This is a genomic window from Bacillus sp. FSL R5-0654 (assembly GCF_038008745.1).
Taxonomy (GTDB): Bacteria; Bacillota; Bacilli; order Bacillales; family Bacillaceae; genus Bacillus; species Bacillus safensis.
This window is the reverse complement of the sequence record NZ_JBBOZV010000001.1, coordinates 2,243,403-2,297,839: the sequence shown is the minus strand read 5'-3', so window position 1 is coordinate 2,297,839 and position 54,437 is coordinate 2,243,403. Positions and strand designations below refer to the sequence as shown.

Below are 54,437 nucleotides of genomic sequence, written 5' to 3'. Positions count from 1 at the left end.
ATGATTCTGCCAACCGTTACATCTATTGCAACTGATGCAATGGCTTCCCTTCCAAAAAGCTTACGTGAGGGATCCTATGCACTTGGCGCTACAAGATGGCAAACGATTAGACGTGTGCTTGTACCGGCAGCTCTTCCAACATTAATGACAGCAGTCGTTCTTGGAATGGCAAGAGCATTTGGTGAAGCCCTTGCCGTTCAGATGGTCATTGGAAACACGCGTAATTTACCAGAGAGCATTATGGATACAGCTGGTACATTAACAACCATTATTACGTTAAACATGGGTCACACAACGTATGGAAGTGTTGAAAACAATACACTTTGGTCAATGGGTCTTGTCCTTCTAGTTGTATCGTTTATGTTCATACTCATTATCAGATACTTGTCGTCTAGGAGGAAGATTTAATGAATAGCAAAATGACCGATCGTTTTGCCACGTTTGTTTTTGGAGTATGTGCCGCCATTATTACGGCGATCCTAGTTGGTTTGTTTTCTTATATCATCTTCAACGGTGCAAAAGAATTAAATTTTGACTTTTTGACAACCCGCTCAAGTGCAATTGGCTCTGGCGGCGGTATTAGGGATCAGCTGTTTAACTCGTTTTACATTTTGTTTATAACAATGTTGATCACAGTACCACTTGGTGTCGGCGGTGGAGTGTACATGGCTGAATATGCGCCTCAAAACAAAGTCACTGATTTTATTCGCACATGTATTGAAGTGTTGTCTTCACTTCCTTCTATTGTCATTGGTATGTTTGGTTTACTCATGTTTGTCAATTTAACAGGCTGGGGCTATACGATCATCGGAGGAGCTCTTGCGCTCACGGTGTTTAACTTGCCAGTGATGGTCAGGGTGACAGAAGACGCGCTTCGCTCTGTACCAAAGGATCAAAAGGAAGCATCACTTGCGCTCGGTGTGACGAAATGGCATACAGTGAAGACAGTCCTGATTCCAGGTGCGATTCCTTCTATTATTACCGGTGCGATTTTAGCATCAGGAAGAGTCTTTGGGGAGGCAGCAGCGCTTCTTTTCACAGCAGGTCTCACCACACCGCGTCTTGATTTTACAAACTGGAGTCCATTTTCTGATACGTCACCACTGAATATTTTTAGACCGGCAGAAACATTAGCCGTTCATATATGGAACGTCAATACACAAGGAATCATTCCAGATGCAGAGGCCATTGCAAATGGTGCATCAGCCGTACTTGTGCTTTCAGTTTTAGTATTTAACTTAGCAGCTAGATGGCTTGGTTCATTTATTCATAAAAAGCTTACGTCAAAATAATGTGAGAGAGGTGTGAAGGGGATATGGTTCAAATGCTAGCAGAAAAAAAAGAGATTGCAGCAAAAAAGGCTCCACTTCAAGCGGAACAGATTTTACAGGTGCAGGATTTAAGCATTTATTATGGTGAAAAAAGAGCGGTCAATCATATTTCATTTGAAATTGAGAAAAACGCAATTACCGCATTAATCGGCCCATCTGGCTGCGGGAAATCAACCTTTTTACGCAGCATTAACCGCATGAACGACTTGATCCCAGGTGCGAGAAGTGAAGGGGCGATCATGTACGAAGGACTTAATATTTTGGATGACCGCATTAATGTGGTGAATTTAAGAAGAGAAATCGGCATGGTTTTCCAAAAACCAAACCCATTTCCTAAATCGATCTACAATAACATTACCCATGCGTTAAAGTATGCGGGTGAAAAAAGAAAATCAGTGCTTGATGATGCGGTAGAGGAAAGCTTAACAAAAGCGGCGCTGTGGGATGAAGTCAAAGATCGTCTGCACCGCTCGGCTTTGTCATTATCCGGCGGTCAGCAGCAGCGCCTTTGTATTGCGCGTACACTTGCGATGAAGCCCAGCGTTCTTTTGTTAGATGAACCTGCTTCTGCCCTAGACCCGATCTCAAATGCAAAAATTGAAGAGCTATTATCAGATTTGAAAAATGATTATTCGATCGTCATTGTGACACACAACATGCAGCAAGCGTTACGTGTATCTGATCATACGGCCTTTTTCCTGAACGGTGATCTAGTAGAATATGATGCCACTGAACGTATCTTTACACGTCCTGCGCAGCAAAAAACAGAAGACTATATCAATGGTCGATTTGGATAAGGCGGGTGGATTTTGATGAATGCAGTAGCAACTGAAACAGCAAAAAAAGAAGTGTTTCGTGTGAATGATATGAACCTTTGGTACGGACAACATCACGCACTGAAGCATATTGATTTAGACATTAAAGAGCATGAAGTCACAGCAATTATCGGTCCGTCAGGCTGCGGAAAGTCAACGTTTATCAAGACCTTAAATCTTATGGTCAAAACAGTGCCAGGTGTGAAAATCACCGGAGATATGATGTATAACGGCGACAATATTTTAAAAGGCCGCGTTGATCTAGTGGAACTGCGTAAAAACGTCGGGATGGTCTTTCAAAAAGGAAACCCATTCCCTCAGTCTATCTTTGATAATGTCGTCTACGGACCAAGAATTCACGGCGTGAAGAGCAAGCAGCAATTGAAAGAAATCGCTGAAAAAGCGCTTCGTGATGTTGCCCTTTGGGATGAAGTGAAAGATCGATTAAATGCACCAGCATTAGGTCTTTCCGGCGGTCAGCAGCAGCGTCTTTGTATCGCAAGAGCTATTGCTACAAGCCCAGATATTTTACTAATGGATGAACCAACATCAGCGCTTGATCCTGTCTCAACATTAAAGATTGAAGAATTAATTATGAAATTAAAAGAGAAATACACGATTGCCATTGTGACGCATAACATGCAGCAAGCGGCGAGGGTATCAGATAGAACAGCCTTCTTTTTAATGGGAGAGCTTGTTGAGGTCAATGATACGAATGTGATGTTCTCAGAGCCAAATGATCAAAGAACAAATGATTATATATCTGGTCGATTTGGATAATAAAACCCCCTGGAGGTCAGCGCCGCCAGGGGGTATTGTTGTTATTTTGTTAAGGCTTTGACGATTTGTTTGAACGTCATCCCTGTTTTTAAATTGAACTTGCCTGCACGAATTTCTTTATGGTAGCCGGCGTCAATCACGTAATCATTAAAATCTTTAGACGAGTTGATGATTCCGTCCTTTTCAAGCATGTCTGAAACATCACTTGTGCTCATCCCGTTTTTAATAACAAATTTGACCGATTTGCCTTTAGGCTTGTCCGATGTTTCTTTATCATTTTTAGAATCGCCGTCTTCATTTGCTTTCAGTGCTTTTTCTTTATAATCAAGAAGCTGCTGATATGTTTCACGGCTGACAGAGACTTCTTTTTTAGAGTCTAAATAGTTTTTCACATCGGTGTCTGTTACTTTCGCTGCGAGCGTTTCTTTTGTGGTTGTATCAGCCGCCGCTTCATCTTTTCCAGTGAGGAAAAAAACGATCGCCAGAACACCAGTTGCAAGAATCATACCTGCCGCAAACGTTTGGATGCTTTTTTTCGTCATACAAGCACCTTCTCATTGTCTTTAATGATCATGTTGACCTCATCTACAGATACATGCTCAGCGCGCGCAATGGCCTCAGGAGACATGCCATTTTGATGCTTTGAAATGATTTGTCTTGCGATAGATGGATCAATTTCTGAATGTTTGCGGACGACAATGTTTGTTTCAAGCAATTCTTCTTCAAGAACCTTCATTTTCTTTTTCAGTTTATAGATTTCTTGCATTGCAGATAGTTGAAGTGTTTCAAGTTCCTGCTCGACTTCTTTAATCGGCTCTCTTTGAAAATATGAGAATGCGATCAGTACGATACTGACAACAAGCAATCCGATAATTGCAATTTCCATGTTTCATCACCTTTTATTCATATTTTAATGCTGAAAGCCATAAAAGGCTTTCATGATTGTTTCAGACAGTTTTCGACCCTTCTTTTTTATACCATAAAAAAGCTAGTTTCAAAAGGAATTGCTGAAAAAATCACCTTTTTTTCATCTTTTTTCTTTTTATATGAAAAACGAGTATGAAAATCTTGCTCGCTGTCAAAATAAAAGAGGGTTTCTCATGTATACAGTACGACAAAGATTGAGGTTTTATAGGGGAGCAGGCTATTTTTCATGAAATGACCATACGATATGGATCAGAACGCGGATGGATTGCACTGAAAATCAAATTGGTGAAAAAACATTCTAGCATTCCTAAGCTAGAAGTGGTATTATAGTTAGGTCTGAATGTGAATTGATTTTAGTTTGGAGGGAAAAACATGCGCGTAAATATTACTCTAGCTTGCACTGAATGCGGTGAGCGTAACTATATTACTAAAAAGAATAAGCGAAACAATCCAGATCGCGTTGAATTCAAAAAGTATTGCTCACGTGATAAAAAACAAACTTTACATCGTGAAACAAAGTAAGCAGCAGGGAATTTTCCTGCTGTTTTTTTATGATGGGAGATGATCTTTGTGAAAAAGGAACTTCGCCTTCAAACATTAGCCAAGCTGGACCAGATGAGTGCCGAAGAATTCAAGCGAAGCACCGCTTTACTTCATGAGCGCTTGTTTCAACTGCCAGCATGGAAACAAGCGAATACGGTTGCACTTACCATGTCTAGAGGAAAAGAGGTACCGACAATGCCTCTCATTGAAAAAGCATGGCGGGAGGGGAAAACAGTATGTGTACCCACCTGTTTTCCGGAAACAAAAGAGATGACGTTTTATGAATATACACCAGAAACGAAAATGATCTCCCGCTACTTTGGGCTATTGGAGCCAGATCCTCTGACGTCGGCTACTGCATCTAAAGAATCAATCGATTTGATCATTGTGCCTGGTGTGTGCTTCGATCGACAAGGCTACCGTATCGGATATGGGGGCGGCTATTATGACCGCTACTTAGCTGACTATCACGGCGAAACGCTTGCCCTTTGTTTGACAGTACAGCAAACCGAGCATATTCCGGCTGAAACGCACGACATCCCGGTCTCAATCATGGTCAGTGAGAAAGGTACCATATATCTAAAATAAAGTCCGCTGCTTATACATATGAACGGGCTTTTTGTGTTGAGCGAAGGTGCTTGCTTATGATCAAAAGTCACATACACGATAGCGATCAACATTCTTCATTAAAAGGCATTTTAGCTGACAGGGGATATGTTTTGAAAAAATTTCGTGAAAAGAAAAGGTACTTCCGTAATATTCGGGAGGAAGTGAATACTTGTGACTTGATCGTGATTCATGGTTTTATTTTTGGCATACGCACCTTGATTTTTTTGGAGTCGGGGAAAATAGCTTAAAAATAAGAAGAGAGCATATCAAAGCTCATATCGCATTATATCATAGGCGGCTAAAACAGCTTGAAAGCTTTGAAAAGCCATACCAAACTTGGATTTGTATTCACGAACATGACCTTGGTTTAGACGCTGTATATGTTCATACACCAAATCCATACGACAGTTACTTCCCGCACAAGGTGGAGGAGTTAGAGCGAAATTGTAGGCTGCCTTATACTTTCAAGGATTTAATCGACCTTCTCAATTTGACGTTTCTTATGATCAATCAGAGTGCGGAGAGGTCTATTATATTCAATCAAAAGAACAAGGGATTAGATTGTGAAGGCCTCTTTATGAAAGGAACCTTTTAAGCGATAAAAACGATGGTTCATGCATAAACAAATCCTATTTAAGCCACGATACGAACATAGGAGGGAATATGATGAATAAAATGATTTGGAGCATTGTGTTCACACTGTTTGCATTCGTTCTCGTGCAAAATCGTTATCGGCTCATGAATTTGGTTTTAGGGCAAAATCAAGTCCGGCACTTTTTGATTAAATGGCTGATGAAAATCCCATATTTTCGGACGAAATTTATTCGCCAAGCATTCTAATCCCGCAAAAGCCGGGATTTTTTTGTTTAGAAATGCGGATAAGAACGATTCTTGCTATAATAATGTAAAAAATGGAGCGCGAATGTATGAATGTCATAGATAGTTTATTTTGGCGAGTTGTTGATGAACTTAGACAAAAAGGATACGAGATGATTCAAAGTCCGTACCCAGAAGATGAAATATTTTTTGAAGCACCACGAAACTCAGGTTATGATCTTATCCGTCTATATAGAAAAGATGTGAATTTCAGGCAGGAGATCGTTCGAGATATCGAGGAGCAAACATATCGGATCAATCAGCTGAGAGAAGCTATGCGTAAACGATCTCTTCATCTCCTGCAGCTGCAATTTACAACTGATGTTCCAGTAGATGATTGGGAAGACTTAAACGGTCAGCCGCAAAAAGAGAATAAGGTGACAGTTACTCCTGTATTACTCAGTGCAGACACGCTTCAAAACGATGTAAACGAACTGCAAAAATGGCTGAATACATCGCTTGCAGTAGATGTAGAAGAAGCGAAGAAAGATACAGCTGAGAATGCAATGCAGCTGAAAAGGAACGTGCTTCAGGCATTTGATGATCAGGAAAAACAGCGAGAACGAGAACGGGCCGTGTTTCAAAATGGGAGACCCATTTTTACCTACTTGCTGATTGCTGTCCAAGTGGTGATGTTTCTTTTACTTGAGCTGTCAGGCGGAAGTACCAATACCGCAACTTTAACAGCATTTGGTGCTAAAAATAATGTGCTGATTTTAGAGGGTGAATGGTGGCGCCTGATGACACCAATGTTTTTACATATTGGCTTGACGCACTTACTCTTTAATACTTTTGCTCTTTGGTCCGTTGGAGCGGCTGTTGAGAGAATTTATGGGTCGGGAAGATTTTTGCTCATCTATTTGATTTCCGGCATTTTTGGCTCTATAGCGAGCTTTGTGTTTAATACGGCAATTGCAGCAGGCGCTTCTGGCGCGATCTTTGGCTGCTTAGGCGCACTGTTATATTTAGCCATCTCAAACCGAAAGCTTTTCTTTCGGACGATGGGGACAAATATTATTGTCATTATCCTCATCAACCTAGGAATAGGCTTCACTGTATCAGGTATTGATAACGCAGGGCATCTTGGCGGCCTGGTTGGCGGTTTTTTCACCGCATTAGCTGTCCGTCTGCCTAAACAGATCCAGCCTGTCAAAATGCTTCTTGCGAGTGCTGCTTTGCTCTTTATTGGTGGTTTTGGATTGTATACAGGGTTTCATTCTGACGATCAAAAGCAAGCAGCGGCAACAAGTGAGGCAGCAAGTTTATTTGATGAGAAAAAGTATAGCGAAGCAAGTGAACGACTAGAGGAATATGTGCACGATAAAGATGCATCAGCTGAGGCACTTCATATCTATGCACTATCGGAAGCGCAGCAGGGCCAACTTGATAAGGCTATTCAATTTTTACAAAAGTCGCTTGAAAAAGATCCAGATGATCCAAATAAACTGTATCATTTATCGCTTTTATACGTAGAAAAAGGAGAGACAGCGAAAGCAGAGGACCTATTAGCGAAAGCGTTAAAACAAGATCCTCAAAATGATCAATTTTTAAAGCTGAAACAATATATCGAAAATAGTCAAACACGTTGAATGACTTGACTGAAAGCGCATTTATGAATACGCTTATCCTATCTGTTGATGAAAAGAAATGGTGGAAACAATGAAAACGTTATATGATGTACAGCAGCTGCTCATGAGATTTGGAAATTATGTGTATTTCGGAGATCGTGAAGTAGAATTAGAATTTATGGCAGACGAATTGAAGGAAATGTATACAGCGGGCATCATTGACCGGACCGAATGGTCAAACGCAATGACGATTCTTCAAATGGAGCTAGCCAAATTAAATCGAAAAACAATGTGAAGGTGGAGGGCATATGACAGGGGATTGGTTTGTAGGTATTGATCTTGGCGGTACGACAATTAAGCTTGCGTTCATTAATCTATATGGTGAAATTCAGCATAAGTGGGAGATTCCTACGGATAAATCCGGGCAGACGATCACAGTCGATATTGCCAAATCAATTGACCATAAACTGGTTGAGATCAGTATGCCGAAATCAGCACTTATTGGGATCGGAATGGGTGCACCTGGACCTGTAGATAAAGTATCTGGCATCGTCTATAAAACAACGAATCTGGGCTGGACAAACTACCCCTTGAAAGATCACCTAGAGGCAGAGACGGGACTTCCATCTGTCATTGAAAATGATGCGAATATTGCTGCACTCGGTGAAATGTGGAAGGGTGCAGGCGATGGCGCAAAAAATATCCTGATGGTCACACTTGGAACAGGGGTTGGCGGCGGCATCATTGTCAATGGTGAAGTTGTTCAAGGGGAGACAGGTGCTGGCGGAGAAATTGGCCATATTTGTGCCGTTCCATTTCAAGGAGCACCGTGTAACTGCGGAAGAACAGGCTGTATTGAAACGATCGCATCTGCAACTGGCATCGTCCGGATTGCAAAGGATAAATTAGAAACCGAGCAGCATACATCTTCACTTGGCAAGCTCGCTTCGTTATCGGCAAAGAATGTATTTGAAGCGGCGGAAAACGGAGATGATCTTGCAATGCGTGTCGTAGAAGAAGTGACGACACATCTTGGACTTGTCCTAGCGAATCTTGCTAGTGCTTTAAACCCAACAAAAATTGTAATTGGCGGCGGTGTTTCAAAAGCAGGTGAGCTTCTTCGCAGTAAAGTAGAGCGCATTGTGAAACAACATGCTTTCCCGCCTTGCGCTGACGATGTTGAAGTGGTAATTGCATCACTCGGAAACGATGCGGGTGTTATCGGCGGTGCATGGATGGCAAAAACCAAATGGCTGTCTTGAACAAAAAAGTCATAATGATGTCATTTTTATTAAAAAAAGCGATAGATAGGCATGAAATTGGATGTTTAGCATATTCATAAGTTTGTCATGAGGAAAAAGACATTGATTTTCCATCATATACAGGATAAGATATACTTTAGTTATTTTTCTAGAAGCACCAATAATTAGGGTATATCTAGAGCCTGGGTGCGCGCTTAGCATAAGGAGGTTACAATGCGAAAGAATAGATTAAAGGCGATTTCATTTTTACTGATTGCGACATTGCTGATGTGGGTCAAAACCTATGTTATCTATAAATCTAGCTTCAATATTAAAATTGAAAATTTCATGCAGGAGTTTATCCTGTTTATTAATCCGCTTAGCTTTCTCTTGTTTATCTTCGGTATCGGTTTATTTTTCAAAGAAAAAAATCGCAATCGATATATCATCGTGACAAGCTTTATCCTAACATTCGTTTTGTTAGCCAACATTGTGTTTTATCGATTCTATAGTGATTTTCTAACCATCCCCGTCCTATTTCAAACAAACAATATGGGTGACCTCGGGTCCAGTATTACCTCTTTAATTGAACCAGTCGATTTACTGATGTTTGTTGATATCATCATTTTAATTTGGCTCTATAAAAAACAGCCTTCCTTTAGAACAGATGTCACCGTTTCACGAAAAGAACGAGCAGCATATTACTTATTTGTGGCAGCTACATTTTTCTTTAACCTTGGTTTAGCTGAAACAGAAAGACCAGAACTGCTTACTCGCTCATTTGACCGTGAGATGCTGGTGAAAAATATCAGCTTATATAACTTCCATATTTATGATGGGGTATTGCAATCGAAGCAGTCCGCCCAGCGGGCTCTTGCTGACAGCAATAGCTTAACTGAAATTGAAAACTATGTAAGCGCAAATCAAACGGACCGTAATGAAAAGACATTTGGTCAAGCAAAAGGACGAAATGTCATTCTTGTATCACTTGAATCGACACAGAGTTTCGTGATCAATGAAAAATTAAACGGGAAAGAAATTACTCCATTTTTAAACAAATTGATCAAGAAGAGCTATAACTTTACTAATTTTTATCACCAAACAGGTCAAGGGAAAACATCTGATTCAGAGTTTATTGTAGATAATTCTCTTTATCCACTTGGAAGAGGGGCTGTGTTCTTCACAAATCCAAGTAATGAGTTTACAGCGACACCTGAGCTGTTAAAGGATGAGGGCTACCACTCTTCTGTTATTCATGCGAATAACAAAAGCTTCTGGAACCGTGACCTTATCTACGATAGCTTTGGCTACGATAAGTTCTTTGATATTAAATCATTTGATGTGAATGAAGAAAACTCAGTTGGCTGGGGACTGAAAGATGGTCCGTTCTTTGAGCAGTCCGCTGAATTAATGAAATCGATCCCGCAGCCTTTCTATACGAGATTGATTACATTAACGAACCATTTCCCTTTTGATTTAGATGAGGAAGATAAGCTCATTGATGAATATGATTCAAAGAGCAAAACACTGAACAAGTACTTCCCTACAGTGCGTTATCAAGATGAAGCCCTTAAGCTTTTCTTTAAAAAGATGAAGGAAGCTGGGTTATACGATAACTCCATTTTTGTTTTGTATGGGGATCACTACGGAATTTCTGAAAACCATAACGAAGCCATGGGACAATTCTTAAATAAAGAGATTACGCCATTTGAAGAAGTGCAGCTTCAAAAAGTCCCGTTTGTTGTACACATTCCAGGGGTAACGGATCAACATCCAAAAGAAATTGATACGGTAGGCGGTCAGGTCGATATCCGTCCAACTGTACTCAATCTTCTAGGGATTGATACAAGTAAACAAATTCAATTTGGTCATGACCTTTTATCAAAAGATACGAATGACTTTACAGTACTCCGTGATGGAAGCTTTATTACGAAGGACAGCATTTTTACAGATGGTGTTTGCTACAATAAAGAGACAGGCGAGCCAGCAGATGATAAAAATGTGTGTCAGTCTTATGAAGAGAAAGCGAAGCAGGAGCTTCAATTCTCTGATCAAATCATCTACGGAGATCTCCTTAGATTTTATGATCGAAACAGCCCGGACCATTCACCATCCAAAAAAGAAGGTGAAACGGAGCTGAAAAAGGCGTCCTAATAGATGAAAAAACCTCTGCTATTTTAGAAGCAGAGGTTTTCTTTTTTTGTCTGACGGCTCATATAGTATGAGAGGAGGGATGTAAATGAAGACAACGTCGTTTGGAAAAATTGAATGGCAGCTGGATGAAGCAGGGAGGGATGCTGTGGCAAAGCAGCTTGGTATTGGCAAAGCTGCTTTTCATTTATCTAATCAATCAAGCACTGATAACCTTCTTTTACCGGGATATAGACTTCCAGAAGGAGTCCATGTATTTGAATCGATAGGTGATGTGCAGAGATTTATTGCACCTTACAGACTGCAGCAATCCGATGATTGGATTAATGGAACATTTGAATATGATAGCGCTCGATTAGAAGAAGAGCTGAGCCGCTTGAAAGCCGTATTTCCTTTTCTTCATATCAGCGTCATTGGCCATTCAGTGCTTGATACACCTATTTATGAGATCCGAACAGAGCCTGTTCAGCATTTACATTCTATTCATCTCAATGCCTCTTTTCATGCAAATGAATGGATCACGACGTCTGTTTTATTAAAATGGTTGAAATCGCTTTGCTTAGCAGCGTCAGATCCGGTTCAGGCAAGACATTATGAAGCGGTTCATATTCTGCAGACCACCGCTTTATCCATCGTGCCAATGGTCAATCCAGATGGAGTGGATTTGGTTCGTAATGGACCGGAGTCACTAGGTCTTCATCGTGAAGAATTCACACTGCTAAACGAGGGATATTCCGATTACCGGGAATGGAAAGCAAATATTCGAGGGGTGGATTTAAACAATCAATTCCCTGCTTATTGGGAGATCGAGTACTATCGTCATCAGTCGAAGGCACCGTCCTACCGGGATTATCCTGGGCGCGAGCCATTAACAGAACCAGAAGCGAAAGCGATGGCCAATCTTGCGTTGCGAAAACGATTTGACCGGCTGATCGCCCTTCATACACAAGGAGAAGAGATCTATTGGGGGTTTCTTGGCCATGAGCCAGCCCTCTCAAAAGAAACGGTCAAACGATTCGAACTAGTGAGCGGCTATAAACCGATCCAATATCTCGACAGCTATGCAGGCTATCGCGATTGGTTTATTTATCAATTTCATAGTGAGGGCTATACAGTCGAGCTTGGTCTAGGGAAAAATCCTCTTTCCATGGATCAATTTGATTCGATCTATGAAAAAACAAAGCGGCTTTTGTGGGAAGCGTGTAAGTGTTAAAAGCACCTGTCTGGTGCTTTTTCATATTTTGAGAAAATCAATTGCTTATGGTCAATAAAAACAATGTTGAAGCAATTGACGAAGGCTTCCTAGTAAGCTATTGTGAAAGATATGGATGTAAAAAAAAGGATATGATTTAGGGAGATGTCGACTATTGAGTGCTCAAAGCCTGTGGAAAAGAAATTTTACTTATTTATTTGTTTCTAAAATGTGCAAAATTACGGCTGATAGTTTATCTTTCAACACCATCTTGTGGCTTTTAGTACTAGGAGGGAAAGGGGCTATAGGGACAGCTTTTTTTATTGCAGTCAGCTTTGTTCCTCAAGCGATTGTTGGACCATTTATTACGCCTATGATGAAGCCGCATCAATTGAAATTTTGGATGTGTTTTGCTGATTTAACACGAGGAGCGATTATCCTTGTGATCGTGGTTAGTTACTTTTATGGTTTCACACCATTAGTCCTCATCATTGGCTGTATGCTGCTGCATTCGGCGACAGGAGGCTCCTATGAACCGGCATCTGTATCGATTATCCCAAAGCTTGTTCATGAGGACCTCATACAAAAAGCGAATGCAACGATCCAATCAGCAAGTCATGTAGTAAGACTTGTGACGGTCACGATTTGTGGTGTCATGATTGCATTTGTAGGCGTAGGTTATACAATGCTTGTGATCATTCCTCTTTACCTTTTGTCCGCTTTATTGGTGTTCATGATTTCATATCAAACAGAAGTCATCATCGATAAAGCCAAAAAAGGGTTATCTTACGGCAAAAGATTAATTCGAGGTTTTTCACTTGTGAGAAGCCATCATATTTTGTTTTCATTAGCGATTTTTTGTGTCTGCTCAAACTTTGCTGCGGCACCATGGGAAGCATTGTCTGTTATTTATTTAACGGAAGACTTACATAGTGGACCGGTCGTCTATTCATTCATCAAAGTCACAACCGCACTAGGCGCATTTTTGATGGGGTTTGTTTTGACAAAGATAAAAGTGAATCGGTATGGATTGCTGTTTATAGGTGCTGGGATTGTTGATGGAATCGCCTTCTTTATCACAGGTATGAACGCATTGTTACCACTTGTGTTTATATCAGCTTTTGCTTTAGGAGCAGCCATTAGTGCAGTTAACGTACCCGAACATACGATGATTCAATTGTCAGTTAAGGCAGAGGATCAGCCGCAAGTGTATGCGATCATTAACATGATTTCCTACTTGATGATTCCGTTAGGCGCCCTTATTGGCGGTTATATGGCAACCCTGTTTGGATCTGGGTATGTCATTGCGGCTGGCGGCATCATTGAAGCTGTTTCAGGTATATGCCTGCTTCTGTTTACAAAGATCGGGAAGGTAGAGAGAGCAGATTTGACGATAAAACGAGACAAACCTGCCGTAAACGCAACGTAAGCATGGCATGATTGAATCAGGATAGGTTACAATGAGGACGAGAAAACATGAGAATTTAATGGAAAGGGGAAAAACGATGGCTATAGCAGACGTCACCATCATTCCGATAGGCACTGAAACACCAAGTGTCAGTGCTTATGTAGCAGATGTACAAAGAATTTTAGAAGGCTTTCAACAAGAAGGGAAAATCAAATATCAATTAACACCGATGAATACGTTAATTGAAGGCGAATTATCCGTTTTATTTGAGGTCATTCAGCGTATTCATGAAGCCCCTTTTGAAAAGGGATTGCACCGAGTAGCGACCAATATTCGCATCGATGACAGACGGGATCAAACCACAACACTTACAAGCAAATTAGAAAGCGTGAATAAGCATTTAAATCAATAAAAAAAGCCTGCTAAATGCAGGCTTTTAATGTGCAGTTGGATAACCGCTATAGATGATGGTCATGACAGTGAACCATCCAAAAACCAAAAATGTAGCGCCTGCAAAAGCGATGGCAAGTACGTTCACTTTTTTTAGTGAGCGATAGATACCGAGCGCAGCTAAAATCGTGACTAGACCAAAAATAATGACGAGCATCATGTGAAAGTCCCCCTTTGTCATCAATCCCCTTGATTTCCTTTCTTTTCATTTTAACCGTTTTCATAAAGCTTGTCGAGTAGATTCCAGTTGACGATTGTTTGAATTTTTATTGAATAGCCTTCATAATAAAAAAGAATGAATAAAGTAGGTGATGAAAATGAATTGGAGAAGAATGCCACTAGGCTATGTACAAGCGAACGCATATATTTGGAAAAATGAGCAGGGAGAATGCTTAATTTTTGATCCAGGCGGTGAAGCGCAAAAGCTGATTTCCTATGTAAAAGAAAAACAGCTTACACCACTTGCTGTCTTATTGACACATGCTCACTTTGATCATATTGGCGCGGCAGATGAGGTGCGCGAAGAGTGGGGAGTGCCGCTGTATGTACACGAAAATGAAAAAGAATGGCTCACGAACGCTGAATTAAACGGTTCAGCTCGATTGATTGGGAATGGAATTACGGTCAAAGAAGCTGAAAAATTGATTACGTCAGAAGGAACGCTTCAAATTGGATCGTTTACATTAGAAATGTTCCATACACCAGGGCATTCACCAGGCAGTGTGTCTTACTATTCGGCGGAAGAGGGCTTTGTTATTTCTGGTGACACGCTATTTGAAGGCGGCATCGGGAGAACAGATTTAGTAGGCGGCAGTCAGGAAGTGCTGCTACAATCAATCCATCAAAAATTATTGTCATTGCCAGAATCAACTCTTGTTTTAAGCGGACATGGCGGGGAAACGACTGTGCTGACGGAACAGGAGCAAAATCCGTTTATTAATGGTTTTTCTCTTTAATTGCAGGCATGAAAAAAGCATCTCTTTCAAAGAGATGCTTTTTTCAATTAATGTCCGGTACCGGGAACCATGATGAAAATCGAATAATATGTAAATCCGGCAAAGAAAATCGTCAAGTACGCTCCGAAAATGTAAATATACATTCTTTCGGATAAATTCAAGTAGGATAAAAATACAAAAAGAACGGTTTGACCGAAGAACAGCAGCGATGCATCTTTCATATGTCCTAAATAGAACATGACAGCAAAAATACCCGTCCAAAAGCCAAGCACGCGGAACATGCGATTCATTTCTTTCCCTCCCCTTAAAAACCCCTTTGATTCATATTATAGCTGATCATCACTTGTTATGTAAACATTTACATTTTTGACATCATGTGAACAATTTATTTTGAATGTAGAAAAAATTTTTTTGAAAAAATGATGAAAAAGTGTTTATGCTGAAAAGCATGAGGGTACTTACTCCATAAGAGAAAAGGTTAACGACCTAAGGAGGAAGACTAATGAGTGACATTACTTTTTATTCATACCCGAGCTGCACGTCTTGCCGCAAAACAAAACATTGGTTAAAGGCGAATCAAATTGATTTTAAAGAGCGTCACCTTTTCAGAGAAACGCCAACACTAGATGAATTAAAAAAGATTCTTTCTTTAACAACAGAAGGAATGGATGAAATTTTAGCCACACGAAGTCAGGCTTTTAAAAGCTTAAATTTAAATATTAATGACTTAAAAGTAAACGAGGTCTTACAGCTTCTCATTGAAAAACCAAAGCTGCTCCGGAGACCAATCATCATTGATGGGAATAAATTAGTGGTCGGCTATAATCCAGGAGAACTCATGAAAATATCAAAGAAGAAAGCGATTCATCAATCGGTTTCCTAATAAAAAACGAAGATCAGCTGAAACAAGCTTCAGCCGTCTTCGTTTTTGTGCTGAACTGGGCTAGCTGGGTTCGAACCAACGATCACGGAGTCAAAGTCCATTGCCTTACCACTTGGCTATAGCCCAATATCAAACGTGTAATGTTATTGTTCACCATCTGCGGTCATTTATACATAAAAGTTGTATGTCACGAGTTTTAGTGAAAAAGGAGCGAAAGAAATAAATGAAAAATGAAAAATCAAAGCAATTATACGAGTTTATCCTAAAAGAAGCCCCTGTCATGACCGAAGAATGGCTAAAAACAAGAACAGAAGAAGGCTCATTATATTCTAAACATGCTTCAGAGGAAACGGAAAAGAAGCTGAAGGAACAGAACACGGCGTTTATTCAAACCATTGCAGCCACGCTTGTGACGCTGTCAGACAAAGTAGAAAACCATTTGAAAAAGTGGTCTGTTGATATTGCACGTGATCGAGCAGTGCACGAGGTGCCGCTATATGAAATCATTGGACAGTTTAAGATTTTCCGCCACATTTTCTGTTCGAGAATTGAGACATTCACCCAAGAAACAGAGCTTGAAGTGACGCTGCAAGATGTGTGTCAGTGGAATCAGCACTTTCACGCCACATTTGATGACATGATTGAGCGCTTATCAGAAGAATATGACCGCGTGACACTTAGTCAGCTGAATGCACAAAGAGAGATGATACAAGAACTAAGTGCCCCAGTTATTCCAGTATCAAAGGAAATTGGGATTTTGCCGCTGATTGGAGAGATCGATACGTACCGGGCCAAAATCATTCTGGAATCCGTACTAGAACAGGCTTCAAGACTGCGTCTAACGCACTTATTTATTGATATTTCTGGTGTTCCCGTTGTTGATACGATGGTGGCTTATCAGCTGTTTAAAGTGGTCGATAGTGCGAAACTGCTAGGAATTGAGACGATTATTTCAGGCATCCGACCAGAGATCGCTCAAACTGTAGTGAAACTGGGCATTGATTTCTCAAAAGTAAATACTGAGCATAGCCTTGCAAAAGCGTTAGAAAAAAGAGGATTTCGTATCTTTGAAGAGCAGCCGCAAGAAGCCACATCATGACCAAAAAACCTGTACTTGTAAAAGTCAGGTTTTTTTATATGCTCTTTTCTAAAAAATGATGTAATGCATCGTGAGTTGAGGGTTTTCATCATTTATTAGTCATGAAAATCATAAATTGCTCTTTTGTCATTCACGTTCCGCCATTCTACAATGTGATCACAGAAAGGAGTGATCCACTTGTATGGGATTGAATATTTAAGGCAAGAGCTGCTAGAAGAAGCATGCCGCATGAGGGCTTCTGATGTGCATATTGTGCCAAAAGAAAAGGAAGCTTCGGTGTCATTTCGTGTTGATTCAGATTTAATCCAGCAGCGAATGATTGATAAAAAAAGCGGAGAGCGGCTTATTGCACATTTTAAGTTTTTATCTTCTATGGATATCGGTGAAAAAAGGAGGCCGCAAAATGGCTCACTAGCTGTGATGCTAAGAAAAGGTCAAGTATTTATTCGGATGTCTACCTTGCCGACAGTGAATGATGAGAGCTTAGTGATTAGGATTTTACCGCAGGATCATGTTCCGAAAATAAAACATCTATCATTATTTCCGAAAGCCTCAGCCAGATTATTATCCTTTTTAAACCACTCGCATGGACTCATTTTATTTACTGGGCCAACAAATTCAGGGAAAACGACAACACTATATTCATTGATCCAGTTTGCAAAAAAGAATTTTAACCGAAATATTATTACACTTGAAGATCCTGTGGAAACAAGAAATGAAGAAGTATTACAGGTTCAAGTAAATGAAAAAGCCGGCATCACGTATGCCGCTGGGTTACGCGCTATTTTAAGACATGATCCAGATGTGATTGTGCTAGGAGAAATAAGAGATGCTGAAACGGCTAGAACGGCGATTAGAGCAGCACTGACAGGCCATTTAGTATTGAGTACGCTCCATGCAAAAAACGCAAAAGGAGCCCTTTATCGTATGCTTGAATTTGGTGTCACGATGAATGAACTTGAGCAAACGATGGTTGCGATTGCTGCGCAGCGATTAATCGAGCTCACCTGTCCTTTTTGCGGAGAAAGATGTCAGCTTTACTGTAAATTAAATCGACCGATCAGACGAACAAATGTATTTGAACTGCTGTTCGGAAAAGAGCTTGGTGAGTGTATCAAGGAGGCTAAAGGAGAATATGCTCACTCGTCATATGAAACACTGCAAAGATTAATTCGTAAAGGAGTGGCACTCGGCTATTTATCAAAAAACACTTACCATCGCTGGGTTTATGAAGAAGCGAGCCTCTAAAGTATGGTCTAAAAAGGATCAAGCTGAATGCCTATCAAAACTGGCTCAATTAATTCAGGCTGGATATACATTGATTGAGGCATTAGTGATGGTGAATATCCAGTTATCAAAACAACAGCGGCAGCAATTAAAACTAGGTATTCAGTGGCTTCACGAAGGCGAGCCTTTTTATGTAGTGCTGGAGAGACTCCATTTTCAGCGGGAAGTCATCGCTATACTATGTTTTTCTGAGAAGCATGGCAGTCTAGCCCGTGCTTTAGAACAAAGCGCCCGTTTTTTAGAGAAAAAAATCAAACAGTTAGACACGTTTAAACGTATGTTACGTTACCCGCTTTTCCTCATCTTCACGGTTTTGGTCGTGCTGGTACTCGTTCAGCAAATGATCATTCCTCAATTTTCTGTTTTGTACTCATCGATGGATACCCGCATGTCTTGGCTGATTCAAGGGATGTTTGGACTATTTCAATTCCTTCATGCTTTTCTGCTCATCACTAGTTGTCTGTGTATCTGTCTTATTGGATATTATGCTGTTTTTTTTAGGAAAAAGTCGACCCTTGAGAAATTGAGGGTGATGAGTAAGCTGCCTTTTTTATATAAAGGGATGCAGCTGATGCATACGTACCTTTTTTCTCTTCAGCTCAGCGGACTGCTTCAAGCTGGATTATCGATGTACGAAGGTTTGCAAGCTTTTAAACAGCAAAGCTACCTGCCTTTTCTTCAAGAAATAGGTGAACAAATGATGGAAGAGTTAAGAAAAGGAGAAAGCATGGCCCATCAAGTAAGCGTGTCTCCTTTTTTCGAAAAACATTTTGCAGCCATTATCAAGCATGGTGAAGCCAGCGGAATGCTTGCGAGAGAAATGTACACGTACAGCCAATTTCTATTAGAGAATGCAGAGCTAAAAATTGAAAAATGGATGTCTTGGCTGCAGCCAGTTATTTATGGGGTAACAGCACTTCTTATACTCATCGTGTATTTATCTATTCTTTTACCAATGTATCAACTAATGGAGCAAGTGTAAGAAGGAGGACAGAGATATGAATGATAAAGGATTTACCCTGTTAGAAATGTTAATAGTTATGCTCGTAATATCCATTCTTTTACTCATTACCATACCGAATATCACACGTCATCACCAAGCGATTCAGGCAAAGGGCTGTGAAGGGCTTAAATCAATGGTCAGCACACAAGTGATGGCATATGAATTGGAGCATGATGGGAAGACGCCATCTTTAGCTGAATTAGAAAAAGAAGGTTATGTCAAAAAGGGGTTAACTTGTCCTAATGGAAAAGCGATTGTCATTCAAAACGGCAACGTGAAGCATGAATAAATTATTTTTACATGAGAAGGGTTTTACCCTGATTGAACAGCTGATGATCTTACTTGTTTTATCGATTGTATTGTCGATCATGGGAGGGAAAATCCCAAATATAATAGAAAACGCTGAAGCCAAAAGACAAGTAAACATCATGAAACAAGATCTTCAAATGGCATCATATACTGCATTTATCAAAAAAACACGTGTACATGTTGGGATCCATCCGCCGCATGTATCTTATCAGGTAATAGATCAAAAGAGTAACGAAGTCATTGCTTCTTATCAACATAAAAAGGGCAGCATCAAAACTTCTACATTCTCGCAAGGTATCTATTTTAATGCAAACGGACATCCAAGCAGCGGTGGATCTTTCATTGTCGAATTTGGCAGTCAAACGTATAAACTCACGATTTATTTAGGAAGCGGGCGAATCCATGTTCAAAAACAATAGAGGATTTAGTACGTTTGAGACACTGTTTGCCTGTCATCTCTTTCTATTTGCTGCCCTAATGCTCATGCCAGCCTATGAAAAACTCATGATGGGGAAAAAGGAAGTGAGAGCCAAGCTTGAAGCTTATCAGGTTTTACATGAACAGATGAATGAAGCATTCATAAATGGGTCAACACCTTCCATCAAAAAGAAGAGAGGCGAGATCACGTATGTTTTCAATTGGCGTAAACAGAAGGGATGTGTTTCATACAAAGTACAAAAAAAAGAGACCATATGCTTTCAGCATGTGGAGCGATGACAAAGCTTTTACCCTTTTACAAGCTTTGTGGCAATTGAAGCTCTTTCTATTTCTTTCTTTTGGCTGTGGACTGATCTTTTCAGCAGCTGAGAAAGCTCGTCCATTTGAAAACATCAACGGATTTTCCCAAATGGAGTGGAAACAGACTGTCCTGCAATTAGATGAGGAATTAAGTCGTGCCGATGCTGTGAAATCAGTGAAAGATGGAAAAGCGTTAGAGTATATTTCTGATCAAGGGCGAGTGGTAACAATTGAGCCATATCAAGAGATGCTTCGAAAACGAACGGATCAAGCTGGACATCTTCCTTTATTGCATAAGGTGAAACAATTTCACGTGAGAACGAGTCAGCATAGAGCGATTCTAAAAGTCACAGATGGATCTGGTAAAGTGTATGAAGCCGTTTTTTTCACATATAAAGGGGTGGTTCGTAAATCGTGAAAAGAGAGGAAGGGTTTATCTATCCGCATGTGCTTGCGGCGATTTTATTTTTTCTCTTGATCCTAGGGGCGATAACGATGGGGTTTCAAAAAGAACTGAAAAGTGCAGAGCTGACGATTTCTTTTTATAAAAAACAGCAGCTTTTTAGGGTGGGTGTGAGTGAAGCTGCCAGCACAGTAGAACGTATTTGTGCGAAACAGAAAACCCATATTGATACTGAAGAAGGCCGTGTGACACTGAAGCGGATGAAATGCGATCTTAAGAAAAAACTTGTCCTTGTTTTGGTGAAGGTGAAAACAAAAGATGGTTTATCCGATGAGCGTGAACTGATGCTGGATTGGAAGACTGGTGAAATCATGAGATGGGCAAATCCTGATTAGCCAGTGTATAAAATCATCCTCTTCCTGGTAAGACTTGAAGGAAGAAGAGGTGAAAGTGCTTGAAAACAAATGACTATGTAAAATATATGACGCAGGAAATCATTAAATATATGAATACACCACGTGACGAACGGAAGGAACACAAACAAGAAAAAATAGAAACGAAACCGCCGTTTTCACAGCGTTTATTTGGGGTTCTGCCGTTTGGCTTATCCATGATGCTTAAAAAACGTCAGCGCCATCGACGAAAGTAAAAAGCCGCCCAGCAGGCGGGTTTTTTATGCCACTTTAGCTGTATTCCTCCACAACAATCACTTTATTCACCTTGTTTGAGTAAGGGTTATAGGAAATGGTGACGAATACCCCAAATTCCTTTGTATGGTCTTTTAACGTAATATGATACTGTTTCACAGATTCCTTATCGCGGTGGCGGTCCCATACTTTTTGTTTAAATAATACTTGCGTTAGCGGGTATCTTTTTTTTGCTTCTTTGACTGCCCGCGTTTCCCATTGATCTGCGGCGGCAGTCAAACCTCTCGCATCAACGGGTTTGACCTCTAGAATCATAGAACTCAGCAGTAAACTGAGCATGATTATGATTTTTCCATATTTCACTTAACATCACCTCACCTCTTCATATCCTGACCAAATCCTACATTTTTATGTAAGTTTTAAGAAGTACAAATGTCACACAAAAAAATATTGAATATGGTGAAAAAATGAGAAAATGGGAGAATTTTCTCGTAATGGTTCTTGTTTAAGAACAAAATGGACTAATTTGACGTTTTGGGATTCATAGGTATTTCCTTATACTGTATATAATCGTTCTTTTTAAAGAACAGTTGTTCAAGGAGTTGAAGGAATGAATGAAACAGTCGCTCTTTGTACTCTTTTGTGCCATTTGTTTGATTTTGACGTCTTCCATCATGACACCAACGAATGCTTCTTTTAACGATGTTGAGCACAAAAACTTTGTCATGAAAACATGTGAAAATTTTGAACAGACAGATCAGCATTGTCAGCCGAAAAAATGGGATGAAAGTCAATTGGAGCTTATCGATCAAACGATGATCGAAGGAACAGTCTGCGCACCTCAAAAGCTGAGCATGACACTAAAAAATAGTGGACAGCCTATTGCGTACTCTGAATGGAAGTGGGAATTACATAAAATAGGAAATGGTCAGAAGCCATTACAAGATGGTCATATTCTTGAAAAGGGCTCCATAAAGTCCCTGTTATCGCAAGAAACAGCGACTGTCACGACAGATAAAGCAAAAACAAATGGAAGCTATGCATTTAAAATCTATTATCCTAAAGGGTTTAGCGCATCTGATCAGGCGTACTTTTGGTCTAAACCGATGGTGCTCTCAAAGTGTCAAGAAAAGGCGTCCTAAATGGAGCTGTCTTTTAAAGTGAAAAAATGATAGGCGAAGGGGAGAAGGGGTTATGAAAAAATGGATGAAGATGTCTGGGAGTATTCTTTATGTGATGGTGTTCACGGTGATGATAGCCTCTATTATTGTCGTGTTGTCATCAAGAACAACAGGGGGAGAACCTCAGATCTTTGGTTATCAATTGAAGCAAGTATTATCAGGTTCGATGGAACCAGAATTTTCAGCTGGGTCACTGATTGTTGTAAAACAGGTCGCCTCACCTGAGACGCTCAAAAAAGGAGATATTATTACGTTTCAAACAAAGCAGGATCAGTCCTTTGTGACCCACCGAATTGTTGGGGTGAAGGGAAAGGGTGCAAATAAAGCGTTTGAGACGAAGGGTGACAATAATATGTATCAAGACGGTACGCTGGTAAAAGCGGATCAGGTAACTGCGCAGTATATGGGAGTGAACATTCCTTATGCAGGAAAGCTTCTTTCGTATGCAGGGACATCAGCTGGAACTGCTTTGCTCCTTATTATACCAGGTGTCATGCTGCTCGTTTATTCAACCATTCATTTTGTGGGCGCAGCAAAACATCGTAGACACACGGCTGATGTACATATCTCAGAGGAACAAGCTTAAATCGTTTGTAACCTAATCAGGTTTCAATAAAACAATATATTAGGGGGTTTATTCATGGCAATGAAGAAATCAATTCGTTTAGGTGTATTATCAGGGGCTTTAGGTCTTGCATTAATTGGCGGGGGAACATGGGCGGCGTTTAATGATATTGAAAAGGCAAACGCGGTCTACTCGACAGGAGAGCTGGATTTATCTGCTAAAGAGAACTCCGGCGCCATCAACCTTTCGAACTTAAAACCTGGTGATCGGATCAAGAAAGAATTTCATTTTGATAATAAGGGATCACTAGCGATAAACCAAGTGCTGATGAGTCTTGATTATAGCCAGTTTACAGATGGATCTTCCGCGAAGAATGGCGGTAAAAATACAGCTGAAGAATTTCTCAGCCAGTTTCAGGTGAGTGTTCTTACGGTTGGAGCCGAAGGTGGAAATGGTTATCCGAAAAATATTATTTTAGACCATGCAAACCTGCTTGACTTGCATCAATTAACGTCAAAACAGGATCAGACCGCATTTGAAAAGCTTCGTCATGCCGTCGATGAGAAGTTTTTACATGAAAGTGGGAAAATTAATGTAGCAACTGTTGATGGAACAGTGGCTCCAGAGTATGACGGCATTCCAAAGAATCCGTTTGATTACGATAAAATGGAAATGATCATTGAATTTATCAATGACCAGACGAAGGATAAAGCTGGTCACTATATCCAAAATAAATACCAAGGCGATGCGATTCAAATTGATCTTTCCTTCGAAGCGACTCAGTGGAATGGTTTAACGATCAATCCAAAAAAGCATACGGATGAAAAAGGCTACGTGAAAGAAAACGAAAAAGCACACAGCGAAGATAAAAAATAAAGCCAGTCTTTAGGCTGATATCAAGGTCTGCATAGCAATTGGAGGAGTATGCGCTAAAACGTGCGCTTTACTCCTCTTCTTGCTTTTTTCTCCAGATTTGATAATCTAAAAATTCACGAAATTGCTTTTTCGAAACCCCTGATGTCATTGCATCTCGAACTAGTTTTTCCCATTCACTATCTAATTGACCATCGTATTCGGTTTCATCTTTTTCGTTTAAAAGTGTATGAACCGAGACGTCCAGAACAGCGGAGACTTTTTCAAGAAATTGAATGGAGGGGTTTGTTTGCAAGTTTCTTTCTATTGAGCTTAAATAAGACTTCGCTACCCCAGCCTTTTCGGCCAGTTCTGATAGTGAGTAGCCTTTTTCATTGCGGTATTGTTTAATACGCTGGCCAATCAATGTCATCACCTTCCTTTCGATATTATAGCACATTCAGAAAGGTTTGATAGAATGACTTCTTACCAGAGGGGGAGACTCAGAGGACTTTTCATTTGATTTGAGGAAATGACGGACTTCTTCAACTGTTAGTCCTGCCTTGCGAGCTTCGCGTAATAATTGAACCCATTCACTGTCTAATTTGTTCGTTTTCTTTTCCATACAAATACCCTCCTAAAATACTGAATCATGTATTTCAGGCACTTAACGCATGAAATGGAAAGACATAGGTGGTAAGACCTCATAGTTTGCTTGCGTCATGTTTCCGCCCAATACAAACAGACAAACTTAGCTTTAGACTGATCGAAAATTGTATGTCACATAAAAGGGAGGGGACCATGAGTCAACCTCCTCTTTTTTGCTGTAAGTAAAAAAGTCCGCCATTTTCAATCGTAAGACTGATTTTTGGTTCGTATAAAGTTTTGAGTGCTTGTCTTTCTATTTCATATTCTACAGATGTGTCTGAAGTCCCTTCATAAAATTGGTTTAAAAGTTCGAAGTCTTCCTTCCATTTTTGAACGGCTCGCACTGCCCAGTCGTCCGGCTCCTCATGGGCATAATGCTCCATAAGGCTGTAGAGCCGTTTGATTCCGCTCTCTGGCTTAATCATTGTGCTCATCGTAAAGCAATAATCGGGAATTTGAGACGACAGCTCACGAGCTTCCAGCTTCTCTTGAAATTGTTCAATGACTTCTCCGCGAATGAGATGAAGGCCTAATGATAAAAGCTTATCCTTCTTCCGGTCTGCAAGGTAAGAAATTTTTACATTGAGACCAAGCCATGGCTCAAGGGCGATCTGGTTGTTCGTGAGCGGGCTGACTCGTTCATAAAGCCGGATAAAACGGCCCTGCTCTTTGACCGCCTCAAATATTTGAAATAACCGGGGGGAGCCGAAATGGATAAATTCACCACTGATCGTATCACCCGCTTTTTTTTGATCTGTGATCAAAGTCAATTGCCGCGGTTCAGGTACACCGCCAGTTTTTTCAAGCCAGTGCCAATAAAAAGGACGGTTCATAATCAATTTATCCATTTCAATTGTCAGCTGGACGGTCATATGTCCTGCACTTTCTTCTAATATGCTGCATTGATTCGCCTTGAAAAAACGGAGAAGAAAGGTGTGAATGTCATGCTGCTCCATTGATCAACTCTCCTTTATGAGCCTTGCTGTCTTTTTTCTAAAAGTGGTGTTTGTGCTTCAGTTAAATAAGAAGCAAACTGGGTTAATTTCTTTTTCATGTCTCCGCCTGGTTCATGCTGGAAGAGGATTTGATGCAATTCTGTTTCGACATCTTTAATATCAATTCTTGTTAAAATATCATCTAAATCGCCTATGACGTTTTCGAACAACTGAATTTTTTCATATAGAAGCTTTAAAATATGCTCTTCAACTGTTCCGCTCGTTGCCATATTGTAAATGTGGACATCTCGCTCTTGGCCAAGGCGGTGGATACGTCCAATTCTCTGTTCTAAACGCATCGGGTTCCATGGGAGGTCGTAGTTAATGATTTGGTTACAAAACTGAAGGTTGATCCCTTCGCCGCCAGCTTCTGTCGCAATTAACACTTGCGCCCGTTCTCTGAATAAATCTTTCATCCAATCTTTTTTGCCCCGCTTAAAGCCGCCCCGAAATGGCACAGAGCTGATGCCATTTTGCTGTAGAAACCATTGTAAATAAATTTGTGTGGCGCGGTATTCGGTGAAAATAATGACCTTCTCATTTAACTGCTGAATGAGTTTGACCACTTCAAGCGCCTTTGAGTTTTGCTCCACTTGATTGATTTTCTCCATGATTTGCGCTATAGCAGAAGATCCGAGAATATGCTTTTCTTCTTCCTGCATTTTTTTAATCGTCATATAAACTGCTTCACGGCTTGAACAGCATTCTCGTTCCAAGGTCATAATGGAAAACATATGCTTTGTATAAGAAGGATTCTCTTTCAGCTTGCAGATTTCATCATACAATGCTTGTTCTGTCGGAGAGAAATCAATGGAAATCGTTTTGACATGCCGTTTTGTCCACTCGATGCCTGTGTCTTGTCTTCGGTTTCGAATCATCACTTTATTGACGAGCTGTTTTAATCGGTCATGGTCTTCAAGCTGCAAGTCCTTTTTGGCAAAGATATCTTTAAATTGATGTTCATTTCCTAGGTGGCCTGGCTTCAGAAGGGAAACAAGATTAAATATTTCTCCGATCCGGTTTTGAATAGGTGTGGCTGTCAGCAGCAGGCAGAACTTCTTATTCAGGTTTCTCACAAATTCATAGTTTTTCGTTTTATTGTTTTTCAGTTTGTGTGCTTCATCGATAATGACCATATCGTAGGCAATCGATAAAATCGTGTCTCGATGCGGCTGTCTTTTGGCTGTGTCAATAGAGGAAACGACAACGTCACACTGTTCCCACACATAGCTCTTTTTTTGTTCAACAGCATCAATATAAAATTTCGTCCGCAGCTCCTGTACCCACTGAGATACAAGAGAGGCGGGGACGAGAATGAGAATCTTTTTGGCAAGTCCACGAATCATGTATTCTTTGATAATGAGTCCTGCTTCTACGGTTTTTCCAAGACCCACTTCATCTGCTAGAATGGCTTTCCCATTCATTTCTTCTACGACTCTTCTGGCTACTTCGAGCTGGTGTTTTAAAGGTGTGAATGCAGGCAGGTGCGCAGGAGCTTGCAGCCCCTCGAATGAATCAATGGCTGTGACTTTTTGAACCTGCGTCGCTAAACGATACATATCCCAGTTCGCCCAGGGGCCGTCTGCTGAAAGCCGCTGCTGAAATTCATTTGCCCATTCCTGATCAAAAATCGTTTGAATATTCAATGTGGTCGCCTGCCTTTCTTTCTAGTAGGATCTGATAAAATTGTTCTGTTTTTAAACGCTTCATTTTTTTGGAGGTCTCTAAAAGACTAGATATATGAATAAAAGCGAACGATATCGAAGGGTTATTTTAAAAATGTTAATGATTTTTCTGTTGCTCTTCATCCATTTCTAATGGTAGGATGTTGATAAGTGATCTAGAAAATAAGTCACCCATTTTGATAGTATGTCCAATAAATGTGAAAAATATGAGCGGATGATGGTATGGGGAGAGACCTGGCGGTTATTTTGCACTGGCAGGCGCCGAAGGAGCAAGCTGAATGATTCAGTGAATCTCTCAGGCAAAAGTACTCTTACCGGACGCAACTCTGGAGAGTGTTTGCTTAAGGGTTTTAGCAAACCACCAAAGGGGAAAACGCACAATGATATTGTGCTGTAAACTTTCAGGTGCAAGGACAGAGACTTCTTTTTGATAAAAGGGAGCGCTCTGTCCTTTTTTGCTGTGATTTTTTTCTGAAAATTCAGCTTGCATTTGCACTGTGAGAAAAAAGGGGGAAACGATTGATGTTGAAACGAACACCGCTTTTTCATGCGTATGAAACGTTTGGCGCAAAAACCATTGACTTCGGGGGCTGGGAATTACCTGTCCAATTTTCTTCCATTAAAGAAGAACATGAAGCTGTTCGAACAAAAGCAGGGCTTTTTGATGTGTCTCACATGGGTGAGGTGGACGTCAAAGGTCAAGATGCCCTTCCATTTTTACAAAGGTTATTAACCAATGATGTGTCTAAGCTGACAGACGGTAAGGCACTATATACAGCCATGTGTTATGAAGATGGCGGAACGGTAGATGACCTGCTCGTCTACCAAATAGAAAAGAATCACTATTTGCTTGTCATCAATGCATCAAATATCGATAAAGACGTGGATTGGCTTTTGAAGCACCAAGAGAAGGATGATGTATTGATCAAAAATATGTCTGATCAAACCGCCTTGCTAGCGCTTCAAGGACCTCTTGCAGCTGACATCATCAAAGAGGTGGCGGGTGAAGAGGTGACATCGCTTAAGCCATTTACGTTTTTATCAAAAGCTGAGGTCGCAAATAAAGAAGTGCTCGTTTCCAGAACAGGCTACACAGGGGAAGATGGCTTTGAAATCTACTGCCAGTCAGAAGATGCGGTCCACCTTTGGTCAGCTTTATTAGAAGCGGGGCAGCCAAAAGGACTCATTCCATGCGGACTCGGTGCACGTGACACCTTGAGATTTGAAGCAAGACTTCCGCTTTACGGCCAGGAGCTGACAAAGGATATCTCTCCATTAGAAGGCGGCATTGGTTTTGCTGTCAAAACGGATAAAGAAGCTGATTTTATCGGAAAAGCTGCACTTAAAAAACAAAAAGAAGAGGGACTGAAGCGAAAGCTTGTCGGCATTGAAATGATTGATAAAGGGATTCCGCGTACAGATTATCCAGTCTTTTCAGGAGAAAAGCAGGTTGGGATTGTCACAACGGGCACTCAATCCCCAACATTAAAGAAAAATGTCGGGCTTGCTTTGATCGAAACCTCAGAGGCGGAGCTTGGATCAGAGGTGGAAGTACAAGTTCGCAAAAAACGTCTAAAAGCCAAAATCGTCGCAACACCATTTTATAAAAGAGCCAAATAACGAGGGGGAATAGAGGATGAAGCACAGGTATTTGCCGCAAACAGAGCAAGATCAAAAAGAAATGCTGGATGTCATCGGCGTTCGGTCGATTGATGAGCTTTTTTCAGATATCCCAGAGAAAGTTAGATTCAAAGGAGCATACAACATCAAAGAAGCCGCATCTGAAACAGCGCTTGTCAGGGAATTATCCCGACTAGCTGCAAAGAATAAGGATACAGTTTCATATGCATCGTTTCTTGGTGCAGGTGTATATGATCATTACCAGCCTGTCATTGTCGATCATGTGATCTCACGCTCTGAATTTTATACAGCGTATACACCTTATCAGCCGGAAATTTCGCAAGGTGAATTGCAAGCGATCTTTGAATTTCAAACAATGATTGCTGAGCTGACTGGTATGGATCTTGCCAACTCCTCGATGTATGATGGCGGGACGGCACTGGCTGAAGCGGCAATGCTCGCTGCGGGACACACAAAGAAGAAAAAAGTGGTTGTTTCTGAAACGGTTCATCCTGAATCAAGAGCGGTGCTGAAAACATATGCCAAAGGACAAAACATTGAAGTTGTTGAAGTGCCTGCGAAAAAAGGGCAGACAGATCTAGCTGCATTGGAAAAAGCGGTCTGCGATGATACAGCAGCAGTTCTCGTGCAATATCCAAACTTTTTTGGTGTCGTCGAGCCGTTAAAAGACATTGAACCCATTGCACATAAAGGAAAAAGCCTATTCATTGTCTCTAGTAATCCCCTCGCACTCGGACTATTGACGCCGCCTGGAAAACTCGGGGCAGATATTGTCGTTGGTGATGCGCAGCCGTTCGGCATCCCGGCTGCATTTGGCGGACCTCACTGCGGATATTTTGCTGTGACGAAAAAGTTGATGAGAAAAGTGCCGGGTCGTTTAGTCGGGCAGACAGAAGATGAAAATGGTGTTCGTGGATTTGTCCTGACCCTTCAAGCGCGTGAGCAGCACATTCGAAGAGATAAAGCGACGTCAAATATTTGCTCAAACCAAGCATTAAATGCATTAGCTGCTTCTGTTGCCATGACGGCACTAGGGAAAACAGGCATAAAAGATATCGCCTATCAAAACGTGCAAAAAGCCCATTATGCCAAGACGCAGGCAGAAAAATATGGACTGCAGGCGGATGTAGAAGGGGCTCATTTTAATGAATTTGTGATCAAGTTACAGGAGCCTGTGAAAGAAGCCAATAAACGATTGCTTGAAAAAGGAATCATCGGCGGCTACGACTTGGGGCTAGACTACCCAGAGCTTCAGCAGCACATGCTTGTAGCCGTGACAGAGCTAAGAACAAAAGAAGAAATTGATACGTTTATCAAGGAATTGGGGGATCGCCATGAATAAACAAGATCAGCCGCTTATTTTTGAATTATCTAAAGAAGGAAGAATAGGGTACAGCCTGCCTGATTTAGATGTACCTGAACAGGAGATCCCGTCTTTATTTGATGAGACGTACATCCGTGATGAGGATGCTGAGCTTCCTGAAGTATCTGAGCTTGATATTATGCGTCATTATACAGCATTATCAAGACGCAATCATGGGGTTGATTCCGGATTTTATCCTCTTGGCTCATGCACGATGAAATATAATCCAAAGATTAATGAAAAGGTTGCACGCCTTGCGGGGTTCTCGCAGGTTCATCCGCTACAAGAGGCAGACACTGTGCAAGGTGCATTAGAATTACTATACGATTTAGGTGAACATCTTGAAGAAATTACGGGAATGGACGCTGTGACATTACAGCCTGCGGCAGGAGCACATGGCGAGTGGACGGGACTCATGATGATCCGTGCGTATCATGAAGCAAGGGGAGATCATCATCGTACAAAAGTCATTGTGCCTGATTCTGCTCATGGAACGAACCCGGCATCTGCGACAGTCGCTGGATTTGAAACCATTACCGTCGCATCTGACGAAAATGGGCTTGTTGATTTAGAAGATTTACGCCGCGTTGTTAATGAAGAAACAGCTGCTTTAATGCTTACAAACCCGAATACACTAGGCCTCTTTGAAGAAAATATTTTAGAAATGGCTGAAATCGTTCACGGAGCGGGCGGTAAGCTTTATTATGACGGAGCCAACTTGAACGCTGTTTTAAGCAGAGCAAGACCAGGAGATATGGGATTTGACGTTGTCCACTTAAATCTTCATAAAACCTTTACAGGCCCGCACGGAGGCGGAGGTCCTGGCTCAGGTCCTGTTGGCGTTAAAAAGGAATTAATTCCTTATTTGCCAAAGCCGGTGCTTGTGAAGAAGGAAGGCCGTTTTTACTTTGATCATGACCGTCCAGAATCAATTGGGCGCGTGAAGCCATTCTATGGCAACTTTGGCATTAACGTCAGAGCTTATGCGTACATCCGCTCTATGGGGCCAGACGGCTTAAAGGCTGTAACCGATAATGCCGTGTTAAATGCGAACTATATGATGCGCCGCTTAAGTGCTCATTATGATTTGCCGTTTGATCGTCACTGTAAGCATGAATTTGTGCTTTCAGGTAAACGTCAGAAAAAATTAGGTGTGCGGACACTGGATATTGCCAAACGATTACTTGATTTCGGCTACCATCCGCCAACGATCTACTTCCCGCTCAATGTAGAGGAATGTATCATGATTGAACCGACTGAAACAGAATCAAAAGAAACGCTTGATGCATTCATCGAAGCAATGATTCAGATAGCGAAAGAAGCAGAAGAGAATCCTGAAGTGGTGCAGGAAGCGCCGCATACAACGGTTGTCAAACGTATGGATGAAACAAAGGCCGCTCGGAATCCCGTTCTCGTTTTTGAAAGAAAATAAAGAAAAAAGACTCAGGGGGAATCATGCTCCCAGAGTCTTTTTAGTTAGTTCTTCGTTTTAATGCGGCCGCCCCATTTTTTAAAGCCGCCTTTTAAATTATAAATCTCACGGCAGCCGTTTTTACGTAAAGTTTGGGCTGCTTTTCCGCTTCTGAAATTATTTTGACAATAGAGATAAACAGGCTTGTCAGGACGTATTTCATTTTTGCGCTGCTTTAGTTGGGAAAGGGGGATATTTCTTGCCCCTAAAATATGTCCGCCTTCAAACTCATTTGGCTCTCTCACATCAATGAGCTGGGCTTTGCGGTAACCTTTAATAAATTCTTCTTCCGTCAGCGTTTTCATAATGCGCTGCTGATAAATGTAGCTGCCGATGGAATAAAGAACGAAAAGTCCACAAAGTGAGAGGACGATATAGTTGAATATTGACAATACAACTCGACTCCTTCTTGAGCATCAGCACAGTAGCCTGTCTGATGGTACGTTTTAGACAAATACTATTATAGTAAAGCATAAGAAACTTGTCATCATAAATGGTAAGAATTATTTTCAATTCCGTCCCTATTTGATAGACTGATGAAGAGAGAAAACCGGTGGTCACCACCATCATCTAACATTGACTACGTAAAAGAGAAGGGATTTTATATGCAAAAAGAGAAATGGTGTTTCATTGATTCAGGAAACCAAGACCCTGCCTTTAACATGGCAATGGACGAAGCCTTGCTTTATTGGCATAGCGAGAAGCTCATTCCGCCTGTTATCCGCTTTTATGGATGGAATCCGGCGACATTATCTGTTGGGTATTTTCAGAACGTTGAAAAAGAAATCAACCTAGAAGCCGTCAAGCGATATGGTCTTGGATTTGTCCGCAGACCAACCGGAGGACGGGGAGTACTTCATGACCAGGAGCTGACCTACAGCGTGATTGTGTCAGAGGAACATCCAGAAATGCCAGCGACGGTGACAGAGGCGTACCGCGTTATTTCAGAAGGCATTTTAGAGGGCTTTAAAGAGCTGGGACTCGATGCGTATTTTGCCATTCCTCGAACAGATAAAGAAAAGGAAAGCTTAAAGAACCCAAGATCATCTGTATGCTTTGATGCCCCTTCTTGGTACGAGCTTGTTGTAGAAGGCAGAAAGGTAGCGGGCAGTGCTCAGACGAGACAAAAAGGTGTCATTCTCCAGCATGGATCTATTTTAATTGACCTTGATGAGGACAAATTGTTCGATTTGTTCCTTTATCCAAACGACCGGGTGAGAGAGCGGATGCAGCGAAGCTTTAAAAACAAAGCGGTTGCCATCAATGAAATCTCAGACCGAACATGTACAATAGACGATGCGCGTGCTGCGTTTAAAAGAGGGTTTGAAAAAGGATTAAATATTGAGCTTGAACCTTATGAGCTGACAGATGAAGAATTAGCGTTTGTCCATCATCTCGCAAAAACGAAATATGCCTCAGATGATTGGAATTACAAGCGTTAAGCCGAAGGACACTCCTTGTTTTTTAATGAACGATGGTGTAGAATTGGGTTGATTATTAAGTAAAGGTGCATTATGGAGGGGTTTTATGACTACACCTAGTATGGAAGATTACATTGAACAAATTTATATGCTGATAGAAGATAAAGGATATGCCAGAGTCTCTGATATTGCAGAAGCACTCGCTGTCCATCCCTCCTCTGTAACAAAAATGGTTCAGAAGCTAGATAAAGATGAATACCTCATTTATGAGAAGTATCGTGGTCTAATTTTAACCCCGAAAGGCAAAAAAATTGGAAAACGTCTCGTATACAGACATGAACTGCTAGAGCAATTTTTAAGAATCATTGGTGTAGATGAAGAGAAAATTTATGATGATGTAGAAGGCATTGAACATCATCTCAGCTGGAACAGTATTGACCGCATCGGCGATCTCGTTCAATTTTTTGAAGAAAACGATGAGCGATCTGTTCAGCTGAAAGCGATTCAAAAGAAAAACGAACAAACAAATCAAGAATCTTAATCAAAAAGGACACCCTCAGCATGGGTGTCCTTTTTGATTAAAGTTCTAATTGAAAGCAAAAGCTCCTACACTATTATTAGCGTGAAATCAAAGGGGGCTCCTTGATGAAGATAGATGGTGTGTTCTCAGGTGGAGGCATTAAGGGGGCAGCGCTTGCAGGTGCCTATGAAGCGCTTGAAGCGAGAGGATTTCAATTTGTTCGCCTTGCTGGTACAAGTGCTGGAGCAATCATTGCTTCACTCATCGCAGCAGGTTTTACAAGCCAGGAAATTCGAACGCTTTTAGATGAAATGGATGAGCATCAATTGCTTGATAGGAGATGTCAATTCATCCCGTTTAAAATGCTTAGGTGGGTATCCATTTACTGGCGTCTCGGTCTTTATAAAGGAGACCGGCTGGAAAAATGGCTGACCGATGTGCTAAAACGAAAAGGGGTCACCGTGTTTGGAGACCTCAAAAAAGATTCACTGAAAATCGTTGCGTCCGATTTAACGAATGGAAAAATCCTTGTTCTGCCAGACGACCTTCCTTCATATGGCTTAAATCCAGAGCGGTTTTCCGTGGCGAGGGCTATTCGAATGAGCTGCAGCCTGCCGTATTTTTTCGAACCTGTCAAACTGAAGTCATCAAAAGGCATTTGTACAATTGTAGATGGAGGAGTGCTGAGCAATTTTCCAATTTGGCTGTTTGCTGAAGAGAAAAAAAGACCGTTCGTCGGTGTTACATTAACGCCAAACGAAAAAGAACGCCCTCAACACTCCATCCGCAATGCGTTTGAACTGTTTGGCGCTCTTTTTGAAACGATGCGTGGTGCTCATGACGAAAGACATATCGCCACAAAACACGAACGTCATATTATTTTTATTCCTGTAGAACACGTCATTGCCACTGATTTTCAACTCATGACAGAAAAGAAAAAGGCGCTCGTCGATCTAGGCAGACAGAAGGCCGAGCAATTTTTAAAAAGCTGGACATTTTAAAATAAGGCGCGATTCTTCTTTTTGTTTTTCTTGCCTTCAATCACAGTCAAATGTGTTTGGCTTTTCTTTTTGAGAAGGACGGGCTTAGACTTGTGGTCAGTCGGCACGCTTCGCAAATGAGTGACCCGATTTTTCATCTGGCTTTTCGTTTTTGGTTTAGGCTGCTGGTAGCGACGTTTTGATTGTTTGACTGCTTTACGATAAAGATTGCCCTCTGTTCCAGTTCTTCGATTCATCAGCCATCTAAATAGGAAAAACAAAACCGCTCCAATGATCACAACAGACAGCAGCATGGTAAAAAGTCTGCCTGGGTTCGTTGTGAGTAAGTACACAAATCCCAAAACACCTAAAGCGAAAATAATGGTAAAAGCAGGATGTACTCGGCGATTCATAACTGTCCACCTCCGAAGGAATTTACCGGATTTATAAGTTAGATCACTTGATGAGCAGAATCTGACGCTTGTTTCAGAGATACTTCCTCTAAACGAAGAAGTTCATTAAAACTTGCAATGGCTACCTCGACTTGATCGTCAGAAGGTTCTTTTGTTGTGAGCAATTGCAGCCAAAGGCCAGGATAGCCAAGCACTTTAAGCACAGGCACTTCTCGGAGTTTGTTCGTGAATTGAAGCACTTCAAATGAAATGCCCAGAACAACCGGAATAAGTGCCAAGCGGTTCAGAACTCTCACCCATAAAGGATCTGTCGGTACGAGTAAATAGACGAACATGCCGACAATGACAGTGAATAAAATAAAGCTGCTGCCGCATCGATAATGCAGACGGGATTGCTTTTGGACATTTTCCACTGTGATGTCAAGGTTCTGTTCATAGCAGTTTATGACTTTATGTTCTGCCCCATGATATTGAAATACTCTTTTAATTAAAGGGGTCATGGAAATAAAGTGAATATAGCCTAATAAAAGGACCAATTTGAAGAATGTTTCCACTGCGATTTGTGCGAAATTCCCTGAAAAGATGGGACGCACAAGCTCTGCTAAAAAGACAGGTACCAGGGTAAAGACAAATTTACTAAAGAGTAGAGAGAGAACTCCGATCACAGCAATGCCGAAGATCATGGATAATTTCGAGCCTTTTTGTTCCTTTTCAAGAGTATGATCTTCAGAAGGATCTAAGTCATATCGCTCACTGGAGAAGTTTAAGTGCTTACTGCCGTTTGCGCTTGCTTCAACAAGTGCAGCAACACCCCTGACAAAGGGGATTTTCTTGAGAAAGGCGGTTCGTTTATTGGAGGTCCGGGGAAGCTTCAAAAACTCAATGGACTGGTCCTTTCGCCGAATCGCTGTCACATAGTTCTTCTTACCTCCGAACATGACACCTTCGACAACTGCCTGCCCTCCATAAGCTGGAGGTTTTGTTTGATTGGACATATTTCATCAACCTGCCTGTTTCCTGTAATTTACATGCATTTCCTTATACCTTTATTGTACAGGAAATGAGGGGAAATCACTAGCTCACAGGTCGATTATCTACTAGAATTCTATCTACCTCTTTTTAGCCAGTATACCCTGTTTTAAAAATTTTACACTCACGCATGGAAATCCTTTTTTTTCATGACATTTTGGACATACTACTTGCTGGAGGTGTTCACAAATGAAACGTGATGAAAAGAAAAACCAAGAAGAAAAAAATCAGTCCGTGCAAACGACATCACTTGTGGCAAGAGCGGCTGCTACAGGCTTTGTCGGCGGTGTTTTTTGGGGCTTTATCGGGTTTCTGACCCATGTGTTTCATTTTTCAGAGGTGAGTCCCAATATGCTGCTTCAGCCATTTGTGCTTGGAGAATGGAAAAAGGGAGGACTTGGTACTTTTATCAGTATTGTGCTGTTAGGAGTTTTATCGATTGGAGCCGCCTTTATTTATTTTGGGCTTTTAAAAAGGATCAAAGGCTTTTGGATGGGTTTAGTATATGGCGGGCTTTTATGGCTGCTCGTTTTTTACGTATTTAATCCCATTTTCCCAGATGTAAAGCAAGTACAAGAGTTGCAGCAAAGCACTATTGTCACGACATTTTGCCTATATATTTTATATGGCATGTTTGTCGGGTACAGCATTTCGTTTGAATATAATGAATTGACAAGTCAGAAGCTTGCAAGGGCACTCGGGAAAAAGACAGAATAAAGTGTAAATCGCCTATTCATATGATAAAATATTTTTGGAAACGAAAGGTTTCTAAGGAAAAAGAAACAGATCTCGATATAGATTGAATTAGGGTGAAGGAGTGGTCATATGCCTCATTTTCTTGTACTGAATGGACCCAATTTAAATAGGCTTGGCAAAAGAGAGCCTGCTGTTTATGGAAGTAAGACGCTGACAGATTTAGAGACGGATTTGTTCCAGTTCGCAGAACGAGCAAACATCCAACTAACGTTCTTTCAATCAAATCACGAAGGGGATTTGATTGATGCGCTCCATGAAGCAGAAGATCAATACGATGGTGTCGTGTTTAACCCGGGTGCATTTACCCACTACAGCTATGCGCTGAGAGATGCCATTGCAAGTATTTCTTTATCAGTCATTGAAGTACATATCACAAATGTTCATAAGAGAGAGGAATTCCGCCATCATTCTGTACTTGCGCCAGTATGCCAAGGACAAATCGTTGGGCTTGGGTTAGAAGGGTATAAATTGGCGATTCGTTATTTAGTCAGTGAAGGGGGAGCAGTATCATGAAACTTGAAAAACTAAGAGCACTTTTAAGTGAATTAGAGATCGATGGTCTTGTCATTACGAGCAGTTTTAATTTACAGTATATGACCAGCTTTACCGGATCAGCCGGTCTTGCTGTCGTTTCAAAGGACCGGGCAGCTTTTATCACGGACTTCCGCTATACAGAGCAAGCGAAGGATCAAGTCAAAGGCTATGACATCATTGAACATAAAGGAAACATTGTGGAAACGGCTGCTCAAACGGCAAAGGAATTTGGAGTGAAACGCCTTGGGTTCGAACAAAACCATATGACATTTGCCACGTATCAGCAATACGCAGCCAAAGCAGACGGTATAGAGCTTGTTCCAGTCTCTGAATCAGTTGAAAAGTTGCGCTTGATTAAGTCTAGTGAAGAGATTAAGATATTAGAGGAAGCTGCGAAGATTGCAGATCACGCCTTTGATCATATTCTCACTTACATCAAGCCGGGCCTGACGGAAATTGCTGTCATGAACGAGCTTGAATTTTTCATGAGAAAAGAAGGGGCTGAAGGATCTTCATTCGATACGATTATTGCCTCAGGTGTTCGTTCAAGCCTGCCGCACGGAAGAGCGAGTGAAAAGGTGATCGAATCTGGAGATTTAGTGACACTCGATTTCGGTGCTTACTATAAAGGCTATTGTTCTGATATGACAAGAACGATTGCTGTCGGAACACCAAGCGACAAGCTAAAGGAAATTTATCATATCGTATTAGAAGCAGAGAACGCTGGTGTGGATAGAATCAAGCCAGGCTTAACAGGAAAAGAAGCTGATCGCATCACACGAGACATCATTGAAAAGTATGGCTATGGTCAATACTTTGGGCATTCAACCGGGCACGGGCTAGGTATGGAAGTACATGAAGCGCCAGGCCTTTCCTTACGATCAGAGGTCGTTTTAGAAGAGGGAATGGTCGTCACAGTTGAGCCGGGGATTTACTTGCCAGATGTCGGCGGCGTGAGAATTGAGGATGATCTTGTCCTGACAGCTGACGGCAATAAACGATTGACCCACTCACCGAAAGAACTTATCATATTATGATGGTGAAATGTAGGAGGATGACAAAATGATTTCAGTAAACGATTTTCGTACTGGCCTGACAATTGAAGTGGACGGCGGTATTTGGCGAGTAGTAGATTTTCAGCACGTAAAACCAGGGAAAGGCGCAGCGTTTGTTCGTTCGAAACTGCGTAACCTGCGTACAGGTGCCATTCAAGAAAAAACATTCCGCGCAGGCGAAAAAGTAGCGAAAGCACAAATCGAAACAAAAACAATGCAATACTTGTATGCAAATGGCGATCAGCATGTTTTCATGGATACAAGTTCTTATGAGCAGCTTGAACTAAGTGAAGCACAAATTAAAGATGAGCTGAAATATTTGCTTGAAAATATGTCTGTTCAAATCGTGATGTACGGTGCTGAAACTCTTGGAGTAGAACTTCCAAACACAGTAGAACTAGAAGTAGTAGAAACAGAGCCTGGTATTAAAGGTGACACAACATCAGGCGGCTCAAAACCTGCAAAAACTGAAACTGGTTTAATCGTCAACGTTCCTTTCTTTGTGAACCAAGGAGATAAACTAGTGATTAATACATCTGACGGCTCATACGTTTCAAGAGCGTAATGAACGAAAAAAGACTGTAAACCTCGTGTTTACAGTCTTTTTTTATTGGAAAAATGACTCCTCAAGGCAGGCCTTCTCTATTCTCTCATTCATCTCTCTTTCTTCTTGAAAAACAAGACTACTTCCAGCTGGTCAAGCATATAGTGTAAAAAAAGCTGGAGGTTCTATATGAAACAATTTCTCCCAGGTCTACACCCGTCAGTCGCTGCAATGGCAGGCATGAGATTCTTATCCGCCGCCATTGAACTGACGGCAGCCATCCTTATTTTAATCACCAATGATGTACGGAAAGCGGTAGTCATCAATAGTATATTGGCAATCATCGGGCCGCTCATTTTTATTATCACGATGACGATTGGAATCTATCAAATTGCCGGGCAGCTATCCTATGCAAAGCTCGTGTTCATTTTCATTGGTGTCGTGTTTATTCTTGTTGGGATCTATAAGTGAAACGGCTTGGCATAATTAACGGCTCACATCATACATTTTAGAGAAGAAAAAAAGGAGGGGAATTCGTTGCGGAGTTTGTTGGATATTCTCCCGCACTCGATTGGACAAGAACTCAGGCTGCTGAAAGAGGCAGAATGGGCGCAAATAGAAGAAATCCGCATTCGCACGGATCGTCCTATTGAATTAATGCAGGGAGGAAAACCACGTTTCCTTTCTTATCACACCACCTGGGAAGATGCGTCTCAGCTATTAGGCAGGCTGAGCAATTACAGCATGTACACACTTGAGGAAGAGCTAAAACAGGGCTATATCACGATATCTGGCGGACACCGGGTAGGACTTGCTGGGAAGGTGATCGTTGAAAACGGATTTGTCAAAGGGTTAAGAGATATCTCTTCATTTAATATCCGCATTGCCAAAGAAAAAATCGGGATTGCGCTTCCTTTTCTTCCTTATTTATATGAAGAGCACTGGCACAATACACTCATCATCGGCCCCCCGCAAACGGGGAAAACCACATTGCTCCGGGATATAGCACGTCTTGCTAGTACAGGCACAAAAACCATTCCTCCTAGAAAAACAGGCATTATTGATGAGCGTTCTGAAATCGCCGGATGTATCAGAGGAGTGCCGCAGCATCATTTTGGCCACCGGATTGATGTACTCGATGCGTGTCCAAAGGCTGAAGGATTGATGATGATGATTCGGTCTATGAGCCCAGAGGTCATGATTGTCGATGAAATCGGAAAAAGTGAGGATGTCGAGGCACTTTTAGAAGCGATTCATGCCGGAGTCAACATCATCGTCTCAGCTCATGGCTATTCACTTGAAGATGTATATAAACGGCCTTCTTTTAAACCGTTATGGGAGCTTCGTGTGTTTGAACGATATGTTGAATTAAATCGAAACAATGGGCCTGGCACGATCGGGCGAATGTACGGCGGGGACGGCCAAGAGATGAAATGGAGGCGGGGAGTGGACGTATGTTAAAGCTCATTGGCGCTATTTTCATTGTCGCGGCCACGACTTGGGGAGGATTCGAGTTTGCCAAACGATATAGCGACAGACCTAAACAAATTCGGCAGCTGCGGTTTGCTCTCCAGTCTCTTGAAGCTGAAATTATGTATGGTCAAACCCCTTTAGCACGGGCGGCAGAGCAAATTGCAGCGCAGGTAGGTCCACCTGTGAATCAGCTGTTTGAACAATTTGCAGAAAAGCTGAAAGTGGGGACCTTTTCTGCACGCCATGCATGGAACGAAAGTCTTGAAGATGTTTGGAAAAAAACCGTATTGAAAAAAGGCGAATATGAGGCGTTGAAGCACTTTGGAGAAACACTTGGCCAGCATGATGTCACTTCTCAGCAAAAGTATATCAAGCTTGCTTTAGGTCATTTGGAATCAGAGGAGAAAGAAGCTGAAATCGCCCAAGCGAAAAATGAAAAAATGGTCAGAAGCCTCGGATTTTTAAGCGGATTACTACTGATTCTTTTATTGATGTGAGAGGAAGGGAGTCGAGAGCATGGGCGTTGATGTAAACGTCATTTTTCAAATTGCCGGAGTAGGCATCGTCGTGGCCTTTCTCCATACGATTTTAGACCAAATGGGGAAGAAAGAGTACGCTCAGTGGGTGACGCTGCTTGGGTTTATCTACATTTTGTTTATGGTGGCAACCATTGTAGACGATTTGTTTAAAAAGATTAAAGCCGTATTTCTATTTCAAGGATAGGGGAGGGCTTACAAATCGAAATCATACAAATTGTTGGACTTGGTTTAATCGCTACTTTTTTAGCATTAATCGTCAAAGAACAAAAGCCAACCTTCGCCTTTATGCTTGTTGTTTTTACCGGATGTGTCATTTTTCTTTATTTAATTGATCAAATCTATGCCATTATCTCGATGATTGAAAAAATTGCAGCAAGTGCCGGCGTCAATATGAAGTATGTTGAAACCATATTGAAGATTATTGGCATTGCCTATATTGCGGAATTTGGCGCTCAGCTGACGAAGGATGCTGGACAAGGCGCCATTGCATCCAAAATAGAGCTAGGCGGCAAGATTCTCATCTTGGTGATGGCAGTCCCGATTTTAACAGTCATCATTGAGACGATCTTAGGAATGATCCCGTCCATGACGTAAATGAAAAGAGGTGATGACAATGAAACGGGTGACCGCTGTAATGGGATTGATGCTTTTCTTTTGGCTGATTGCTCCGCATGCAGGGGCAGAAGAAAAAGAACCTTTATCTAATGAACAGCCAGCAGCACAGGAAGTGGCGAATGGACAGGCTGATGCACTTGAGCTTCATTCCATCAGTGACTTTTGGGAAACCATTTTGGACGAGTATGGCGGCTTTTTGCCAGAAAGCCAAAAGGGCACAGTGAAGGAAATGATTGACGGCGATAAAGAGCTGTCTCCCCAAACATGGCTGAAAGCCTTTGTACATTATCTGTTTCACGAGGTCATTGCAAACGGAAAGCTTCTAGGTACTCTGATTTTACTCACCATCTTTTGTTCGCTTTTGCAGCTTTTACAAAATGCCTTTGAACAAAGCACCGTCAGCAAAGTCGCATATGCGCTTGTTTATATGGTGCTGATTATTATTGCACTTAACAGCTTTCATGTGGCGATTTCCTATGCCACAGAAGCCATTCAAACGATGACCAGTTTTATTCTTGCTCTTATTCCTCTTTTACTAGCGCTTATTGCTTCATCAGGCGGGCTTGTCTCAGCCGGATTCTTTCATCCCGTTATTATATTTTTAATGAACACGAGCGGTGTTTTCATTCAGTATGTCGTTCTCCCGCTCATCTTTTTATCTGCAATATTGAGCATTATCAGTACGCTGACCGAACAATACAAGGTCACCCAGCTTGCCCAGCTGTTAAGAAATGTGGCAATTGGCGGGCTTGCCGTTTTTTTAACCGTTTTTCTCGGTGTCATTTCCGTTCAGGGTGCATCTGCGGCCGTTACGGATGGAATCGCTCTTCGTACAGCCAAATTCATTACCGGAAACTTCATCCCTGTCCTAGGCAGAATGTTTACAGATGCGACCGATACCGTGATCAGCGCCTCTGTTTTACTCAAAAATACAGTCGGATTAGTTGGGGTCGCCATTTTGATTTCAATTGCCGCTTTCCCGGCGATTAAAGTGCTTTCGTTAGCGCTTATCTATAAGCTTGCTGCTGCCATCCTTCAGCCGTTAGGGGGCGGACCCATCATCAGCTGTCTTGATGTCATTTCAAAAAGTGTGCTGTATATATTTGCCGCACTTGCTGTTGTGTCGCTCATGTTCTTTTTAAGCATTACCGTCATCATCACTGCGGGTAACCTGACCATGATGATGAAGTAAGGAGGGGACACCTTTTGAGTTTTCTCACGGAATGGATCACAAGTATTATTCTTTTTATCTTATTTGCGATTGTTATTGATCTTCTGCTTCCCAATTCGAGCATGCAAAAGTATGCAAAAATGGTCGTCAGCCTGCTGCTCATCGTGGTGATGCTCAATCCGATTTTTGCTTTATTTCGAGCAGATCCTGATCAAATTTTTTCAGAATTGATGAAAGGGAAGGAAGAAGCGCAGTCAGAAGAAATAAAAAATCAGATGAATTTAGAAAAAAAAGAAATACAAGCCTCTCAGCGTGCATATATTTTAAAGCAAATGGCTGTCCAACTAGAAAAAAGCGCAAAGGAGCCACTGGAGAAGGAGAGCTATGTAATGAAACACGTAGAAGTGCTGGCTGATGAGGAGCATCTGGATCAGAATATGGAGGCGGATCAATTTCGCATCAAAGCAGTTCTTTCCCCGCTCACAGGTGATGCTGTAGAAACGGTGGCAAAGGTGGACATTGATCTCTCCAAGCAAAAGGAGGAAAGCGCTGGATCTTCTAGCAAAGAGATCACGAGGGTGAAAGAGACACTTGCTGATGTTTGGAATACGAGTCCTGAGCACATCGCGCTGAACATTGAGGGAGGTGACGCAGCAGATCATGAATAACAAGGACTGGAAACAAAAGCTGAAATCATTCTTCCAGCCGCCCGAAAAAGTTGAAGGAAAACCCAAATTAACGAAGCACCATTACTTGCTGCTTGTATTCATTATCGGCGTATCTTTCATGTTAGTCAGTCAGATCTTGTCACCGCCATCAAGCAAACAACAAGCTGCGGTTCCTGCTTCTAAAAAAACATCCTCAGAAGAGCAGGAGGTATTCAAACCGGCATCCTCAGGTAAACCAAAAAATTCAATTGAGGACGTGGAGCAAGAATACGAAAATCAGCTGAAAGAAATTTTAGAGACCATCATCGGCGTTGAGGATGTATCAATTGTGGTCAATGTAGATGCAACGTCTTTAAAAGTGTTTGAAAAAAACAAATCCAATAAAAGTACAACGACCGAGGAAACAGATAAAGAAGGCGGCGTGCGAAGTGTCACCGATCAAACAAAAGAAGAAGAAATCGTCATCATCAAAAATGGCAATGAAGAAACACCAGTCGTTGTTCAAACGAAAAAACCAGAAATCCGAGGTGTCCTCGTTGTTGCTCAAGGAGTAGACAACGTTCAAATAAAGAAAACCATCATTGAAGCGGTTACACGAGTGCTTGATGTACCGAGCCATAGAGTGGCTGTTGCCCCTAAAAAAATCAAGGAGGATTCGGAATGATGTTAAAAAAACAAACGGTTTGGCTATTAACGATGCTAAGTTTAGTTGTCGTATTAAGTGTGTACTATATCATGTCTCCACAGGGTGAAAATGCAGTGACAGTAGAAGATACGAAATCAAAAGGCACTGAAGAGAAAAAGGTTGAAACAGAAAAAGGGACGGACAAAGGCATGGAAAAAGGCGCTGATAAGAAATCCACTGACAAAGAAACAAACGGCAAACAAGAGGATATCGAAACAAGCGGTGAAGAAGGAAAGGCTGTGTCAGAGCAAACAGACGATGAGCTTTTTACAACATACAGACTAGAGCTTGAAGATAAACGAAGCAAGCAGCGCGAAGAATACAACGAAATTGTCTCCAGTGACGATGCAACAGCACAAGAAAAAAGTGAAGCATACGATCAAATGACAGCGCTCAGTGAAGCAGAAGGAACTGAGCGTCAGCTTGAGACCTTGATCAAAACAAAAGGCTATAAAGATGCGCTCGTAAGTGCTGAAGGGGATAAAGTGAGCATTACGGTTCGTTCTGATAAAAAATCAAAATCTCAAGCGGCCGATATTATTGATATGGTCACAAAAGAAATGAGAGGTCTTGATAACGTAGCTGTCACTTTTGAGCCCACTAATCAATAAAAAATGAACTGGCGCCCTTTGCGGAAAAGGGCGTTTTTTGATGCGGCTTGACGCCCTCTCCAAGGTGCTTACGCGAGGCGCTTCACCACAATAGTAGTTGAATTCATCGAAATCCTCCTGTAAGATGGTTATAGTATGTACTTTTAGTACTAGCCTATAATAAAAAGATAAATCCATACATAGGGGTGCAAATCCATGTTAAAAATCGAAGAAATTCATGAACTGATTAAATTAATTGACGACTCTACTATCGATGAGTTTACGTACGAAAACGAAGGTGCAAAAATCAAACTGAAGAAAAATAAAGAAGTCGTTCAGCAAGTTGCGGCACAAGCACCAGTGGCTCCAGTCCAAGCAGCTCCAGCTCAACAAGCTCCTACAGCACAAGCTCCAGCTCAGACCGAAGCCCCTGCACAAGAGGCAGCTGCGTCTGAAAATCTGCATAAAATCACATCCCCAATGGTTGGCACATTTTATGCTTCATCTTCACCAGAAGCAGATCCATACGTGACAACAGGCTCTAAGGTGAAGGAAAATTCAGTTGTATGTATCGTGGAAGCGATGAAACTGTTTAATGAAATCGAAGCAGAAGTAAAAGGTGAAATCGTCGAAGTATTAGCTGAAAACGGTCAGCTTGTAGAATTCGGACAACCCCTCTTTCTAGTGAAAGCAGAGTAAGGAGTACGATCATGATTAAAAAGCTATTAATTGCAAACAGAGGAGAAATCGCAGTTAGAATTATTCGCGCTTGTAAAGAGCTTGGAATTGAAACTGTTGCGGTATTTTCTGAAGCGGATCGCGATGCGCTGCATGTACAAATGGCTGATGAAGCATATTGCATCGGACCGACTGCTTCTAAAGATAGTTATTTAAATGTCACGAATATTGTCAGCGTAGCAAAATTAACAGGGACAGATGCCATCCATCCAGGATACGGCTTTTTAGCAGAAAATGCAGACTTTGCAGAGCTTTGCGAGGAATGTAATGTGATCTTTGTTGGACCAACTGCGTCAGCGATTTCCAAAATGGGAACGAAAGATGTCGCGCGAGAAACAATGAAGAATGCAGGCGTTCCGATCGTCCCTGGTTCTCAAGGAATTGTAAAAGATCTTGATGATGCTGTTTCAACAGCAGCTAGTATTGGGTATCCTGTGATTATTAAAGCAACTGCAGGCGGAGGCGGTAAAGGGATCCGTGTGGCTCGTACAGAAGAAGAGCTTATTAACGGAGTCACCATCACACAGCAGGAAGCGGCGCAAAACTTTGGGAACCCTGGTGTCTATTTAGAAAAGTTCATTGAAGACTTTAGACATGTGGAAATTCAAGTGCTTGCAGATCAGCATGGCAATACGATTCATTTAGGAGAGCGTGATTGCTCGATCCAAAGAAGAATGCAAAAGCTTCTTGAAGAAACGCCATCACCAGCACTGAATGCAGACATTCGTGAGCAAATGGGTGAAGCAGCTGTAAAAGCAGCAGAAGCTGTTGAATACACAGGTGCTGGAACAGTCGAATTCATTTATGATTATAATGAAGAGAAGTTCTACTTCATGGAAATGAATACTCGTATTCAAGTAGAGCATCCTGTGACAGAAATGGTCACAGGTGTAGACCTGATCAAAGAACAGATCAAGGTTGCATCAGGTGAGAAGCTTTCTCTTACACAAGAGGATGTCGTATATGAAGGCTGGGCGATCGAATGCCGCATCAATGCAGAGAACCCAGAGAAAAACTTCATGCCTTCAGCTGGTGAAATTAAAATGTATCTTCCGCCAGGCGGTTTAGGTGTACGTGTTGATTCTGCCGCTTATCCGGGCTATGTGATTCCGCCATATTATGACAGCATGATTGCAAAAGTGATCACATATGGTAAGACGAGAGAAGAAGCGATTGCGAAAATGAAACGTGCGCTTCAAGAATTCGTCATTGAAGGAGTCTACACAACGATTCCATTCCACCTTAGATTGCTCGAGCATGAAACATTTGTGAGCGGTAACTTTAATACGAAGTTTTTAGAAACATACCAAATTATGAAATAATCACAGCTTTCGGAGGTGAATGATCGTGTCAGAAAACAATTTGCTTGAAATGAACCTTGATGAGGATCAATTGGGAAAAGTGCAAATTGCACCAGAAGTGATTGAAGTCATTGCTGGGATCGCCGCTTCAGAAGTCGAAGGCATTGCCGAAATGCGCGGCAATTTCGCTGCTGATGTAGCAGAACGCTTTGGTAAGAAAAATCACCGTAAAGGTGTAAAAGTAGATGTCTCTGATGAAGGCATCACAATCGATGTGTATTGTGTGGTTGAATTTGGCCTATCCATTCCAAAGGTATCCACTGCTGTACAAGAAAATATCCGTCAAACCCTTCTGAACATGACTGCCTTAACGATTAATGAAATTAACATTCATGTCGTTGGCATTCAATTTGAAACAAAAGCACCTGAGGCTGAAGTAGATCAAGAAATGTAAAGAAGTTCAAGTGAAACCAAGGAGGCATTGCCTCTTTGGTTTTTTAAAGCCCATTTTTGAGTAATTTCCGAATATTGATAACGTGACGCGTGGATTGATTCGTTTTTCGTCACAGCTCGCATGGATCTTGGTGCGACCACGGTCAAAATATGTTATGATCTCTGTATGGCTTAACGACAAGCGGATAAAGTGGTTAAAGGAGTAAATAATGAAAAGAAGAACTGCAAGAGAAAAGGCGCTACAAACATTATTTCAAATTGATGTGAGCAATATTGATCCGAAAGAGGCCATTACACATGCGCTGGATGAACAAGAATCAGATCCTTTTTTCGAGGAACTGGTTTTCGGTGTGCTTGAACAAAAGGACAAGCTTGATGACATGATCTCGCAGCATCTAGTGAATTGGAAACTCGATCGTATTGCAAACGTAGACAGAGCCATTTTAAGGCTGTCTGTGTACGAGATGGTGTATCAAGAAGACATCCCAGTTAGTGTCTCAATGAATGAAGCGATTGAACTCGCCAAATTATTCGGCGATGATAAAGCACCGAAATTTGTAAATGGTGTACTTTCGAACATTAAAAACGACCTAAAGCAGCAATAGGAGGATTCGACATGACAGCAACAATCATCGATGGGAAAGAAACAGCAAAAGAAAAACGTGAACAATTAGCAAAAGAAGTAGAAGAGCTCAAACAAAAAGGAGTCACACCTGGTCTTGCCGTTATTCTAATCGGTGATGATCCGGCTTCACTTTCTTACGTACGCGGGAAGAAAAAAGCAGCAGAAGCAATGGGCATGCACTTTCAGCTTGATCATTTAGATGCTTCTTTAACAGAAGAAGAATTGCTTCAGCTGATTGATCAGTACAATGCGAACGATCAATTCCACGGGATTCTTGTTCAACTTCCACTGCCAAAACATATTTCTGAAAAAGCCGTCATTGAACGTATTTCACCTGAGAAAGATGTAGATGGTTTCCATCCATTAAATATCGGGAAAATGCTGCTTGGAGAAGATACATTCCTACCTTGTACACCAGCAGGCATTGTTGAATTACTGAATAAAACGGGTGTCAGTCTTTCTGGAAAAGAAGTGGTTGTTGTAGGGCGCAGCAATATTGTCGGCAAACCAGTGGGACAATTGCTGTTAAACGAAAATGCAACGGTTACTTACTGCCATTCAAGAACGGCGAATATTTCAGAACATACGTTAAAAGCGGACATTTTAGTTGTTGCCGTCGGTCGAGCAAACTTTATAAAAGCTGACCAAATCAAAGAAGGCGCAATTGTCATCGATGTAGGAGTCAATCGTTTGGATACTGGGAAGCTTGTTGGGGATGTTGATTTTGAAGAAGCGAAAGAAAAAGCTTCTTACATCACACCAGTCCCTGGCGGAGTCGGGCCAATGACGATTACGATGCTTGCACACAATACGGTTAAATCAGCAAAACGTACATTAGCATAAGCTTTATCCATTCATCCACCTGCATGCTGCCGGTGGATGAATGTGCGTTTTTGAAGAGGAGGAATACGTCATGAGTGAAAAAGCCTTTGTGACGGTCACAGCCCTTACAAAATACATAAAAAGAAAATTTGATGTTGATCCGCATTTAGAAGATATTTGGATCAAAGGTGAGTTATCCAATGTGAAGATTCATTCAAGAGGTCATGTGTACTTCACCTTAAAAGACGAAAACGCACGCATGCAAGCCGTCATGTTCCAGCGTTCCGCAGCAAAGCTGCCTTTTTCACCAAAAAGCGGAATGAAAGTGTTTGTACGCGGCGGGATTCAAGTATATGAACCAAGCGGCAACTATCAATTATATGCAAAAGAAATGCAGCCTGATGGTGTTGGTGCTCTTCATCTCGCTTATGAAGAGCTGAAGAAAAAGCTGGCAAGTGAAGGCTTATTTGATGCGCGCTATAAAAAACCAATTCCTGAATATCCAGAGGTTGTTGGTGTCATTACATCTCCAACAGGAGCGGCTGTTCGAGATGTCATCACAACGATTAACCGGCGTTATCAGCAGGCGAAAATCATTGTGCTTCCGGCGCTTGTCCAAGGTGAAAATGCCATCCGTTCAATCGTAGAGCGGATCAAAGAAGCAAATGAAAAACAGATCTGTGATGTCTTGATTGTCGGAAGAGGAGGCGGTTCGATCGAAGAACTTTGGGCCTTTAATGAAGAAGCTGTCGCAAGAGCAATCTTCGCATCAGACATTCCAATCATTTCTGCAGTGGGGCATGAAACGGACTTTACGATCAGTGATTTCACTGCAGACATGAGAGCACCCACACCAACAGGAGCAGCCGAGCTCGCTGTTCCAAGCACAGCCGATTTAATAGAACGAATCAAATCCATCGACATTCGGCTTACAAGGGCCGTGAAGAATCGAACATCACAAGCGAAAGACCGTCTTATGGCGCTGCAATCCTCTTATGCCTTCCGTTTTCCAAAACGATTGCAGGAGCAAAAAGAGCAGCAATTCGATTTTGTATTTGACCGTTTTCAAAAACAGCTGACGAGACAAATTGAACAAAAACGCAGTCAACTAGACCGCCAGACATACAGGCTGAAGCCGCTTCATCCAAAAGAGCAGCTGCTTCAGGCGCAAAAACGCCATGCCAATGAAACAGAACAGCTCATCCGCAGCATGAATGTGCAAATGAAAACAATTCATTCGCAGTTCCAATCTGTTCTTGGTAAACTAAATGCATTAAATCCACTTCAAGTGATGGAAAGAGGCTACAGTTTAGCCTATAAAGACGATGAACTGATTAAAAGTGTGAACCAAGTCGATACGAAGGATCAATTGGCTATCACCATGAAGGATGGACGTCTGATTTGTGAGGTTATTGAGAAGGAGGGGCAATCATCATGACAGAATCAAATAAACAAAAAGAAGAACAAATGACATTTGAAGAAGCGATGAAAGGTCTTGAGGAGATCGTTGGGAAGCTCGAAGAAGGAGATGTACCACTTGAGCAAGCCATTCATTATTTCCAAGAAGGCATGACACTTTCAAAGCTTTGTCATGAAAAATTACAGCACGTTGAAAAGCAGATGGATTTCATTTTAAAAGAGGACGGTGAACTGGCTCCTTTCTCGGTGAAGGAGGCAGATGCTGGTGACAAGTAATTTGCAGGATTTTTTAACAACACGAAAACAGGCCATTGAAGAGTATTTATTTACATATGTTCAGGAATTGAAAATTCCAGAAGAACTAAAATCTTCGATGCTTTACTCTCTTGAAGCTGGAGGGAAAAGACTTCGCCCTGTTCTCGTTCTTGCTTTATTACATGCTTACGGAAAAAACGAAGAAGATGGCATACCGGTTGGCTGTGCTGTAGAAATGATTCATACGTATTCATTGATACATGACGACCTTCCTTGCATGGACGATGATGACCTTCGCAGAGGAAAGCCGACTAACCATAAAGTATACGGGGAAGCAACAGCGGTTCTCGCTGGTGATGCACTTTTAACGGAAAGCTTCCGCCTCATTACATCGCAGCTATCTAGCAGAGTCTCTTCTGACCAAAAGCTTAGAATCGTAGATGAGCTTGTGCGGTCAGCAGGTGCACTAGGAATGGTTGGCGGTCAATTTGATGACATGGAAGCAGAGCAAAAACAAGTCCCGCTTGCTGAACTAGAATCCATTCATGCCCGGAAAACAGGAAAGCTTCTCACATTCAGCGTCACAGCAGGTGCAATGCTGGCAGGAGCATCAGATGAGGATATCGAAAAACTAAGAGAATTCAGCTATCATATTGGCATTGCTTTTCAAATCCGTGATGACATTTTAGACCTCGAAGGAAGCGAAGAAAAAATAGGAAAACGAGTCGGCTCTGATACAGCGAATGAAAAGTCGACATATCCTTCTTTATTAACGCTTACAGGAGCAAAAGAAAAGCTGCACGAGCACATCACACGTGCAAAAGAAATTGTCTCAAATCTTGAATTAGAGCAGCAATTGCTGCATGAGTTATGTGATCTGATCGCCTCAAGAGATCATTAAAAACAGCCTAGATTTGAGGGTCTTCGAGCAATTGTGGTAAACTGTAAACAGTTTATCATGATGAGACAACTCTTATTCCCGCTTGGTTTTCATCGGAATAAGGCATTATATATGTAGATAGAAATTTTGTTGAAAGCGAGTTGATCCTGATTGGATCTTTTATCAATAAAAAATCCAACGTTTCTAAAAGGAATGTCAATTGCAGAATTAGAGGAGCTTAGTGCTGACATTCGCATGTTTTTAATTGAGTCCTTGGCTAACTCTGGCGGGCATATCGGTCCAAACCTGGGTGTCGTTGAACTCACGGTTGCCCTTCATAAAGTATTTGACAGCCCGAAAGACAAATTCCTTTGGGATGTTGGACATCAGTCTTATGTTCACAAGCTGTTAACTGGAAGAGGGGCGGAGTTTGATACACTTCGTCAATATAAAGGACTTTGCGGTTTTCCTAAACGAAATGAAAGTGAGCATGATGTTTGGGAAACAGGCCACAGCTCAACGTCATTATCTGGCGCGATGGGTATGGCGGCGGCGCGGGATATTAAAGGGACAGATGAATATATCCTGCCGATTATCGGAGATGGTGCATTAACCGGAGGTATGGCGCTTGAAGCTCTGAATCATATCGGTGATGAAAAGAAAGACATGATCGTTATCTTAAACGATAATGAAATGAGTATTGCACCAAACGTCGGTGCAATTCACACCATGCTTGGCAGACTGCGCACAGCAGGCAAGTACCAATGGGTAAAGGACGAGCTCGAGTATTTATTTAAGCGGATCCCAGCTGTAGGCGGAAAGCTTGCTGCCACAGCAGAGCGTATTAAAGACAGCCTCAAGTATTTACTAGTGTCTGGCATGTTCTTTGAGGAAATGGGATTCACTTACTTAGGTCCTGTTGATGGACATTCTTATGAAGATCTTTTTGAAAACCTTGAATATGCAAAGAAAACAAAAGGTCCTGTCCTGCTGCATGTCATCACGAAAAAAGGAAAAGGCTATCAGCCGGCAGAATCCGATAAAATCGGGACTTGGCACGGCACAGGTCCATACAAAATTGATACAGGTGATTTTGTAAAACCAGCAGCTGCTGCACCGTCATGGAGTGGTCTTGTCAGTGAAACAGTCAGAAAGCTTGCGCGGAAAGATGAGCGAATTGTGGCCATCACGCCTGCGATGCCTGTTGGCTCAAAACTTGAAGGCTTTGCAAAGGAATTTCCAGAGCGAATGTTTGATGTAGGAATTGCTGAGCAGCATGCAGCAACAATGGCAGCTGGGCTTGCGACGCAGGATATGAAGCCATTTTTAGCGATCTATTCAACATTCCTGCAAAGAGCTTATGATCAAGTGCTGCATGATATTTGCCGCCAAAACCTCAATGTATTTATCGGAATTGACCGTGCGGGTCTTGTCGGTGCAGATGGAGAAACGCATCAAGGTGTGTTTGATATTGCCTTCATGCGTCATATGCCGAATATGGTGCTCATGATGCCGAAGGATGAAAATGAAGGCCAGCACATGGTCAATACAGCCATTCAGTATGATGACGGTCCTATTGCCATGCGTTTCCCGCGCGGAAATGGTCTTGGCGTGAAAATGGATGAACAGCTCAAAACCATTCCGATTGGGTCCTGGGAGGTTCTTCATCCAGGGAAGGATGCCGTCATCTTAACATTCGGAACGACGATTAAAATGGCGCTGCAAGCAGCTGAGGAACTTCAAAAAGAAGGGAAATCAATTCGTGTCGTCAACGCTCGGTTTATTAAGCCGCTTGATGAAGCGATGCTACATGACATTCTTTCTGAAGGGATTCCGATTTTAACGATTGAAGAAGCTGTGCTTCAAGGCGGGTTTGGCAGCAGCGTATTAGAATATCTACACGACAAGAAAGCATCACATATCAAAGTAGAACGTATGGGTATCCCAGATCAATTTATTGAGCATGGAAGTGTTGATGCCCTGCTTGAAGAAATTGGACTGACGAAAGCACAGGTTGCTGAGACTTTACGTGACCTGCTTCCAGCAGCACCAAGAAAAGGAATTGGATCATGACATCAAAGAAAGAACGACTTGACGTTTTATTAGTCGAACAAGGACTAATGGAAACAAGAGAGAAAGCAAAGCGTGCCATCATGGCAGGGATCGTTTACTCAAATGAAACCCGTTTGGATAAACCAGGCGAGAAAATTGCTCGTGATACGCCGCTTACAGTGAAGGGGAACCCTCTCAAATACGTAAGCCGCGGCGGGTTAAAGCTTGAAAAAGCGCTTAAAGAATTTGATCTGACAGTTGAAGGGAAATTGCTGATTGATATTGGGTCATCAACAGGCGGATTTACAGATTGTGCTCTTCAAAATGGAGCAGTCAAATCATATGCTGTAGACGTTGGCTACAATCAGCTTGCGTGGAAATTAAGGCAGGATGACAGGGTCATCGTCATGGAGCGCACCAATTTCCGCCATTCCGTTCCAGCTGATTTTACTGAAGGATTGCCAGAAGTGGCATCGATTGATGTATCTTTTATCTCACTCAAACTCATTCTGCCGGCTTTAAAGCATATTCTTGTTCCGGGTGGTGACTGTATTGCGCTCGTCAAGCCTCAATTTGAAGCAGGCAGAGAGCTTGTTGGGAAAAAAGGCATCGTGCGTGAGCCGTCTGTCCACCTTGGTGTACTAGAAGAGATGAATCAATTTGCTGCAAAAGAAGGCTATGATGTAAAGGATGTATCATTTTCGCCTATCACTGGTGGAGATGGAAATATTGAATTTCTGCTTCATTTAGTGCTTCATTCTGATCAAGAAGAAAATGCGGCACTTCCTGCTTCAGAACTTGAGAAGGTCGTCAAGGAAGCCCATTCCGTATTGAAAGAAAAGAAAAACAGCCCTGAGCCGGCTGACACATGAAATCATTGAAACAAAAGGAATAATAGCTCGCTATTATTCCTTTTCAGATTGTTGACAAAGGGTTAAAATGATCTTTATTTTAGCCCTTTGTCTTCTTTTCAGCGTGATAGAAAACCTTTGAAGTCTAGGAAGTTCAGCTACTTTTGCGGAGCGAATTTGACATTCGTGAGCACCAGCGCGCAGGACTGACACCGAATGCGAGGGTTTGTCTACACGCTGAAAGGAATAATAGCTCGCTATTATTTCTTTTTACATGGTCAAAAGACAAGAATTGGTCGTATCTCACGTAATGCTTGTTTTTTGAAGTGTGCATCATATAACATAGAACGTAAAGACAAACTGAGAATGAAACGCCTAGGGGGGTCAAATATGAATAAAGGTCAAAGGCATATTAAAATAAGAGAAATCAT

General features: G+C 41.7%; 70 protein-coding genes, 1 tRNA gene and 2 riboswitches (2 of these 73 cut by a window edge). Of the genes, 58 read left to right on the top strand and 13 right to left on the bottom strand.

Annotated features, from left to right (window positions below; all coding sequences use genetic code 11):
* The 4 genes in view from pstC to pstB (NSS76_RS11595) are tightly spaced (at most 23 nt apart) and all read left to right on the top strand, a layout consistent with a single transcriptional unit that may run on beyond the window.
* On the top strand, window positions 1-408 hold the 3' portion of the coding sequence (gene pstC, locus NSS76_RS11610; RefSeq protein WP_024422994.1) for a phosphate ABC transporter permease subunit PstC. Its footprint begins 519 nt before the window's first position; only the last 408 of its 927 coding nucleotides appear in the window; the start codon falls outside the window, past its left edge; its stop codon occupies window positions 406-408.
* Window positions 408-1,292, top strand: coding sequence for a phosphate ABC transporter permease PstA (gene pstA / locus NSS76_RS11605; RefSeq protein ID WP_172881354.1), 885 nt, complete (start codon window positions 408-410; stop codon window positions 1,290-1,292). The genes pstC and pstA overlap by 1 nt, the downstream gene beginning before the upstream one ends.
* Before the next feature lie 23 nt (window positions 1,293-1,315).
* Window positions 1,316-2,128 carry a phosphate ABC transporter ATP-binding protein PstB gene (gene pstB / locus NSS76_RS11600; RefSeq protein ID WP_024422992.1) on the top strand — a complete coding sequence of 271 codons (813 nt, stop codon included), beginning with the start codon at window positions 1,316-1,318 and terminating at the stop codon, window positions 2,126-2,128.
* Window positions 2,129-2,143: 15 nt separating this feature from the next.
* Window positions 2,144-2,926, top strand: a complete 783-nt coding sequence (gene pstB / locus NSS76_RS11595) for a phosphate ABC transporter ATP-binding protein PstB (protein WP_024422991.1) — start codon at window positions 2,144-2,146, stop codon at window positions 2,924-2,926.
* Window positions 2,927-2,967: 41 nt separating this feature from the next.
* On the opposite strand, the gene NSS76_RS11590 is transcribed toward pstB (NSS76_RS11595), so the two are convergent.
* Window positions 2,968-3,468 carry an endolytic transglycosylase MltG gene (locus tag NSS76_RS11590; protein ID WP_024422990.1) on the bottom strand — a complete coding sequence of 167 codons (501 nt, stop codon included), beginning with the start codon at window positions 3,466-3,468 and terminating at the stop codon, window positions 2,968-2,970.
* The gene (locus NSS76_RS11585) at window positions 3,465-3,812 is read right to left on the bottom strand and encodes a hypothetical protein (RefSeq protein ID WP_024422989.1); all 348 of its coding nucleotides are present in this window, start codon (window positions 3,810-3,812) and stop codon (window positions 3,465-3,467) included. Before NSS76_RS11585 ends, NSS76_RS11590 begins: the two co-directional genes overlap by 4 nt.
* Before the next feature lie 413 nt (window positions 3,813-4,225).
* Between NSS76_RS11585 and rpmG the strand changes: the two genes are divergently transcribed.
* From rpmG to NSS76_RS11535, 10 genes are all read left to right on the top strand, one after another.
* A complete protein-coding gene (gene rpmG / locus NSS76_RS11580) occupies window positions 4,226-4,375 on the top strand; it encodes a 50S ribosomal protein L33 (protein ID WP_008360061.1) in 150 nt (49 codons plus the stop codon).
* 48 nt (window positions 4,376-4,423) lie between these two features.
* Window positions 4,424-4,984, top strand: a complete 561-nt coding sequence (locus tag NSS76_RS11575) for a 5-formyltetrahydrofolate cyclo-ligase (RefSeq protein ID WP_024422988.1) — start codon at window positions 4,424-4,426, stop codon at window positions 4,982-4,984.
* A 687-nt stretch (window positions 4,985-5,671) separates the two neighbouring features.
* Window positions 5,672-5,845, top strand: a complete 174-nt coding sequence (locus NSS76_RS11570; RefSeq protein WP_162176177.1) for a hypothetical protein — start codon at window positions 5,672-5,674, stop codon at window positions 5,843-5,845.
* 86 nt (window positions 5,846-5,931) lie between these two features.
* The gene (locus NSS76_RS11565) at window positions 5,932-7,470 is read left to right on the top strand and encodes a rhomboid family intramembrane serine protease (protein ID WP_326161462.1); all 1,539 of its coding nucleotides are present in this window, start codon (window positions 5,932-5,934) and stop codon (window positions 7,468-7,470) included.
* A 70-nt stretch (window positions 7,471-7,540) separates the two neighbouring features.
* Window positions 7,541-7,744 carry a YqgQ family protein gene (locus NSS76_RS11560; RefSeq protein WP_025092967.1) on the top strand — a complete coding sequence of 68 codons (204 nt, stop codon included), beginning with the start codon at window positions 7,541-7,543 and terminating at the stop codon, window positions 7,742-7,744.
* Between the two features lie 13 nt (window positions 7,745-7,757).
* Window positions 7,758-8,711 (top strand): ROK family glucokinase, encoded by a 954-nt coding sequence (locus NSS76_RS11555; protein WP_025092968.1) that lies wholly within the window; start codon window positions 7,758-7,760, stop codon window positions 8,709-8,711.
* Window positions 8,712-8,924: 213 nt separating this feature from the next.
* A complete protein-coding gene (locus tag NSS76_RS11550; RefSeq protein WP_024427981.1) occupies window positions 8,925-10,844 on the top strand; it encodes an LTA synthase family protein in 1,920 nt (639 codons plus the stop codon).
* Between the two features lie 85 nt (window positions 10,845-10,929).
* Window positions 10,930-12,054 carry a M14 family metallopeptidase gene (locus NSS76_RS11545; protein WP_122631097.1) on the top strand — a complete coding sequence of 375 codons (1,125 nt, stop codon included), beginning with the start codon at window positions 10,930-10,932 and terminating at the stop codon, window positions 12,052-12,054.
* 154 nt (window positions 12,055-12,208) lie between these two features.
* Window positions 12,209-13,462, top strand: a complete 1,254-nt coding sequence (locus NSS76_RS11540; protein WP_122631096.1) for an MFS transporter — start codon at window positions 12,209-12,211, stop codon at window positions 13,460-13,462.
* 76 nt (window positions 13,463-13,538) lie between these two features.
* Complete coding sequence (locus tag NSS76_RS11535) at window positions 13,539-13,853, top strand: MTH1187 family thiamine-binding protein (RefSeq protein WP_024427984.1); 315 nt, start codon at window positions 13,539-13,541, stop codon at window positions 13,851-13,853.
* 24 nt (window positions 13,854-13,877) lie between these two features.
* On the opposite strand, the gene NSS76_RS11530 is transcribed toward NSS76_RS11535, so the two are convergent.
* Window positions 13,878-14,051, bottom strand: a complete 174-nt coding sequence (locus NSS76_RS11530) for a DUF2759 domain-containing protein (RefSeq protein ID WP_003217333.1) — start codon at window positions 14,049-14,051, stop codon at window positions 13,878-13,880.
* A 157-nt stretch (window positions 14,052-14,208) separates the two neighbouring features.
* Here NSS76_RS11530 and NSS76_RS11525 point away from each other — a divergent pair, with 157 nt between their 5' ends.
* Complete coding sequence (locus tag NSS76_RS11525; RefSeq protein WP_024422981.1) at window positions 14,209-14,847, top strand: MBL fold metallo-hydrolase; 639 nt, start codon at window positions 14,209-14,211, stop codon at window positions 14,845-14,847.
* 47 nt (window positions 14,848-14,894) lie between these two features.
* On the opposite strand, the gene NSS76_RS11520 is transcribed toward NSS76_RS11525, so the two are convergent.
* Window positions 14,895-15,137, bottom strand: a complete 243-nt coding sequence (locus NSS76_RS11520) for a DUF2626 domain-containing protein (RefSeq protein ID WP_003217440.1) — start codon at window positions 15,135-15,137, stop codon at window positions 14,895-14,897.
* Window positions 15,138-15,349: 212 nt separating this feature from the next.
* Between NSS76_RS11520 and NSS76_RS11515 the strand changes: the two genes are divergently transcribed.
* Entirely contained in the window at window positions 15,350-15,730 is a 381-nt protein-coding gene (locus NSS76_RS11515; protein ID WP_007501232.1) for a Spx/MgsR family RNA polymerase-binding regulatory protein, read from the top strand.
* Between the two features lie 55 nt (window positions 15,731-15,785).
* On the opposite strand, the gene NSS76_RS11510 is transcribed toward NSS76_RS11515, so the two are convergent.
* Window positions 15,786-15,856 (bottom strand) — tRNA-Gln (locus NSS76_RS11510).
* Window positions 15,857-15,953: 97 nt separating this feature from the next.
* On the opposite strand from NSS76_RS11510, the gene NSS76_RS11505 reads away from it, so the two are divergent.
* The 9 genes from NSS76_RS11505 to NSS76_RS11465 all read left to right on the top strand — a co-directional run bounded on the left by NSS76_RS11505 (window position 15,954) and on the right by NSS76_RS11465 (window position 21,218).
* Window positions 15,954-16,829: an STAS domain-containing protein gene (locus NSS76_RS11505; protein ID WP_024422979.1), complete on the top strand. Its 876-nt coding sequence runs from the start codon at window positions 15,954-15,956 to the stop codon at window positions 16,827-16,829.
* Between the two features lie 177 nt (window positions 16,830-17,006).
* Complete coding sequence (gene comGA, locus NSS76_RS11500; protein ID WP_103131947.1) at window positions 17,007-18,077, top strand: competence type IV pilus ATPase ComGA; 1,071 nt, start codon at window positions 17,007-17,009, stop codon at window positions 18,075-18,077.
* A complete protein-coding gene (comGB, locus tag NSS76_RS11495) occupies window positions 18,058-19,098 on the top strand; it encodes a competence type IV pilus assembly protein ComGB (protein ID WP_103131948.1) in 1,041 nt (346 codons plus the stop codon). The genes comGA and comGB overlap by 20 nt, the downstream gene beginning before the upstream one ends.
* 16 nt (window positions 19,099-19,114) lie before the next feature.
* Window positions 19,115-19,408: a competence type IV pilus major pilin ComGC gene (comGC, locus tag NSS76_RS11490; protein WP_024422977.1), complete on the top strand. Its 294-nt coding sequence runs from the start codon at window positions 19,115-19,117 to the stop codon at window positions 19,406-19,408.
* A complete protein-coding gene (gene comGD / locus NSS76_RS11485; RefSeq protein WP_103131949.1) occupies window positions 19,401-19,847 on the top strand; it encodes a competence type IV pilus minor pilin ComGD in 447 nt (148 codons plus the stop codon). Before comGC ends, comGD begins: the two co-directional genes overlap by 8 nt.
* Window positions 19,831-20,145, top strand: a complete 315-nt coding sequence (gene comGE, locus NSS76_RS11480) for a competence type IV pilus minor pilin ComGE (RefSeq protein ID WP_073206282.1) — start codon at window positions 19,831-19,833, stop codon at window positions 20,143-20,145. Before comGD ends, comGE begins: the two co-directional genes overlap by 17 nt.
* On the top strand, window positions 20,057-20,584 hold the full coding sequence (gene comGF, locus NSS76_RS11475; protein ID WP_258011119.1) for a competence type IV pilus minor pilin ComGF: 528 nt from the start codon (window positions 20,057-20,059) through the stop codon (window positions 20,582-20,584). Before comGE ends, comGF begins: the two co-directional genes overlap by 89 nt.
* Window positions 20,581-20,964 (top strand): competence type IV pilus minor pilin ComGG, encoded by a 384-nt coding sequence (locus NSS76_RS11470; RefSeq protein ID WP_103131951.1) that lies wholly within the window; start codon window positions 20,581-20,583, stop codon window positions 20,962-20,964. The genes comGF and NSS76_RS11470 overlap by 4 nt, the downstream gene beginning before the upstream one ends.
* A 59-nt stretch (window positions 20,965-21,023) precedes the next feature.
* On the top strand, window positions 21,024-21,218 hold the full coding sequence (locus tag NSS76_RS11465; RefSeq protein WP_024422974.1) for a YqzE family protein: 195 nt from the start codon (window positions 21,024-21,026) through the stop codon (window positions 21,216-21,218).
* A gap of 34 nt (window positions 21,219-21,252) precedes the next feature.
* On the opposite strand, the gene NSS76_RS11460 is transcribed toward NSS76_RS11465, so the two are convergent.
* Window positions 21,253-21,531, bottom strand: coding sequence for a DUF3889 domain-containing protein (locus NSS76_RS11460; RefSeq protein WP_171464609.1), 279 nt, complete (start codon window positions 21,529-21,531; stop codon window positions 21,253-21,255).
* Window positions 21,532-21,830: 299 nt separating this feature from the next.
* Between NSS76_RS11460 and tapA the strand changes: the two genes are divergently transcribed.
* Genes tapA through tasA form a run of 3 tightly spaced genes read left to right on the top strand, consistent with a single transcriptional unit; the run spans window position 21,831 to window position 23,838 of the window.
* A complete protein-coding gene (gene tapA, locus NSS76_RS11455) occupies window positions 21,831-22,358 on the top strand; it encodes an amyloid fiber anchoring/assembly protein TapA (protein WP_133744194.1) in 528 nt (175 codons plus the stop codon).
* 52 nt (window positions 22,359-22,410) lie between these two features.
* The gene (gene sipW / locus NSS76_RS11450; protein ID WP_024422971.1) at window positions 22,411-22,983 is read left to right on the top strand and encodes a signal peptidase I SipW; all 573 of its coding nucleotides are present in this window, start codon (window positions 22,411-22,413) and stop codon (window positions 22,981-22,983) included.
* A gap of 54 nt (window positions 22,984-23,037) precedes the next feature.
* The gene (gene tasA / locus NSS76_RS11445) at window positions 23,038-23,838 is read left to right on the top strand and encodes a biofilm matrix protein TasA (RefSeq protein WP_024422970.1); all 801 of its coding nucleotides are present in this window, start codon (window positions 23,038-23,040) and stop codon (window positions 23,836-23,838) included.
* Between the two features lie 67 nt (window positions 23,839-23,905).
* Here the strand turns inward: tasA and sinR are convergent, their stop codons facing one another.
* The 4 genes from sinR to NSS76_RS11425 all read right to left on the bottom strand — a co-directional run bounded on the left by sinR (window position 23,906) and on the right by NSS76_RS11425 (window position 27,103).
* Entirely contained in the window at window positions 23,906-24,241 is a 336-nt protein-coding gene (gene sinR, locus NSS76_RS11440) for a transcriptional regulator SinR (protein ID WP_024422969.1), read from the bottom strand.
* A 33-nt stretch (window positions 24,242-24,274) separates the two neighbouring features.
* Entirely contained in the window at window positions 24,275-24,439 is a 165-nt protein-coding gene (locus NSS76_RS11435; protein ID WP_073206269.1) for an anti-repressor SinI family protein, read from the bottom strand.
* A 181-nt stretch (window positions 24,440-24,620) separates the two neighbouring features.
* Complete coding sequence (locus NSS76_RS11430) at window positions 24,621-25,418, bottom strand: YqhG family protein (protein ID WP_024427993.1); 798 nt, start codon at window positions 25,416-25,418, stop codon at window positions 24,621-24,623.
* A gap of 14 nt (window positions 25,419-25,432) precedes the next feature.
* The gene (locus NSS76_RS11425) at window positions 25,433-27,103 is read right to left on the bottom strand and encodes a DEAD/DEAH box helicase (protein ID WP_133744192.1); all 1,671 of its coding nucleotides are present in this window, start codon (window positions 27,101-27,103) and stop codon (window positions 25,433-25,435) included.
* A 253-nt stretch (window positions 27,104-27,356) separates the two neighbouring features.
* Window positions 27,357-27,463, top strand: a riboswitch (glycine riboswitch).
* Window positions 27,464-27,466: 3 nt separating this feature from the next.
* Window positions 27,467-27,561: riboswitch (glycine riboswitch) on the top strand.
* Between the two features lie 103 nt (window positions 27,562-27,664).
* Between NSS76_RS11425 and gcvT the strand changes: the two genes are divergently transcribed.
* From gcvT to gcvPB, 3 genes are read left to right on the top strand one after another with little or no spacing between them, the layout of a single operon-like run.
* Window positions 27,665-28,762, top strand: a complete 1,098-nt coding sequence (gene gcvT / locus NSS76_RS11420) for a glycine cleavage system aminomethyltransferase GcvT (protein ID WP_247721556.1) — start codon at window positions 27,665-27,667, stop codon at window positions 28,760-28,762.
* Window positions 28,763-28,778: 16 nt separating this feature from the next.
* Complete coding sequence (gene gcvPA / locus NSS76_RS11415) at window positions 28,779-30,125, top strand: aminomethyl-transferring glycine dehydrogenase subunit GcvPA (protein WP_185853684.1); 1,347 nt, start codon at window positions 28,779-28,781, stop codon at window positions 30,123-30,125.
* The gene (gene gcvPB / locus NSS76_RS11410) at window positions 30,118-31,578 is read left to right on the top strand and encodes an aminomethyl-transferring glycine dehydrogenase subunit GcvPB (RefSeq protein ID WP_185853683.1); all 1,461 of its coding nucleotides are present in this window, start codon (window positions 30,118-30,120) and stop codon (window positions 31,576-31,578) included. Before gcvPA ends, gcvPB begins: the two co-directional genes overlap by 8 nt.
* Window positions 31,579-31,622: 44 nt before the next feature.
* On the opposite strand, the gene NSS76_RS11405 is transcribed toward gcvPB, so the two are convergent.
* The gene (locus NSS76_RS11405; RefSeq protein ID WP_024422963.1) at window positions 31,623-32,003 is read right to left on the bottom strand and encodes a rhodanese-like domain-containing protein; all 381 of its coding nucleotides are present in this window, start codon (window positions 32,001-32,003) and stop codon (window positions 31,623-31,625) included.
* Window positions 32,004-32,222: 219 nt separating this feature from the next.
* Here NSS76_RS11405 and NSS76_RS11400 point away from each other — a divergent pair, with 219 nt between their 5' ends.
* From NSS76_RS11400 to NSS76_RS11390, 3 genes are all read left to right on the top strand, one after another.
* Window positions 32,223-33,059 carry a lipoate--protein ligase family protein gene (locus NSS76_RS11400; RefSeq protein ID WP_024422962.1) on the top strand — a complete coding sequence of 279 codons (837 nt, stop codon included), beginning with the start codon at window positions 32,223-32,225 and terminating at the stop codon, window positions 33,057-33,059.
* 85 nt (window positions 33,060-33,144) lie between these two features.
* A complete protein-coding gene (gene mntR, locus NSS76_RS11395; protein WP_024422961.1) occupies window positions 33,145-33,579 on the top strand; it encodes a transcriptional regulator MntR in 435 nt (144 codons plus the stop codon).
* Window positions 33,580-33,683: 104 nt separating this feature from the next.
* Window positions 33,684-34,559: a patatin-like phospholipase family protein gene (locus NSS76_RS11390; RefSeq protein WP_024422960.1), complete on the top strand. Its 876-nt coding sequence runs from the start codon at window positions 33,684-33,686 to the stop codon at window positions 34,557-34,559.
* On the opposite strand, the gene NSS76_RS11385 is transcribed toward NSS76_RS11390, so the two are convergent.
* Both NSS76_RS11385 and NSS76_RS11380 read right to left on the bottom strand, forming a co-directional pair.
* Window positions 34,556-34,951, bottom strand: coding sequence for an SA1362 family protein (locus NSS76_RS11385; RefSeq protein WP_024422959.1), 396 nt, complete (start codon window positions 34,949-34,951; stop codon window positions 34,556-34,558). The two genes, NSS76_RS11390 and NSS76_RS11385, sit on opposite strands and share 4 nt — an antisense overlap.
* A 38-nt stretch (window positions 34,952-34,989) precedes the next feature.
* Window positions 34,990-35,946, bottom strand: a complete 957-nt coding sequence (locus tag NSS76_RS11380; RefSeq protein WP_341082255.1) for a DUF1385 domain-containing protein — start codon at window positions 35,944-35,946, stop codon at window positions 34,990-34,992.
* 223 nt (window positions 35,947-36,169) lie between these two features.
* Here NSS76_RS11380 and NSS76_RS11375 point away from each other — a divergent pair, with 223 nt between their 5' ends.
* From NSS76_RS11375 to ahrC, 24 genes are all read left to right on the top strand, one after another.
* Window positions 36,170-36,697, top strand: coding sequence for a YqhR family membrane protein (locus NSS76_RS11375; RefSeq protein ID WP_024428000.1), 528 nt, complete (start codon window positions 36,170-36,172; stop codon window positions 36,695-36,697).
* Window positions 36,698-36,805: 108 nt separating this feature from the next.
* Window positions 36,806-37,249, top strand: a complete 444-nt coding sequence (gene aroQ / locus NSS76_RS11370) for a type II 3-dehydroquinate dehydratase (protein WP_024422956.1) — start codon at window positions 36,806-36,808, stop codon at window positions 37,247-37,249.
* Window positions 37,246-38,307 (top strand): M24 family metallopeptidase, encoded by a 1,062-nt coding sequence (locus tag NSS76_RS11365; RefSeq protein ID WP_103131955.1) that lies wholly within the window; start codon window positions 37,246-37,248, stop codon window positions 38,305-38,307. The genes aroQ and NSS76_RS11365 overlap by 4 nt, the downstream gene beginning before the upstream one ends.
* A gap of 25 nt (window positions 38,308-38,332) precedes the next feature.
* On the top strand, window positions 38,333-38,890 hold the full coding sequence (gene efp, locus NSS76_RS11360) for an elongation factor P (RefSeq protein ID WP_024422954.1): 558 nt from the start codon (window positions 38,333-38,335) through the stop codon (window positions 38,888-38,890).
* A 168-nt stretch (window positions 38,891-39,058) separates the two neighbouring features.
* Window positions 39,059-39,340, top strand: a complete 282-nt coding sequence (locus NSS76_RS11355; RefSeq protein ID WP_024422953.1) for a YqhV family protein — start codon at window positions 39,059-39,061, stop codon at window positions 39,338-39,340.
* 66 nt (window positions 39,341-39,406) lie between these two features.
* Window positions 39,407-40,330: a stage III sporulation protein AA gene (spoIIIAA, locus tag NSS76_RS11350; protein ID WP_024428002.1), complete on the top strand. Its 924-nt coding sequence runs from the start codon at window positions 39,407-39,409 to the stop codon at window positions 40,328-40,330.
* The gene (gene spoIIIAB, locus NSS76_RS11345) at window positions 40,324-40,839 is read left to right on the top strand and encodes a stage III sporulation protein SpoIIIAB (RefSeq protein ID WP_024428003.1); all 516 of its coding nucleotides are present in this window, start codon (window positions 40,324-40,326) and stop codon (window positions 40,837-40,839) included. Before spoIIIAA ends, spoIIIAB begins: the two co-directional genes overlap by 7 nt.
* A gap of 19 nt (window positions 40,840-40,858) precedes the next feature.
* Entirely contained in the window at window positions 40,859-41,065 is a 207-nt protein-coding gene (spoIIIAC, locus tag NSS76_RS11340) for a stage III sporulation protein AC (RefSeq protein WP_003153142.1), read from the top strand.
* A complete protein-coding gene (spoIIIAD, locus tag NSS76_RS11335) occupies window positions 41,062-41,475 on the top strand; it encodes a stage III sporulation protein AD (RefSeq protein WP_087978339.1) in 414 nt (137 codons plus the stop codon). Before spoIIIAC ends, spoIIIAD begins: the two co-directional genes overlap by 4 nt.
* Before the next feature lie 19 nt (window positions 41,476-41,494).
* The gene (spoIIIAE, locus tag NSS76_RS11330) at window positions 41,495-42,688 is read left to right on the top strand and encodes a stage III sporulation protein AE (protein ID WP_024422950.1); all 1,194 of its coding nucleotides are present in this window, start codon (window positions 41,495-41,497) and stop codon (window positions 42,686-42,688) included.
* A gap of 14 nt (window positions 42,689-42,702) precedes the next feature.
* The gene (gene spoIIIAF, locus NSS76_RS11325) at window positions 42,703-43,335 is read left to right on the top strand and encodes a stage III sporulation protein AF (protein ID WP_024422949.1); all 633 of its coding nucleotides are present in this window, start codon (window positions 42,703-42,705) and stop codon (window positions 43,333-43,335) included.
* On the top strand, window positions 43,328-43,999 hold the full coding sequence (gene spoIIIAG / locus NSS76_RS11320) for a stage III sporulation protein AG (RefSeq protein ID WP_213404649.1): 672 nt from the start codon (window positions 43,328-43,330) through the stop codon (window positions 43,997-43,999). The genes spoIIIAF and spoIIIAG overlap by 8 nt, the downstream gene beginning before the upstream one ends.
* Window positions 43,999-44,631, top strand: a complete 633-nt coding sequence (locus tag NSS76_RS11315) for a SpoIIIAH-like family protein (protein WP_024428006.1) — start codon at window positions 43,999-44,001, stop codon at window positions 44,629-44,631. Before spoIIIAG ends, NSS76_RS11315 begins: the two co-directional genes overlap by 1 nt.
* Before the next feature lie 195 nt (window positions 44,632-44,826).
* Window positions 44,827-45,309: an acetyl-CoA carboxylase biotin carboxyl carrier protein gene (gene accB / locus NSS76_RS11310; protein WP_061109343.1), complete on the top strand. Its 483-nt coding sequence runs from the start codon at window positions 44,827-44,829 to the stop codon at window positions 45,307-45,309.
* An 11-nt stretch (window positions 45,310-45,320) separates the two neighbouring features.
* Window positions 45,321-46,670, top strand: a complete 1,350-nt coding sequence (gene accC, locus NSS76_RS11305) for an acetyl-CoA carboxylase biotin carboxylase subunit (RefSeq protein ID WP_024422945.1) — start codon at window positions 45,321-45,323, stop codon at window positions 46,668-46,670.
* A gap of 25 nt (window positions 46,671-46,695) precedes the next feature.
* The gene (locus tag NSS76_RS11300) at window positions 46,696-47,103 is read left to right on the top strand and encodes an Asp23/Gls24 family envelope stress response protein (protein ID WP_024422944.1); all 408 of its coding nucleotides are present in this window, start codon (window positions 46,696-46,698) and stop codon (window positions 47,101-47,103) included.
* A 208-nt stretch (window positions 47,104-47,311) separates the two neighbouring features.
* Window positions 47,312-47,707, top strand: a complete 396-nt coding sequence (gene nusB, locus NSS76_RS11295; RefSeq protein WP_012010530.1) for a transcription antitermination factor NusB — start codon at window positions 47,312-47,314, stop codon at window positions 47,705-47,707.
* 11 nt (window positions 47,708-47,718) lie between these two features.
* Window positions 47,719-48,570, top strand: coding sequence for a bifunctional methylenetetrahydrofolate dehydrogenase/methenyltetrahydrofolate cyclohydrolase FolD (gene folD, locus NSS76_RS11290; RefSeq protein WP_024422943.1), 852 nt, complete (start codon window positions 47,719-47,721; stop codon window positions 48,568-48,570).
* Between the two features lie 70 nt (window positions 48,571-48,640).
* The gene (gene xseA / locus NSS76_RS11285; protein ID WP_341082253.1) at window positions 48,641-49,987 is read left to right on the top strand and encodes an exodeoxyribonuclease VII large subunit; all 1,347 of its coding nucleotides are present in this window, start codon (window positions 48,641-48,643) and stop codon (window positions 49,985-49,987) included.
* A complete protein-coding gene (locus NSS76_RS11280) occupies window positions 49,984-50,244 on the top strand; it encodes an exodeoxyribonuclease VII small subunit (RefSeq protein WP_003215880.1) in 261 nt (86 codons plus the stop codon). The genes xseA and NSS76_RS11280 overlap by 4 nt, the downstream gene beginning before the upstream one ends.
* Window positions 50,228-51,124 carry a polyprenyl synthetase family protein gene (locus tag NSS76_RS11275; RefSeq protein ID WP_412152448.1) on the top strand — a complete coding sequence of 299 codons (897 nt, stop codon included), beginning with the start codon at window positions 50,228-50,230 and terminating at the stop codon, window positions 51,122-51,124. Before NSS76_RS11280 ends, NSS76_RS11275 begins: the two co-directional genes overlap by 17 nt.
* 150 nt (window positions 51,125-51,274) lie before the next feature.
* The gene (dxs, locus tag NSS76_RS11270) at window positions 51,275-53,176 is read left to right on the top strand and encodes a 1-deoxy-D-xylulose-5-phosphate synthase (RefSeq protein ID WP_268415613.1); all 1,902 of its coding nucleotides are present in this window, start codon (window positions 51,275-51,277) and stop codon (window positions 53,174-53,176) included.
* Window positions 53,173-54,027, top strand: coding sequence for a TlyA family RNA methyltransferase (locus tag NSS76_RS11265; RefSeq protein WP_198456929.1), 855 nt, complete (start codon window positions 53,173-53,175; stop codon window positions 54,025-54,027). The genes dxs and NSS76_RS11265 overlap by 4 nt, the downstream gene beginning before the upstream one ends.
* 369 nt (window positions 54,028-54,396) lie before the next feature.
* Window positions 54,397-54,437: the start of a transcriptional regulator AhrC/ArgR gene (gene ahrC, locus NSS76_RS11260; RefSeq protein WP_024422938.1), read on the top strand. Its footprint extends 409 nt past the window's final position; 41 of the gene's 450 nt are visible here — the first part of the coding sequence; the start codon lies at window positions 54,397-54,399; the stop codon falls past the right edge of the window.

Excerpts from the sequence above, each read along its gene's own strand:
- pstA (WP_172881354.1), top strand. The coding sequence starts at position 408 with ATGAATAGCAAAATGACCGATCGTTTTGCCACGTTTGTTTTTGGAGTA.
- pstB (WP_024422992.1), top strand. The coding sequence starts at position 1,316 with ATGGTTCAAATGCTAGCAGAAAAAAAAGAGATTGCAGCAAAAAAGGCT.
- pstB (WP_024422991.1), top strand. The coding sequence starts at position 2,144 with ATGAATGCAGTAGCAACTGAAACAGCAAAAAAAGAAGTGTTTCGTGTG.
- NSS76_RS11590 (WP_024422990.1), bottom strand. The coding sequence starts at position 3,468 with ATGACGAAAAAAAGCATCCAAACGTTTGCGGCAGGTATGATTCTTGCA.
- NSS76_RS11585 (WP_024422989.1), bottom strand. The coding sequence starts at position 3,812 with ATGGAAATTGCAATTATCGGATTGCTTGTTGTCAGTATCGTACTGATC.
- rpmG (WP_008360061.1), top strand. The coding sequence starts at position 4,226 with ATGCGCGTAAATATTACTCTAGCTTGCACTGAATGCGGTGAGCGTAAC.
- NSS76_RS11570 (WP_162176177.1), top strand. The coding sequence starts at position 5,672 with ATGAATAAAATGATTTGGAGCATTGTGTTCACACTGTTTGCATTCGTT.
- NSS76_RS11565 (WP_326161462.1), top strand. The coding sequence starts at position 5,932 with ATGAATGTCATAGATAGTTTATTTTGGCGAGTTGTTGATGAACTTAGA.
- NSS76_RS11560 (WP_025092967.1), top strand. The coding sequence starts at position 7,541 with ATGAAAACGTTATATGATGTACAGCAGCTGCTCATGAGATTTGGAAAT.
- NSS76_RS11555 (WP_025092968.1), top strand. The coding sequence starts at position 7,758 with ATGACAGGGGATTGGTTTGTAGGTATTGATCTTGGCGGTACGACAATT.
- NSS76_RS11550 (WP_024427981.1), top strand. The coding sequence starts at position 8,925 with ATGCGAAAGAATAGATTAAAGGCGATTTCATTTTTACTGATTGCGACA.
- NSS76_RS11545 (WP_122631097.1), top strand. The coding sequence starts at position 10,930 with ATGAAGACAACGTCGTTTGGAAAAATTGAATGGCAGCTGGATGAAGCA.
- NSS76_RS11535 (WP_024427984.1), top strand. The coding sequence starts at position 13,539 with ATGGCTATAGCAGACGTCACCATCATTCCGATAGGCACTGAAACACCA.
- NSS76_RS11530 (WP_003217333.1), bottom strand. The coding sequence starts at position 14,051 with ATGATGCTCGTCATTATTTTTGGTCTAGTCACGATTTTAGCTGCGCTC.
- NSS76_RS11525 (WP_024422981.1), top strand. The coding sequence starts at position 14,209 with ATGAATTGGAGAAGAATGCCACTAGGCTATGTACAAGCGAACGCATAT.
- NSS76_RS11520 (WP_003217440.1), bottom strand. The coding sequence starts at position 15,137 with ATGAATCGCATGTTCCGCGTGCTTGGCTTTTGGACGGGTATTTTTGCT.
- NSS76_RS11515 (WP_007501232.1), top strand. The coding sequence starts at position 15,350 with ATGAGTGACATTACTTTTTATTCATACCCGAGCTGCACGTCTTGCCGC.
- NSS76_RS11505 (WP_024422979.1), top strand. The coding sequence starts at position 15,954 with ATGAAAAATGAAAAATCAAAGCAATTATACGAGTTTATCCTAAAAGAA.
- comGB (WP_103131948.1), top strand. The coding sequence starts at position 18,058 with ATGAAGAAGCGAGCCTCTAAAGTATGGTCTAAAAAGGATCAAGCTGAA.
- comGC (WP_024422977.1), top strand. The coding sequence starts at position 19,115 with ATGAATGATAAAGGATTTACCCTGTTAGAAATGTTAATAGTTATGCTC.
- comGD (WP_103131949.1), top strand. The coding sequence starts at position 19,401 with ATGAATAAATTATTTTTACATGAGAAGGGTTTTACCCTGATTGAACAG.
- comGE (WP_073206282.1), top strand. The coding sequence starts at position 19,831 with ATGTTCAAAAACAATAGAGGATTTAGTACGTTTGAGACACTGTTTGCC.
- comGF (WP_258011119.1), top strand. The coding sequence starts at position 20,057 with ATGTTTTCAATTGGCGTAAACAGAAGGGATGTGTTTCATACAAAGTAC.
- NSS76_RS11460 (WP_171464609.1), bottom strand. The coding sequence starts at position 21,531 with ATGATTCTAGAGGTCAAACCCGTTGATGCGAGAGGTTTGACTGCCGCC.
- tapA (WP_133744194.1), top strand. The coding sequence starts at position 21,831 with ATGAAACAGTCGCTCTTTGTACTCTTTTGTGCCATTTGTTTGATTTTG.
- sipW (WP_024422971.1), top strand. The coding sequence starts at position 22,411 with ATGAAAAAATGGATGAAGATGTCTGGGAGTATTCTTTATGTGATGGTG.
- tasA (WP_024422970.1), top strand. The coding sequence starts at position 23,038 with ATGGCAATGAAGAAATCAATTCGTTTAGGTGTATTATCAGGGGCTTTA.
- NSS76_RS11435 (WP_073206269.1), bottom strand. The coding sequence starts at position 24,439 with ATGGAAAAGAAAACGAACAAATTAGACAGTGAATGGGTTCAATTATTA.
- NSS76_RS11430 (WP_024427993.1), bottom strand. The coding sequence starts at position 25,418 with ATGGAGCAGCATGACATTCACACCTTTCTTCTCCGTTTTTTCAAGGCG.
- gcvT (WP_247721556.1), top strand. The coding sequence starts at position 27,665 with ATGTTGAAACGAACACCGCTTTTTCATGCGTATGAAACGTTTGGCGCA.
- gcvPA (WP_185853684.1), top strand. The coding sequence starts at position 28,779 with ATGAAGCACAGGTATTTGCCGCAAACAGAGCAAGATCAAAAAGAAATG.
- gcvPB (WP_185853683.1), top strand. The coding sequence starts at position 30,118 with ATGAATAAACAAGATCAGCCGCTTATTTTTGAATTATCTAAAGAAGGA.
- NSS76_RS11400 (WP_024422962.1), top strand. The coding sequence starts at position 32,223 with ATGCAAAAAGAGAAATGGTGTTTCATTGATTCAGGAAACCAAGACCCT.
- mntR (WP_024422961.1), top strand. The coding sequence starts at position 33,145 with ATGACTACACCTAGTATGGAAGATTACATTGAACAAATTTATATGCTG.
- NSS76_RS11390 (WP_024422960.1), top strand. The coding sequence starts at position 33,684 with ATGAAGATAGATGGTGTGTTCTCAGGTGGAGGCATTAAGGGGGCAGCG.
- NSS76_RS11385 (WP_024422959.1), bottom strand. The coding sequence starts at position 34,951 with ATGAATCGCCGAGTACATCCTGCTTTTACCATTATTTTCGCTTTAGGT.
- NSS76_RS11380 (WP_341082255.1), bottom strand. The coding sequence starts at position 35,946 with ATGTCCAATCAAACAAAACCTCCAGCTTATGGAGGGCAGGCAGTTGTC.
- NSS76_RS11375 (WP_024428000.1), top strand. The coding sequence starts at position 36,170 with ATGAAACGTGATGAAAAGAAAAACCAAGAAGAAAAAAATCAGTCCGTG.
- aroQ (WP_024422956.1), top strand. The coding sequence starts at position 36,806 with ATGCCTCATTTTCTTGTACTGAATGGACCCAATTTAAATAGGCTTGGC.
- NSS76_RS11365 (WP_103131955.1), top strand. The coding sequence starts at position 37,246 with ATGAAACTTGAAAAACTAAGAGCACTTTTAAGTGAATTAGAGATCGAT.
- efp (WP_024422954.1), top strand. The coding sequence starts at position 38,333 with ATGATTTCAGTAAACGATTTTCGTACTGGCCTGACAATTGAAGTGGAC.
- NSS76_RS11355 (WP_024422953.1), top strand. The coding sequence starts at position 39,059 with ATGAAACAATTTCTCCCAGGTCTACACCCGTCAGTCGCTGCAATGGCA.
- spoIIIAB (WP_024428003.1), top strand. The coding sequence starts at position 40,324 with ATGTTAAAGCTCATTGGCGCTATTTTCATTGTCGCGGCCACGACTTGG.
- spoIIIAC (WP_003153142.1), top strand. The coding sequence starts at position 40,859 with ATGGGCGTTGATGTAAACGTCATTTTTCAAATTGCCGGAGTAGGCATC.
- spoIIIAE (WP_024422950.1), top strand. The coding sequence starts at position 41,495 with ATGAAACGGGTGACCGCTGTAATGGGATTGATGCTTTTCTTTTGGCTG.
- spoIIIAG (WP_213404649.1), top strand. The coding sequence starts at position 43,328 with ATGAATAACAAGGACTGGAAACAAAAGCTGAAATCATTCTTCCAGCCG.
- NSS76_RS11315 (WP_024428006.1), top strand. The coding sequence starts at position 43,999 with ATGTTAAAAAAACAAACGGTTTGGCTATTAACGATGCTAAGTTTAGTT.
- accB (WP_061109343.1), top strand. The coding sequence starts at position 44,827 with ATGTTAAAAATCGAAGAAATTCATGAACTGATTAAATTAATTGACGAC.
- accC (WP_024422945.1), top strand. The coding sequence starts at position 45,321 with ATGATTAAAAAGCTATTAATTGCAAACAGAGGAGAAATCGCAGTTAGA.
- nusB (WP_012010530.1), top strand. The coding sequence starts at position 47,312 with ATGAAAAGAAGAACTGCAAGAGAAAAGGCGCTACAAACATTATTTCAA.
- folD (WP_024422943.1), top strand. The coding sequence starts at position 47,719 with ATGACAGCAACAATCATCGATGGGAAAGAAACAGCAAAAGAAAAACGT.
- xseA (WP_341082253.1), top strand. The coding sequence starts at position 48,641 with ATGAGTGAAAAAGCCTTTGTGACGGTCACAGCCCTTACAAAATACATA.
- NSS76_RS11280 (WP_003215880.1), top strand. The coding sequence starts at position 49,984 with ATGACAGAATCAAATAAACAAAAAGAAGAACAAATGACATTTGAAGAA.
- NSS76_RS11275 (WP_412152448.1), top strand. The coding sequence starts at position 50,228 with ATGCTGGTGACAAGTAATTTGCAGGATTTTTTAACAACACGAAAACAG.
- NSS76_RS11265 (WP_198456929.1), top strand. The coding sequence starts at position 53,173 with ATGACATCAAAGAAAGAACGACTTGACGTTTTATTAGTCGAACAAGGA.